Source organism: Streptococcus didelphis DSM 15616 (assembly GCF_000380005.1).
Classification (GTDB): domain Bacteria; phylum Bacillota; class Bacilli; order Lactobacillales; family Streptococcaceae; genus Streptococcus; species Streptococcus didelphis.
In genome coordinates this window covers 76,440-133,956 of record NZ_KB904197.1, presented here as the reverse complement: position 1 = coordinate 133,956, position 57,517 = coordinate 76,440, and the positions used below count along the sequence as shown (strand labels likewise).

General features: G+C 34.9%; 45 protein-coding genes, 1 tRNA gene, 2 pseudogenes and 1 CRISPR repeat array. Of the genes and pseudogenes, 38 read left to right on the top strand and 10 right to left on the bottom strand.

Features of this window, described 5'->3' with window-relative positions; translation table 11 throughout:
• Window positions 1-452 precede the first annotated feature (452 nt).
• Window positions 453-761 (top strand): annotated as a pseudogene (locus tag A3GU_RS10105) (hypothetical protein).
• Between the two features lie 161 nt (window positions 762-922).
• Here A3GU_RS10105 and A3GU_RS0107720 read toward each other — a convergent pair.
• The 3 genes from A3GU_RS0107720 to recX form a co-directional block, all read right to left on the bottom strand.
• Window positions 923-1,237: a DUF960 domain-containing protein gene (locus tag A3GU_RS0107720; protein ID WP_018366971.1), complete on the bottom strand. Its 315-nt coding sequence runs from the start codon at window positions 1,235-1,237 to the stop codon at window positions 923-925.
• Between the two features lie 54 nt (window positions 1,238-1,291).
• On the bottom strand, window positions 1,292-1,825 hold the full coding sequence (gene ntdP, locus A3GU_RS0107715; RefSeq protein ID WP_018366970.1) for a nucleoside tri-diphosphate phosphatase: 534 nt from the start codon (window positions 1,823-1,825) through the stop codon (window positions 1,292-1,294).
• Window positions 1,826-1,906: 81 nt separating this feature from the next.
• Window positions 1,907-2,683 carry a recombination regulator RecX gene (gene recX / locus A3GU_RS0107710; protein ID WP_018366969.1) on the bottom strand — a complete coding sequence of 259 codons (777 nt, stop codon included), beginning with the start codon at window positions 2,681-2,683 and terminating at the stop codon, window positions 1,907-1,909.
• Window positions 2,684-2,775: 92 nt separating this feature from the next.
• Here recX and rlmD point away from each other — a divergent pair, with 92 nt between their 5' ends.
• The gene (gene rlmD, locus A3GU_RS0107705) at window positions 2,776-4,146 is read left to right on the top strand and encodes a 23S rRNA (uracil(1939)-C(5))-methyltransferase RlmD (protein ID WP_040805647.1); all 1,371 of its coding nucleotides are present in this window, start codon (window positions 2,776-2,778) and stop codon (window positions 4,144-4,146) included.
• 203 nt (window positions 4,147-4,349) lie between these two features.
• On the opposite strand, the gene A3GU_RS0107700 is transcribed toward rlmD, so the two are convergent.
• Window positions 4,350-5,870: a helix-turn-helix domain-containing protein gene (locus A3GU_RS0107700; protein ID WP_018366967.1), complete on the bottom strand. Its 1,521-nt coding sequence runs from the start codon at window positions 5,868-5,870 to the stop codon at window positions 4,350-4,352.
• A gap of 317 nt (window positions 5,871-6,187) precedes the next feature.
• Here A3GU_RS0107700 and A3GU_RS09740 point away from each other — a divergent pair, with 317 nt between their 5' ends.
• The 19 genes from A3GU_RS09740 (at window position 6,188) to A3GU_RS0107605 (ending at window position 29,352) form a co-directional block, all read left to right on the top strand.
• A complete protein-coding gene (locus A3GU_RS09740; protein ID WP_018366966.1) occupies window positions 6,188-8,641 on the top strand; it encodes a YSIRK-type signal peptide-containing protein in 2,454 nt (817 codons plus the stop codon).
• A gap of 268 nt (window positions 8,642-8,909) precedes the next feature.
• Window positions 8,910-10,190 carry an MFS transporter gene (locus A3GU_RS0107690; protein WP_018366965.1) on the top strand — a complete coding sequence of 427 codons (1,281 nt, stop codon included), beginning with the start codon at window positions 8,910-8,912 and terminating at the stop codon, window positions 10,188-10,190.
• Between the two features lie 155 nt (window positions 10,191-10,345).
• A complete protein-coding gene (locus A3GU_RS0107685; RefSeq protein ID WP_018366964.1) occupies window positions 10,346-10,957 on the top strand; it encodes a DedA family protein in 612 nt (203 codons plus the stop codon).
• Window positions 10,958-11,252: 295 nt separating this feature from the next.
• Window positions 11,253-11,525, top strand: a complete 273-nt coding sequence (locus A3GU_RS0107680) for a hypothetical protein (protein ID WP_018366963.1) — start codon at window positions 11,253-11,255, stop codon at window positions 11,523-11,525.
• Complete coding sequence (gene lepB, locus A3GU_RS0107675; RefSeq protein ID WP_018366962.1) at window positions 11,518-12,093, top strand: signal peptidase I; 576 nt, start codon at window positions 11,518-11,520, stop codon at window positions 12,091-12,093. Before A3GU_RS0107680 ends, lepB begins: the two co-directional genes overlap by 8 nt.
• A 21-nt stretch (window positions 12,094-12,114) precedes the next feature.
• Window positions 12,115-16,467, top strand: a complete 4,353-nt coding sequence (locus tag A3GU_RS0107670; RefSeq protein WP_018366961.1) for an InlB B-repeat-containing protein — start codon at window positions 12,115-12,117, stop codon at window positions 16,465-16,467.
• 21 nt (window positions 16,468-16,488) lie between these two features.
• The gene (locus tag A3GU_RS10360) at window positions 16,489-17,985 is read left to right on the top strand and encodes a SpaH/EbpB family LPXTG-anchored major pilin (protein ID WP_018366960.1); all 1,497 of its coding nucleotides are present in this window, start codon (window positions 16,489-16,491) and stop codon (window positions 17,983-17,985) included.
• A 41-nt stretch (window positions 17,986-18,026) separates the two neighbouring features.
• The gene (locus A3GU_RS0107660) at window positions 18,027-18,890 is read left to right on the top strand and encodes a class C sortase (protein WP_018366959.1); all 864 of its coding nucleotides are present in this window, start codon (window positions 18,027-18,029) and stop codon (window positions 18,888-18,890) included.
• 141 nt (window positions 18,891-19,031) lie between these two features.
• Window positions 19,032-20,348, top strand: coding sequence for an FAD-containing oxidoreductase (locus A3GU_RS0107655; RefSeq protein ID WP_018366958.1), 1,317 nt, complete (start codon window positions 19,032-19,034; stop codon window positions 20,346-20,348).
• Between the two features lie 490 nt (window positions 20,349-20,838).
• The gene (locus tag A3GU_RS0107650; RefSeq protein WP_018366957.1) at window positions 20,839-21,003 is read left to right on the top strand and encodes a streptolysin S family TOMM toxin; all 165 of its coding nucleotides are present in this window, start codon (window positions 20,839-20,841) and stop codon (window positions 21,001-21,003) included.
• Between the two features lie 70 nt (window positions 21,004-21,073).
• Entirely contained in the window at window positions 21,074-21,310 is a 237-nt protein-coding gene (locus A3GU_RS09735; protein ID WP_425423173.1) for a streptolysin S family TOMM toxin, read from the top strand.
• Between the two features lie 136 nt (window positions 21,311-21,446).
• Window positions 21,447-22,394 (top strand): SagB/ThcOx family dehydrogenase, encoded by a 948-nt coding sequence (locus tag A3GU_RS0107640; protein ID WP_018366955.1) that lies wholly within the window; start codon window positions 21,447-21,449, stop codon window positions 22,392-22,394.
• Complete coding sequence (locus A3GU_RS0107635; RefSeq protein WP_018366954.1) at window positions 22,391-23,452, top strand: streptolysin S biosynthesis protein SagC; 1,062 nt, start codon at window positions 22,391-22,393, stop codon at window positions 23,450-23,452. Before A3GU_RS0107640 ends, A3GU_RS0107635 begins: the two co-directional genes overlap by 4 nt.
• Before the next feature lie 12 nt (window positions 23,453-23,464).
• Window positions 23,465-24,823: a YcaO-like family protein gene (locus tag A3GU_RS0107630; RefSeq protein ID WP_018366953.1), complete on the top strand. Its 1,359-nt coding sequence runs from the start codon at window positions 23,465-23,467 to the stop codon at window positions 24,821-24,823.
• Window positions 24,798-25,466, top strand: coding sequence for a CPBP family intramembrane glutamic endopeptidase (locus A3GU_RS0107625; RefSeq protein WP_018366952.1), 669 nt, complete (start codon window positions 24,798-24,800; stop codon window positions 25,464-25,466). Before A3GU_RS0107630 ends, A3GU_RS0107625 begins: the two co-directional genes overlap by 26 nt.
• Window positions 25,463-26,158 (top strand): SagF family protein, encoded by a 696-nt coding sequence (locus tag A3GU_RS0107620; RefSeq protein ID WP_018366951.1) that lies wholly within the window; start codon window positions 25,463-25,465, stop codon window positions 26,156-26,158. The genes A3GU_RS0107625 and A3GU_RS0107620 overlap by 4 nt, the downstream gene beginning before the upstream one ends.
• A 19-nt stretch (window positions 26,159-26,177) precedes the next feature.
• Entirely contained in the window at window positions 26,178-27,101 is a 924-nt protein-coding gene (locus A3GU_RS0107615) for an ABC transporter ATP-binding protein (protein ID WP_018366950.1), read from the top strand.
• 8 nt (window positions 27,102-27,109) lie between these two features.
• On the top strand, window positions 27,110-28,237 hold the full coding sequence (locus A3GU_RS0107610; protein WP_018366949.1) for a SagH family ABC transporter permease subunit: 1,128 nt from the start codon (window positions 27,110-27,112) through the stop codon (window positions 28,235-28,237).
• Window positions 28,234-29,352 carry an ABC transporter permease gene (locus tag A3GU_RS0107605; protein WP_018366948.1) on the top strand — a complete coding sequence of 373 codons (1,119 nt, stop codon included), beginning with the start codon at window positions 28,234-28,236 and terminating at the stop codon, window positions 29,350-29,352. Before A3GU_RS0107610 ends, A3GU_RS0107605 begins: the two co-directional genes overlap by 4 nt.
• A 180-nt stretch (window positions 29,353-29,532) precedes the next feature.
• On the opposite strand, the gene A3GU_RS0107600 is transcribed toward A3GU_RS0107605, so the two are convergent.
• Window positions 29,533-30,741, bottom strand: coding sequence for a YSIRK-targeted surface antigen transcriptional regulator (locus A3GU_RS0107600; protein ID WP_018366947.1), 1,209 nt, complete (start codon window positions 30,739-30,741; stop codon window positions 29,533-29,535).
• Between the two features lie 345 nt (window positions 30,742-31,086).
• Here A3GU_RS0107600 and A3GU_RS10260 point away from each other — a divergent pair, with 345 nt between their 5' ends.
• Window positions 31,087-33,900 (top strand): Ig-like domain-containing protein, encoded by a 2,814-nt coding sequence (locus A3GU_RS10260; protein WP_018366946.1) that lies wholly within the window; start codon window positions 31,087-31,089, stop codon window positions 33,898-33,900.
• A gap of 241 nt (window positions 33,901-34,141) precedes the next feature.
• Here the strand turns inward: A3GU_RS10260 and A3GU_RS0107590 are convergent, their stop codons facing one another.
• From A3GU_RS0107590 to A3GU_RS0107575, 4 genes are all read right to left on the bottom strand, one after another.
• Window positions 34,142-35,008: a helix-turn-helix domain-containing protein gene (locus A3GU_RS0107590; RefSeq protein ID WP_018366945.1), complete on the bottom strand. Its 867-nt coding sequence runs from the start codon at window positions 35,006-35,008 to the stop codon at window positions 34,142-34,144.
• Between the two features lie 525 nt (window positions 35,009-35,533).
• Window positions 35,534-35,604 (bottom strand) — tRNA-Thr (locus A3GU_RS0107585).
• Between the two features lie 144 nt (window positions 35,605-35,748).
• On the bottom strand, window positions 35,749-37,122 hold the full coding sequence (locus A3GU_RS0107580) for an MATE family efflux transporter (protein WP_018366944.1): 1,374 nt from the start codon (window positions 37,120-37,122) through the stop codon (window positions 35,749-35,751).
• Window positions 37,123-37,133: 11 nt separating this feature from the next.
• Window positions 37,134-37,565 carry a MarR family winged helix-turn-helix transcriptional regulator gene (locus A3GU_RS0107575; RefSeq protein ID WP_018366943.1) on the bottom strand — a complete coding sequence of 144 codons (432 nt, stop codon included), beginning with the start codon at window positions 37,563-37,565 and terminating at the stop codon, window positions 37,134-37,136.
• A 149-nt stretch (window positions 37,566-37,714) separates the two neighbouring features.
• Here A3GU_RS0107575 and A3GU_RS0107570 point away from each other — a divergent pair, with 149 nt between their 5' ends.
• The 7 genes and pseudogenes from A3GU_RS0107570 (at window position 37,715) to A3GU_RS0107540 (ending at window position 45,014) form a co-directional block, all read left to right on the top strand.
• Entirely contained in the window at window positions 37,715-37,969 is a 255-nt protein-coding gene (locus A3GU_RS0107570; RefSeq protein WP_018366942.1) for a DUF1912 family protein, read from the top strand.
• Between the two features lie 22 nt (window positions 37,970-37,991).
• Window positions 37,992-38,378, top strand: a complete 387-nt coding sequence (locus A3GU_RS0107565; RefSeq protein ID WP_018366941.1) for a helix-hairpin-helix domain-containing protein — start codon at window positions 37,992-37,994, stop codon at window positions 38,376-38,378.
• A gap of 259 nt (window positions 38,379-38,637) precedes the next feature.
• Window positions 38,638-39,084: pseudogene (locus A3GU_RS09730) on the top strand (GNAT family N-acetyltransferase).
• Window positions 39,081-39,644: an ATP-binding protein gene (locus A3GU_RS0107555; protein ID WP_018366938.1), complete on the top strand. Its 564-nt coding sequence runs from the start codon at window positions 39,081-39,083 to the stop codon at window positions 39,642-39,644. The pseudogene A3GU_RS09730 and the gene A3GU_RS0107555 overlap by 4 nt, the downstream one beginning before the upstream one ends.
• Before the next feature lie 128 nt (window positions 39,645-39,772).
• Window positions 39,773-42,424: a valine--tRNA ligase gene (locus A3GU_RS0107550; RefSeq protein ID WP_018366937.1), complete on the top strand. Its 2,652-nt coding sequence runs from the start codon at window positions 39,773-39,775 to the stop codon at window positions 42,422-42,424.
• A gap of 537 nt (window positions 42,425-42,961) precedes the next feature.
• Entirely contained in the window at window positions 42,962-44,170 is a 1,209-nt protein-coding gene (locus A3GU_RS0107545) for an ATP-binding protein (protein WP_018366936.1), read from the top strand.
• A 31-nt stretch (window positions 44,171-44,201) separates the two neighbouring features.
• Complete coding sequence (locus A3GU_RS0107540; RefSeq protein ID WP_018366935.1) at window positions 44,202-45,014, top strand: DUF8371 domain-containing protein; 813 nt, start codon at window positions 44,202-44,204, stop codon at window positions 45,012-45,014.
• 407 nt (window positions 45,015-45,421) lie between these two features.
• Here the strand turns inward: A3GU_RS0107540 and A3GU_RS0107535 are convergent, their stop codons facing one another.
• Window positions 45,422-46,162, bottom strand: coding sequence for an IclR family transcriptional regulator (locus A3GU_RS0107535; RefSeq protein ID WP_018366934.1), 741 nt, complete (start codon window positions 46,160-46,162; stop codon window positions 45,422-45,424).
• A gap of 140 nt (window positions 46,163-46,302) precedes the next feature.
• On the opposite strand from A3GU_RS0107535, the gene A3GU_RS10515 reads away from it, so the two are divergent.
• The 9 genes from A3GU_RS10515 to cas2 all read left to right on the top strand — a co-directional run bounded on the left by A3GU_RS10515 (window position 46,303) and on the right by cas2 (window position 56,923).
• Window positions 46,303-47,649, top strand: coding sequence for a YjiH family protein (locus A3GU_RS10515; protein WP_018366933.1), 1,347 nt, complete (start codon window positions 46,303-46,305; stop codon window positions 47,647-47,649).
• 15 nt (window positions 47,650-47,664) lie between these two features.
• Window positions 47,665-48,645: a C-terminal binding protein gene (locus tag A3GU_RS0107525; protein WP_018366932.1), complete on the top strand. Its 981-nt coding sequence runs from the start codon at window positions 47,665-47,667 to the stop codon at window positions 48,643-48,645.
• A gap of 132 nt (window positions 48,646-48,777) precedes the next feature.
• The gene (locus tag A3GU_RS0107520) at window positions 48,778-51,192 is read left to right on the top strand and encodes a CRISPR-associated helicase/endonuclease Cas3 (RefSeq protein WP_018366931.1); all 2,415 of its coding nucleotides are present in this window, start codon (window positions 48,778-48,780) and stop codon (window positions 51,190-51,192) included.
• A 253-nt stretch (window positions 51,193-51,445) separates the two neighbouring features.
• Window positions 51,446-52,174, top strand: coding sequence for a type I-C CRISPR-associated protein Cas5c (gene cas5c, locus A3GU_RS0107515; RefSeq protein WP_040805634.1), 729 nt, complete (start codon window positions 51,446-51,448; stop codon window positions 52,172-52,174).
• Entirely contained in the window at window positions 52,174-54,072 is a 1,899-nt protein-coding gene (gene cas8c, locus A3GU_RS0107510) for a type I-C CRISPR-associated protein Cas8c/Csd1 (RefSeq protein WP_018366929.1), read from the top strand. The genes cas5c and cas8c overlap by 1 nt, the downstream gene beginning before the upstream one ends.
• Window positions 54,073-54,921 carry a type I-C CRISPR-associated protein Cas7/Csd2 gene (gene cas7c / locus A3GU_RS0107505; RefSeq protein WP_018366928.1) on the top strand — a complete coding sequence of 283 codons (849 nt, stop codon included), beginning with the start codon at window positions 54,073-54,075 and terminating at the stop codon, window positions 54,919-54,921.
• A 1-nt stretch (window position 54,922) separates the two neighbouring features.
• The gene (gene cas4 / locus A3GU_RS0107500) at window positions 54,923-55,597 is read left to right on the top strand and encodes a CRISPR-associated protein Cas4 (protein ID WP_018366927.1); all 675 of its coding nucleotides are present in this window, start codon (window positions 54,923-54,925) and stop codon (window positions 55,595-55,597) included.
• Window positions 55,594-56,619: a type I-C CRISPR-associated endonuclease Cas1c gene (cas1c, locus tag A3GU_RS0107495; RefSeq protein ID WP_018366926.1), complete on the top strand. Its 1,026-nt coding sequence runs from the start codon at window positions 55,594-55,596 to the stop codon at window positions 56,617-56,619. Before cas4 ends, cas1c begins: the two co-directional genes overlap by 4 nt.
• A 10-nt stretch (window positions 56,620-56,629) precedes the next feature.
• The gene (gene cas2 / locus A3GU_RS0107490) at window positions 56,630-56,923 is read left to right on the top strand and encodes a CRISPR-associated endonuclease Cas2 (RefSeq protein WP_018366925.1); all 294 of its coding nucleotides are present in this window, start codon (window positions 56,630-56,632) and stop codon (window positions 56,921-56,923) included.
• A gap of 148 nt (window positions 56,924-57,071) precedes the next feature.
• Window positions 57,072-57,503: direct repeats of the CRISPR family, unit length 32 nt; unit sequence GTCTCACCCTTCACGGGTGAGTGGATTGAAAT.
• Window positions 57,504-57,517 lie beyond the last annotated feature (14 nt).

Below are 57,517 nucleotides of genomic sequence, written 5' to 3'. Positions count from 1 at the left end.
AGTAGTCTGAAATAGTGATATTAGGGTCTTTAATACCTAGAATGTTTGTGATAAAATTGAATTGTTCCATATGATACCTTTCTAATGTGAATTTCGTCGCTTTTCATTATAAGTCATATGGGATTTTTTGTGTGAAGGATTTGTGTAGAAAAAGCCCTATAATCTCTTTAGTGGATTTACCCACTACAGAAATTATAGAGCCTTTATTGTGCACTTATAGTAACTAGAAAGATAATGACTATTCAGATAGCCTTAGATGCGTTTCTAAGCTTAATACAATAAAATGAGTAAAATTTTGTTTTCTGATGGCTTTTATTATTAAAAAAGTTTTTAATATATAACTTGTAAAAATTAATCATATATATTATTCTTAATAAAGGATGAGTTTTTTATTGGTAGCTTTACAACTGTACAACTTTGCTCTGGCGAAAGGTTTAGAATAGGAGATTACTATGCACGTTTTTTACAAAGGAAAACCAGCTGAAGTTTGGCAAATTGGGAATTCCAATAATCGCCTGATTGGGTTAATGAAGCATTTGAAAAAATTCTCTTTACTGGTTAGATGATCATTTACGCATCTTGCTACCTGCTTTGAAACCATCACTGAAAAAGGACTAGAACTCGGTGCAGTCGGTAGTATCGGTGGTGGTTTTGCAGGTTATGGTATGTACGTTTTGGGTTATCATGGTGATTATATAGACCGTACTAACCAGAGAGTTATTTCATCTAAAACTTTCCAAAAAGAATACCATTCTAGCTAGTTCTTAGTCTAGAAAATTTTTCTTGCTAATAAGATTTGCGACAAGGCATATTTTCAAACCACTAACTTACTCTATCCTGCTATATTAAAAGAAGATATGAAAAACCTACTAGATTGCAAACGGTCCAGTAGCCTTTTTTGTAGTAAAAATATCTCTTTAATTCAATTCACTTCATGTCCAAGTAAGATCGTCTCAATTCCAGCATTATCGACCACATAAACTGTATGAGGAAGAAAGGGATCATATAAATAAGGAGAGTCAACAGCTAGTCCGATTCCTGTTTTTTTATCAAAGAAATCAATAACTAACTTTCTTTGCTTGTTTTTCTTTAAATGAAAGATGAGAATACTATCTAAGGAAAAGACACCCTTAAGATTTTGATCTATTATTCGCCAAAAACTGTCTATAATTTCTGGAGCTATTGTGGTAGCCACTCCAAAACTAGCATATCTTTCTTTTGTATTTTGAAATGCCATAATGACTCCTTTTCTGTATAAGTAAAACACTCCAATTGGAGTGCCAGATGACTATTAACGATTCTTAAGTTCAAGATAACGTTTGTACCAAATATTAATATATGCTTTTGAAAAAGGACCCTTTTGATTATTAATCCAATCAACTAATATTTTTACATTTTCTTTTAAAATGAAGTCAATTTCTGATGGGTATTGCATTTTAATTTTGTGAATTTCATATTCATCAACATCAAGCAACTTTTTTTCCCCATCCGCAAATACTTTAACATCCAAGTCATAATCAATGTATTTTAGGGCCTCGCCATCCATTGTATAGGGNCTCGCAAGGTTACAATAATAAGAGACACCATTATCTCTAATCATAGCAATAATATTAAACCAATATTTCTTATGAAAATAAACAATGGCAGGTTCTCTTGTTACCCAACGCCTTCCATCGTTTTCAGTTACCAGGGTATGGTCATTGACTCCAATAAGAGCATTTTCAGTTATTTTTAGTACCATAGTATCACGCCAAGTTCGGTGTAAACTACCATCATGCTTATAACTTTGAATTGTAATAAAGTCACCTTCTTTAGGTAATTTCATGCCCTTCCAACTTTCTACAATTAAACTTATCAGATAGATTTTACCATATTTGGTAAATAAAATCACTCAATAAGAGCGACTTTATAGATAGTCTTGAAGAATCTTGTTAATAGCATCGCTTTCAAATCCCTTACGATAAAGAGCTTGAAAAAGTCTTTGCTTAAGGTCATAATTATCATGTTTTTTACTTAATTTTCGAAACTGTTTTTCAGCCTCCTTTTCAAGTAGAGCAGTATTATCATCTTCATCATCTTCAAATTCCAAGTCAGCGACAATACTTTTAGCTAGCTCATAATAAAATCCCTTATTTATAAGACTTTGTATTAACTTATCCTTCAGGGCTCTGTGGGGTAATTTATTTTGATATTTTTTCAGGACCTTATTAGCAACTTTTTCAGCTAATTGGTCGTAATTTTTCTGGGCTAGAGCGCTATCTATCAGACTGGTGGACAAACCTTTTTGGATAAGCTTTTGCTTAATAACAAGAGGACCTTTATCACCATTTAAATCATTTTGATTCAGATAAGCATCAAGGTATTTGTGATCATCAATCCATTTTTCATGCGTTAAATTACTAATAATCTTATCTATAATAGCCCCATCAATGTCATTTTTTAATAAATAATCCCTCACTTCTTTATCAGTTCTAGTTTGAAAGGAGATGAAATAAAGGGCTAAATTTTTACCATGTGAAAACTGAGTAAAGGCTTTGATTTCCTTTAAAGTTTCAGCAGAAATGTCCATCTCTTTACTTAACATAAAGCGAACAATGGTATCTTCCGTAACATAGAGTTTTTCTTCATTATCAAATTCTATAAGATAGAGTCTTTTTTTCTTTTCGATTTTACTTATTTTCATAGTCAATATTATATCAAATTAATGGTAAAATAGAGATTGAGAACCTTTTTAAAAGAGAAATTGACATAAAATATTGGGGAATTGTGAAAGTGATGGTTTATTTAAAAGAAAAACAAAGGATACCTTTAAAAATAAAGAGAATGGGGATTAATGGCGAAGGTATCGGGTTTTATAAGAAAACATTAGTTTTTGTGCGCGGTGCTCTAAAAGGAGAAGAAGTCCTTTGCCAGATTACCTCTGTCAGAAAAAACTTTGTCCAAGCAGAGCTGATTGCAATTAATAAAAAATCAAAACACCGTGTTCAACCCCAGTGTCCTATCTACGAGGAGTGTGGAGGTTGTCAAATTATGCACCTAGCTTACCCTAAGCAACTGGAATTTAAAGATGATTTGATTAAACAAGCCCTCAAAAAATTCAAGCCTCTTGACTATGAGCATTATCAGTTAAGGTCAACATTAGGTATGGAAGAACCATGGCATTATAGGGCAAAACTACAATTTCAAACCCGCTCATTTGGTGGTTCTGTTAAAGCAGGCTTATTTGCGGAAAGGAGTCATCAGTTAGTTAGTGTTAGTAATTGTTTAGTACAGGACAAGGATACCCAAGCGATTATTAATAAGGTGACCTATTTATTAGATAAATATAAATTACCTATTTATAATGAACGTCAGATAGCAGGGATTCGTACAGTAATGGTTCGTAAAGCGCATGCTAGTGGGCAAGTACAGCTTATTTTTGTTAGTAGTAAAGAAGTAACTTTGACTGCTTTGATTGGAGAATTGCGAGTAAGCTTTCCACAAATCAAAACAATTGCCCTCAATATCAATCCTTCAAAGTCTAGTGAGATTTATGGGAAAGATACTGAAATTCTTTGGGGACAAGGTAGTATTCAAGAAGACGTTTTGGATTATAGCTTTACCTTGTCACCGCGGGCTTTTTATCAGTTGAATCCCAAGCAAACAGAAACCTTGTATGCTCAAGTGGTTCAGGCCTTAGAAGTTGGAGCAAATGATCATATTATTGATGCTTATTGTGGAGTTGGCTCCATTGGTTTTGCCTTTGCAGACAAAGTCAAATCGGTACGAGGCATGGATATTATACCAGAAGCAATTGCGGATGCTAAGCAAAATGCGTCTGCTATGGGATTTGATAACTGTTACTATGAAACAGGTAAGGCAGAAGATATTATTCCTAAATGGTATGCGCAAGGCTACCGTGCTGATGCCATCATTGTTGATCCTCCAAGGACTGGTTTAGATGACAAGTTATTAAAAACTATCTTAGACTATCAACCACCAAAGATGGTTTATGTTTCCTGTAATACGTCAAGCCTTGCTAGAGATTTAGTTAGCTTAGCCAAGGTCTATCAGCTTGAATATATCCAATCTGTTGATATGTTTCCCCATACTGCAAGGACCGAAGCTGTGGTGAAACTACAAAAGAAGGAATCTGTGAAAGCTTAGTCCTTATTCACAGTTACCAATAGTTAGCAAGATAAAGCTTAGCTTTTTAGGCCGTCCTCTCAGTTTTCTTATAGCTCAAGAGAAATATATATAATGAAGAGATAGCTTGGGTATAACCTTGGCTATTTTTTTGTTCTAAAAAGGTATCTGACAGTACAATCAGATACCTCTTTTTGACATAAAGAAAGCTTAGCTTTAGAAGGTTAGTCTCCAGGATATAACTCCACTTGCTTAGCTAAAAAATCATGAAATTTTAGCTTATTAAGGTAAGAAATATACTCTAATAAGTGTTTGGTATTATCTTCTATAATATTATAGGAGAGATCAATAATAGGGACTGTAGAGATAACTTCTTTTTTGACAAAAGGAACCAGATGATGGTTGGTGACAATTAAGTCAGGATTGAGTCTCCTTATATCATAAAAATCATCTGTTAGGATGTAAAAAGGATAAAATTCAATATATTTTTTAGAAAAATGATTATCCATAAATTGAGTAAATAATTTAGCAGTAATAAAATCAGTAGATAATAGGACCAGCTTAAGAGGAGGTTGATTGCTTTTTAAGAAAAATTCCAGGTGATTACAAAATAAGTTAAGATGGTGGTAGTTAACAAGAACATCTTGTCCAAGATTTGTTTTCCACTTGATAACTATTTTTTGGATAGACTCCTTTAATAAGGAGTCTCCATTAAATTGATCAGAGAGAAAATAATTCTTTTCCGGAATGAAGGCTTGTAAATCAAAGATAAAATTTTTAGCAAAAGATATGATGATTTTAGCTAGTTCTTTATCTCTACTATCGGGGATTGCAAAGAGGGTCTTTATGGGATTAAAGAGTCCTTGAAAGTGTGTGTTTGTTTCAAAAATAGTTGAGTAGGAATCAATTTCTTCTAGGGACCATTCCTTGCTGGCAAAAGAATTATTGGCAAGAATATAGATTAAAAAAAGATAATCTAATTCAGAGGAGTCGAATTCTGGAAGGGAGAATTGAGGAATAGTATCTTTTATCCTAAGTGATAATTTCCGGTAAATAAAAAGTTCTTGCTTAAGCTTATTAAAAAGATCTGATTGAGGAAGCGTAACACCATAATGATGTCTCTTCCAAGTTAGAGTTAGGAGGGCATCATAAAAGGAAAAAGATTTTTTTAATAAAGAAGTTAATTTAAGATTGGAAGCACTGTTTTCTATAAAATAGTTGACAATAGCAGAGTCCTTTTCGTCAAATTGGTAAACTTCAAGGCCATATTCTGACTGAAGAAGAGCAATTAAAAATCGGATACGATATTCTTCACCAACAATAACGTTTTTATGTAATCCTAGCCTTACTTCTTTTAGGTAAGGAATGATAGCTTCTCTCATTCGATAGGCAGAAGCATTAGAAAGGAATTCTTTTTGGGCAAAGTAAGTTAGTGGCTTTTGACTTTTTTCATTTAAAATTAAAAAGCGTAATAAGCTTAGTACCTTTGATTCTGAATATAATTCCACCAAATAATCTTCTTTAAAGGATTCAACATAACTACAACTTATGGTTTGGTTTTGAATATAAATATTCAATCTATTAGGAAAGGAATCATTTAGTTCCTGACAATATTGCCTAATACGACTATAAGACAATTTACTCTTAAAGATGGTGTCAGAAACAGATACTGTTTTTTTATCTAAAAAAAAGGAAATTAACAATTTTTTATCGCTTATTGACTGTTCTAAGTATTTTTCTAACAATTTTTCCCACTCTCCTTACCATCTTAATCCCTTTAAAATGATAAATACAGATATTATAACTTATTCCACATTATAAATCAAACTTCCTCTGTTATCAGAAAGAAAGCGATTTTTCTCATTTCAACTTTAAATCAACCCTTATTTTGAGAAAATATCTGACTGTATATTATAGATTTATGGTCACTTAATTGTTACTATGTAGTACGTTGATGAAATATAAAATTGTTTAAAAAATTAAAAATCTTCCTAAGTTATAGGTTATAGATAGGAGAATTTAGGAATAAAAACAATTGAAAGTAAAGAAATTGGAGATAGAAATGAAAAAAGATACTGAAACGAAGAAAAGAAAATACGCTTTAAGGAAATCAAAGTTTGGTTTAGTACCAGTGGTGCTAGCTATATACATGATTTTAGGGACCTATTCTACTGTCTCAGCAGACCAAGTGGAAGCTTCTAGTGACTTGATGACTAGCAGTCAGATAGCAGAAGACCCGGCAGCAAACCTCTTAACAGCTATTAATCGAAAAGATGAAGTAACAGAAATGGCTAAAACCTATCAAGAACAAGGCTTTGAAGTTAGTCTTGAAGAAAGTACACTGGATTACTCAGGTGCCCATCAGGCTCCAGAACTTGTTGCTGAAATTAATAAAACTTATGATGAGCAGAAAGCTCAATTAGAAAAAGAAGTAGCTGCCTATCAAGCTCAAGAAAATGAATATAATACAAAATTAGCTAAGTATCAAGAAGAACAAGCACAGTATGAAAAGGACCTAGCAAATAAAGTTAAAATTGAAACTGAAAATGCTACACAAAAAAAGCTTTATGAGGAAGCTTCTAAGAAATATGAAGAAGATATAAAAAGTTTAGGCAATGACTATCAGTTTACAGCTGAAGATAAAAAAAGTCCTGAGAATAAAAATACTGATGACCTCAAGCTTTATGGAGAATTGGACCAAACTAAAACAAATAGTGTTGCCTTTTATCAACAGTTAAAGGTTAAGGCTGATTTAAAAAAGCTAGAAGCTCATTCTTTAAAGGGATCTTTGACTTGGAATAAGGAGACTGTATTTGAAAAAATAGGAGATTCTTATCAAATTTCAAGTGGCGATGCTTTAAAGAGTGAAACAAATAGAATTCATCATGCTACTAAATTAACAGGCTATAAGGAAAATGATGCTTTTATCCTAAGAAATGTTGGTGAAATTGAAACAGGTGACAAACTGGATTTAAAGGTAACCATTACCAAAATTGGTGACGGTTATGGTAGTAAAGATGAAACTGAAAAATTCAAGGTTGAACAAGCTCTCTATGTAGGAAAAGAATATGAGAAAAAGGCTGAGGATGCTGGTGCTATCGAATTTATCTATCGGAACCACCGAGACATGTCCTTTAAGTTTGAATTTTTAGTAGCTAATAAAGAAACAAAAATTTTATTAACTCAAGCTATTGGTGATATTGACCTTGGTCAGAAGATTTCCTTTGACTTTGGTAAGGATGGCAAAAAACTTTTTTCAATTCCAGAAAAATCAAAGATTACAAACGTTGATGATAAGTATAGCTCTGAAGACTCCTTCAATGTAGAAAATTTCAATATGACACCTCTAGGTACCATGTTAGCTATTGGGGTTGGTAAAGAAATGAACTATACCCATATTACAGAGGATAGTTATTATAATATGTCAAATACAGCTACAGGGAAAAAGCTTTCTGAAACTGAATTTGATAAACAAAAGTCTGACCTTATAAATAATGATAAACGCGTAGCTGGCATTCTCTTCTCACTTTTTGGGGACTCAGTAAAATTAAATGAAGTAGTAAAGCCTAAGGAACCTGTTGAGAAAATAGTAACAGAACCAAAAATTCCCATTAAACCTGAAGTCTTTTCAATTGCCAAGCCTAAACTTAAGCTTAAGCAATTTGTGATCAATTTTAAACCCTTAGTTGATATTCCTCTAATAATTCAAGCAATTCCACCTAAGGCAGAAGAATTGCTAGAGCCAATGCTTCCTTTACAACCGGCAATACCAAGTGTTACACCTCCTCCTGTCATGCAAGAAGAAATGGAAATTATTGTAGGAAGTGGTCCTGTTTTTGATATTTTTGAAGATAGTAGTACCGATTTAGTAGCTGGATCCCACAATCAGACTATTTCTACTCAAGAAAATAGGGACCCTATCTTTGAAGAAAGCTATGATACTTCCCAAGTTGAAATAAGTGAACAAAGTTTTCTGATAGAATTAACTGAAAATAGCCAATTAGAATTATCAGGTTTCTCTGGTGATGATATAGAGATTGAGGACAGTCTTGTAGATCCTATTATTCTAAGTGGTTCTAGTGACTTAATAGAAATTACAGAAGATAGTTCCTTGGAAGAGTCAGGTTCCTCTGGTGATGACATAGAAATTGAAGACAGCCTTGTAGCTCCTATTGTTACAATTGGTTCTAGCGATTTAATAGAAATTACAGAAGATAGTTCCTTAGAAATGTCAGGATCATCTGGTGATGATGTAGAAGTTGAAGACACACTTGTTAAGAAATCTTACCATTTTGACAATAAGTGGCCATTTGAAGAAGAAAAAGAAGAAGTTAAAGAAGTTCAGGTAGCTAAAGCAGAGAAAAAACAGACTAATAGCACACCCTTTATTTTCAAATCATCAAAAAATACTCTTCCTAAAACAGGCGATAGCAGACAAAATATCTTCCTTGCGACATTCTTTTTAAGTCTTGCTTTATTTGGATTATTAGGAAAGCTTGTAAACATTAAAAAGTAATTTCTTTATTTAATCTTAAAATTGCTTGCTCATATTTTAGAATCTACCACTTCCCAATTTCTTGATTGAGAAGTGGTATTTTTTCTCATAAAGCTATCAAAAAACTTAGTAAATGAGATATAATATAATAGTTGAAAATTTGGATAGCTTTAAAAGAGTTTGTAAGGAGTTGCTGGTTAAGCTGATTTGGCTTAATCCTATGCCTTTACTAAACAGCCTTAACTTAAATAATTAAGAGTTTAACACCTTACTTTGGAAAAGGAGATATATGTTTAAGAATAATAAATATAATATTACAGCAGTTTTGCTTTGGATGACTTATTTTTGTCATGGTATGCAGGCTATTATTATTTCTCAGAATGCCAGTTTTTTTGCAGGTAAATGGGGAGTTGAAGCTGCTACTGTTTTTGCAGTCATTGCTTGGACGGGATTAGGGAAAATTCTATTTTTAAGCTTTGCAGGCTTGCTTTCAGACAAATTTGGTCGTAAACCTATCGTTTTGCTAGGTTTACTGGGCTATGTGCTTATGTTTGGGACTTTCTTAATAGCTAGAGATATTTGGACAGCTAATATACTAGCTTTCATTGGTGGTGCTATGACTTCTTTGTATGATGGTTCCATTAATCCAGCCTTATTTGAAATATACCCCAAAGATAAGGCAACAGCATCACTTCTTAGTAAGACCTTTATTTCAATTTCCTCAATGCTCTATCCTCTCTTAGTAGCTTTTCTTGTTAGTCACAATATGCCTAGTGAGATTGGAATTATGGTTCCTTTTGTCTTGACTTCTTTAGTACTAATAGGGGTCCTAGTGTCACCTTTTCCTGATAATGATATCCGTAAGAATAAGAAGATTTCTGCAAGAGAAGCTATTCAAGTTTTGGAAGTCAATCAGAGTATTCAGCAGAAGGAAGCTAATAGCGAGAAACTTGGCTACCAGGATAAGGCAAAATTCGCTATTGATGGTCTAGCTTTTTCTGCCTTTGCTTTTACTATTTATTCCACTTTCTACTTGTTCCAACAAGCTTCTAAACTTTATGCGCAACAGGTTATCCATATGTCTGAGACAGCTGCCGCTTCTGTAACAGCATATTATCAACTAGGTGGGCTCTTAGCGACACTTGTTTTTTCAGTTTTAATGGCGCGTGGTATTCGTGATATTGTCCTCTTGGTGTTTAGTCCTATCTTTGCAGCTTTAGCAGCTCTATTGGTTTATTTTATGCCAGGGGCTATTACATTAACCTTTGCAGGTATTATTATTGGTTTCTTTGCAGGAGGGGGATTATTACAGATCGGCAATGCTGTTTTAAATCAATTTTTTGATAAAAACAAGGGGCGCAACACAAGCATTTATTACTTTGTGATGGCAATAGGTTCTTATCTTGTCCCATTACTTGCTTCGAAATTAATAGCTCTTAATAGGGTTGATTTAATTATGCTTTTTGTATCACTCTGTGGCTTTGCTTCTGCTGGCTTGATGATTTTTATGGGCAAACGCTATAGTCATATCTTTGGTGTTTCAATTTTTTCTAGTTCAAAAAGAAGGTAACTTCTTTCAAAATGCAGTAGCATGTTAATCTTATTTAGACTAATTTAAAACTTAAAGAAAACTTAAAAACAAATCTGTTTGCAGCTTTAGAGTGGTAAATAATGCCTTGTTTTGCTATGCTTAGTCACATAGAAAATATAAATGATAGGAAGACAATGTTTACACACTTTATTAATATGATTTTAAACCAGTATGGTTTTTATGCTTTTCTCTTGATATTTACTATTATCTTTATTGAGACGGGTTTGGTATTTTTCCCCTTTCTACCAGGAGATTCACTTTTGTTTATGACCGGTGCTTTTATTGCTAAGGGACATTCCAATCCATTAGGTTTTATTTTGTTTTTAGCACTGGCTGCGATTTTGGGAGACTATATCAACTATTCTTTAGGAAGAAGGTACGGGTTAAGCTTACGACATATTCCTGTTCTCGGAAAGTTTATTAAAGATAGTCATATTGCAGAAACTGAGAATTTTTTTAGGCGCTATGGAAATTTAGCAATCACCTTTGGTCGCTTTGTCCCCATTGTTCGAACCTTTATCCCTTTTATTGCAGGGATTGGGAAAATGGAGCGTAAGCAATTTTTGATCTTTAATTGCTTAGGTGGTTTGTCTTGGGTTCTTATAGGAATTTTAGCTGGTTTCTTTTTTGGAAGTATTGCTTTTGTCCAGACCCATTTTGAAATGATTATGTTGGCAATTATTTTTATCTCAGTCTTGCCTATTTTGGTAATGCTTCTTAGAAAAGCTGAAAAAGAGAATGTTTAGCACTTAGTGTGACATTCTTTTTTTATAGTAATCGGAGTCCTTTTTATAAGGGACTTTTTAAATTTTCTAGACAAGGAGCATTAAATTAAATTATCAGATTTATATAAAAAACAACTCTTTCTTTATTATTAAAAAGGTCAGTAAATTATATAATTCTTAAGTTCAAATAATTTGATTAATTAAAGTTTTTGACATTAAAAATAAAAAAGCGAGTGTTTAAAAGTATATAAAGTGTTTTTTTGTGTTACAATTGTGGTGTAAAATTCTGACAAAAAGAATATTGAGAAAATTAAAAATGGATAAAAAGAAATTTAAAAAGTTGAAAACAGAAGAATTATTAGAAATTATGCTCCAGCAGCAAAAGACCATAGAAGAGCAAGCGAGAAAAATTGAGGAACTGGAGCACTCTTTAGCAGAAAAAAACTTAAAAATAGATAAATCAGGTTCAATTGCAGAAGCAGCCTTGGCCTTGAATGATATTTTTGAAAAAGCTCAAGCTGCGGCCGACCAATATCTTTTGAATATTAAAAGTAATCAAGAAGCACAGGAGGATAAAAAAGATGTCTAAGTTATCTTTTTCAAGTGATGAGCTAGCAGATGAATTGCAACGCATCAAGTACCGACGACGCTTTTGGATTGCACTGCGTAACACCTTGTATGTGCTCTTTGCAGTGGCGGGTTTGGCAATCTTGATTGCCGTTATTTGGTTACCTGTTTTACGCATTTATGGTAGTTCTATGAATAAAACCTTAACTGAGGACGATATTGTCCTTACACAAAAAGGGGCTTCTGTAAAGAAAGGAGATATACTAGCTTTCTATTATAATAATAAGGTTTTGGTCAAGCGTGTTATTGCTAAGTCAGGGGATTGGGTCACTGTTGATTCACAAGGAGATGTCTATGTTAATCAGAAAAAATTAAAGGAACCATATTTGCAGCATAAAGCACTTGGTGAAAGTAACATAAAATATCCTTACCAAGTACCAGACCAACAAATTTTTGTTATGGGAGATAATAGGAAAACCTCAATTGATTCTCGAAATACTGCAGTCGGCACTGTTTCGCAAGAACAAATTATCGGGAGAATATTCTTTAAAGTCTGGCCCTTACAAAAGTTAGGTCCAATTAGTCAATAAAGAAAAAGGGGAGGGAGAGATTTGAAAAAATCAAGCAAAGTTAACCTAAAAAAGGTTCTAGATTTTATATTTACTAAGAAAGCTAGAACGATAAAGTGGGCCTTAGTCCTGTTGACAGCATTTTTAGCTACTTATTTACTCATTTTACCAGCTATTACTATTGAAGACAGTCATGCTTCAGATGCTGGGATAAGTTTAGAAGAAGGTAAGCAGTCAAAAGAAACTAAAGCTCCTATAAAAACCGAGTCGTCTCAAGTAAGTAATCAAGAAGGGTCACTAGCTAATCAAGCTCCAAGCACTCAAGCAAGTGTAGACCAGCAGGCACCTCAAAAGCCGGAATTCTTGGAGGGCCCCTTAACTTATCGTGGCAAGGATTTCACCATGACTGTGACAATTAGTCCTGATGCAAAGATTTCTAAGGATGCAACTTTGGATGTAGCAGAAATCACTCAAGCAGATGTGGCTTATCAATCCTATAAAGATACAGCTATTAATAAGGTTGACAAGCAAGAGTCAGATATAAAAAGGATTCATCTTTATGATATTCGTCTCTTAGATAAGTCTGGTGAGATTGAACCAAGTGCACCTGTAAAGGTTGAAGTTTCTTATGATAAACCTTTAAAAACTGAACAAGAAAAAGTGAAGGTCGTCCATTTTAAAGATGATGGGCAAACAGAGGTTCTAGGTTCTAAAATAACAGATGAAACTAAGACAACTTCAAGTGATGTTGCCTTCAAAACAGACTCATTTTCTGTTTATGCCATTATTCAAGAAGATGGAGCACAAGTTCCCATAGCTACCTATCATTTTGAAAATACAGATGGTAGTGACTATACCTTTTTAACTTCTTCTGGACAAAAAGCTCATGAACAGCTTTTACGCGATCAAGATACGATCAAGGCCGTGGGAATTCCAATTGTTCAGGGAAATCAACATTTTAATGGTTGGTTTACATATGACAAAACAACTAATACTTACGGAGAGCAGGTCTATTTTGAAACACCAATACCTGTTACTAAGACAGAAGATATTTATGTTAGACCAAGTTTTGGTGCGATTGCCCACGTAACTTTATTTGATGATGAAGAAGGGAAAATAATCCTTCAAAAGCAACAAGTTGTCTTAAATCAAAGTGGGGTAGGAACCATTGATTTGACAGAATTTTCAGTTGTGCCTCCAAAAGCTACTGAAAAGTTTGCTGGTTGGTCAACTTCAATTAAAGGAACTCCTATAAGAGGAGATGAGGCTAAAAATTATAAGGTTACCCAAGATGTTAAACTTTATCCGATTTTTAAGGAATCTAAGAAGGTTGAATTTAACACAGGTGATTTGAAGAATGGTTCTACTTACATTGCTCCTAAATTAGTTCTAGTTGGTGATACGGCAGCAAGTATTAAACCACCAGATCCAACACGTCCCAACTATAAGTTTGCTGGTTGGTATACAGCAGCAACTGGTGGAAATGCCTATAATTTTGATAGCCCGGTTAATACAGATTTAACCTTATATGCTCATTGGACACCTGCTTCAACTAAATATACAGTTGTTTTTTGGCAACAATCTGCTACTGATAACAAAGCAGCAACAGATGACCAAAAAACTTACGAATATACTGGTCAGGAAACTAGGTATGGACTAGCTCTTAGCTCTGTAGCTTTAACAACAAGTGATAAGACGCCAAAACAAGGATTTAAATTAAATACGATAAGAACACAGATAAGTGATACCGTTAAAGATGATGGTTCAACAGTGTTAAATGTCTACTTTGATCGAAAGCTGATTACAATGCAATTTTTATCAGATTCGTCTTATATAAATTATTATGGAATACCGGCACTAAATAATTCAATTTGGTCTAACCCTACATATGTTAAAACCATTTCAGGTTTATATGGAACCTCTCTTCAGGCAAATAATTATAATTGGCCAAATGGGAACTATGCTTGGACTTATTATGCTAGTGGAGGTGGTTCAGGAGGGATGAGTTTCTTGGGTGATTTCATTCTTCCATCAACTGTTGCGACAGCTGTAACTGGCTATGAAGATGGCACTATTATAAGACTATACCCAAATGGAACAAAGACTCAAACTTATAGATTTTACAAGCAAAACTTAGATGGTTCTTATAATCTAACTCCAACAGATGTTGGTATTGGCTATAATGCTAGTCTCTTCACCTTTACAGAAAAGTATACAGGGTTTTCAGTAGCTCTTTATCGTAGACTTTATTATGATACTACAGCCTATGAACAATATACGAATGTATCAGATGGTAATAAAGTCGGGTTAAACTACAACTATTATGATAATACGGGATATTACAGAACAGGCTATCTTGGTTTAGACGTTCGCTTTGAACGTAAAAGTTATCAAATCCATTATCTAGATCCATTTGACGAATCAGAACTACCAAACTTCCCAACTGTAAGTGTTAAATATGAGGCGGCCATAGCACTTTATAAACCAAATACTCAAAGTGAGCAACCAATACCAAATAAACCAGGATATGAATGGGATGGTAAATGGTACAAAGATAAGGCTCAGACAGAAGAAGTTAGCTGGACAGGTACTATGCCAGCACATGACCTTAAAGTTTATGCAGGATGGAAAAAAATTCTATACAAGATTACAATTGACCCAGGAATGGGACAATTAAATGATTCAGAAAAAACATATTTTGAACTAGGTTATGGAGAAAAAATTCCAGAGTATTCTGATATTACTCGTAATTATGTAGAAGATCCAAGCGGAACCTATTACTACAGATACGATACAAGAAGCAGTGCTACAGCAGCTACAGATCAAAGAAATGCTCACTATACAACTGATTCAACAGAGCCCAATATTGACAAATCAAAGCGTTACAAACGTGAAGATAATACTTATCAGTTGGTGGGTTGGTACTATGTTAATGATGATGGTTCTATAAGACCCTATACCTTCTCAGGAGCAGTTACAAAAGATATTAATTTAAGAGCTGTTTGGCGTAAGGTTGGGGAATACCATATTACCTACAGTAATGATGCGGTTACGACAGATGGAAAAGAATTAAAAGCAGAGGATGGAAGTAGGGTACAAACAAGCAATGCTCCAACTGATCCAAATAGCTATGATGATCAATCAAGTTCTTCTATCCTACACCGACCAACCATTCCTAATGGTTATCGCTACAGAGGTTGGTATTATAATGGCCAACTTTACAATCCCTATGATGCCATTACTGTACTTGCCAATTTAGCAGATGCTAATAAGTCAATTACCGTTTATCCTGCTTTAATTCCGATTAGCTCCATTGCCTTAGAAGATACTCATCTTACCTTTGATGCTAATGGTGGAAAAACCCTAGATGGTAAAGACACAACTGTCTTAGACCACCTACTCCTCAACAGCACTGTTAATGCTCTATCTGCAGATAAATTTATACGTGTGGGTTATGAGCTTATTGGTTGGAACCATAGTAAGGATCTCGCTAATGAAGGTGAAGTTGAGTTTACACCAGGTCAGACTATTGGGATTGATAATCAACCTGATGTCGCAAACACTTTATATGCAGTTTGGAAACCTAAAGAATATACCGTTACAATAACAAAAAAGGTTGTTGGCCTAGATGAAGATAAAACAAAAGATTTTGTATTTAGTCCAAGTGATACACTTCAACAGGAAAATTTTGGTCTAAAAGACGGAGAAACAAAGACCTTTACGAAGGTTCCTTATGGTGCTAGTGTTAAGGTAGATGAGCAAGAGTATAAAGAATTTGACTCTAAAGAAGAAGTTAAAGAGACAAATTTGGCAGACGGTAGCCCAGACAAAACATTTGCTGCTGATAATAGGACAAATTTCACAGTTGAAGGTAATGTGGCTATCACTTTTACTAATACTCGTAAAGCTCAAAATGTAAGACTGCAAAAAGTGTCTATCGAAGATCTTTCTAAGCCTTTGATGGGAGCTAGCTTTGACATTTCACAAGCAGATGCTAATGGTGCTAAAAAGCCAACTCCACTCTATTCAAATGTAGTTGCAGGTGATAATGGTTATTTGAGACTTGACCAGTTAAATGAATTCCAATTACCCCTTGGTAAATACTTCATTACTGAAACGAAAGCTCCAGATGGCTATCAGTTAGCTCCAAATGACATGATAATGTTAGTTACAAGTTCTGGTGTTACCCTTAGCCAAGATAATAATGCCAGTCCACTTGATAGGCAGCTTACAGCTGATCAAGATGTTGTTTTTAACTTTAAAATCACTAATTCTCGAGGAACAGAACTACCAAGTACAGGTGGAATTGGCAAAGAAGTCTTTATCCTTATTGGACTTGCCTTGATTATTCCGTCAGCAACCATATTGTATAAGAGAAGGAAAAATGTATTGTAAACAATACGAGGGAAAAATATTATGAAAAAACAAATTTTAACAGGGATATTAAGTGCTAGCTTATTGTTTGCTCCACTAACAGCAGCTATATCAGCTGTTCATGCAGCTACTACTGGTTCAATTACTATTTTAGGAACGCAAGCCAATGCAACATATAAGGCTTACAAACTCTTTGATGCTACAGTAGCAGATGCCTCATCAAATAATGGCGGAGTATCTTATACTATTCCAAATGGGATAGATTATACTGATACTGGTATTAGCACTGTGTTTGACTTATCAAAAAATGGAACAGTCACTTATGTGACCCGAAAAGCAGGTGCAACTGATGCTGAAATTGCTGACTGGGCTAAAAAAGCCAGTGCTAAATTAAGTGCATCAGTGACACAGAAAGAAACAGGAACAGATGGTAAGGAAACTTTGCCAGTAGATTATGGCTACTATTATATTGCTAGTGATGTTAATAGTGGTTCCACAGTTATGTTAACCTCTGCTTCACCTGATGCAACTATCCATGAAAAAAATACGAGTTCTGGGTGGGGCAACGGTGGCAAAAAAACAGATAAGACATCCTATAATGTAGGAGATACAATAACATATACTATCACCTATGATAATGCTGTGAACTATAATGGTTCTGAGAAAGTCTATCAATATGTTTTAAGTGATGATATGCCAGACGCTTCAGCTGTGCAACTCAATAAAGACTATAAAGTAACAGTGACTGATTCAAATGGTGTTGAAACGGTATTAACAAAGGCAGATGCTGCAGCCACTAAAACTTATCAAGTCACTGAAAATGGGAATAATTTTAATTTAACAATTCCATGGGCAGCAACAAAAACACAAAATGCTGATAGCAATCTTGGAGGAGCTGATGACTTTTATTATCATGGTATTAATAAAATAACAGTTACTTATACTGGGGTCTTAAAAAGTGGTGCTGAAGAAGGATCTGTAAATGCAACGACCAATAAAAATACTGCTCGTATCATGCCAAATTTAGTACCTTTAAATAGCGATCCAGGAAAAGATGCCTTTGTCCATGATGGTCAAATTACTATCACTAAAATTGATGGAGACACTAAAGAAAAATTAAAAGGAGCAGAATTTGTTCTTATTAACAAGGACAATAAATACCTAAAATTTGAAAAAGATTCAGAAAAAGTAGAATGGGTTTCAGACCTTGCACAAGCAACTAAGTATACAACAGATGCCAATGGGTCAGTAGTTATTTCAGGACTTGCTGAAGGAGACTACCAATTACATGAGACCAAAGCACCAGAAGGTTATAATCTCCTAAAGGATTCAACAACAATTAGTCTTAAAAAAACAAACAATACTGCAGCTAATGACACAAATGATGGACTTTTAGCAACTTCAACTATTGAAAACAAAAAAGGTGAAGAACTTCCTTCAACAGGATCATTTGGAACTAAGGTAATGTATTTAGTCGGTTCAAGCTTAATTATTGGCGCTGGCGTAGTTGTAGTAGCCAGACGTCGTGCAGCTGAATAGAGATAGCTAAAAAAGGTAATACATCAAAAAGGAAAAGCAGGATGCAAGTTATAAAAAAAAATAGAGTATCGATAGTACTGATAAGCTTAATCCTAATTGGGATAGGCCTTGTTAGCTATCCTTCCTTATCCAATTATTGGAATTCTTTTCATCAAACTCAGGCGATTTTAGAGTATCAAAAACAAGTTACAAAACTAGATACTAAGTCATATGAAAAGATTATTTCAAATGCTAAGGATTATAATAAGCAATTCTTGTCTTCCGGTATTAAGTGGCAAATGACTGATAAGGAGCGAGAAGACTATAATTCCCAATTGAAAATTGACCAAAGCGGCATTATGGGGCAATTGAATATACCGAAAATTAATCTTCAATTACCAATCTATCATGGAACCAATAAGTCAGTTCTTAATAATTCTATTGGACACTTAGAAGGAACAAGTTTACCAGTAGGTGGGGAGTCAACCCATTCTGTTTTATCAGGTCACAGAGGATTACCTTCTTCTCGACTCTTTACTGATTTAGATAAGCTAAAAATAGGTGACAGGTGGACCCTTAATATTTTAAATGAAACCTATACCTATGAAGTTGATCAAATTAGAACAGTCCTTCCAAAAGATTTAAGTAACATTCAAATCGAAAAAGGAAAAGACTATCAAACTCTCTTGACGTGCACACCTTACGGTGTTAATACTCATCGCCTGCTTGTCAGAGGTCATAGAGTAGCAAATAAAAACGGAAAAGCATTAGTAGTGGCTGATGCTATCCAAATTGAACCGTCTTATATAGCTCCGATTATTGGCCTGATAATTATTTTAATCTTACTATCAATTTGGGGAATTAATGCTTACTTAACAAGACAAAGAAAAGGTGTATTAAAAGAAGCTAAAAGTTCTGTCAACTAAGAGAATAGCTAACAAGGGAAAGTCATTTGATTTTCTCTTTTTAAATACTCATATAGACATGTTTTATCCTGTAGCAAAATTCTGACAAGAGGTCTGATATGTGCTATTATTTCTTTGAAATAAAATAAAAAGGAGAAGAATATGATTTCATATGATTTATTAGTTATTGGATTTGGTAAAGCTGGAAAGACTTTAGCTGGGAAAATGGCAAGTTTAGGAAAAAAAGTTGCTCTAGTCGAAGAAGATACTTCTATGTATGGGGGAACTTGTATTAATATTGGCTGTATCCCAACTAAAACGTTAATCCATGCTGCCCAAGAAAACTTAAGTTTCTCAGAAGCTATGACCCTAAAAGATACTGTTACGACTCGTCTCAACAAGAAAAATGAAACTGTTTTAAGGAATTCAGGAGCAGATTTGTATAATGCCAGGGCCCGTTTTCTTGATAACAAAAAGGTCGAATTAAGTGGAGGTGCTGAAAAGGAAATAATAAGTGCAGAGACAATTGTTATTAATACTGGGGCAGTGTCAAACAGATTTCCCATCCCAGGTTTACTAGAAACTCAAAATGTTTTTGATAGTACTGGTATTCAACACTTACAGCAAAGACCTCAACGTTTGGGACTTATTGGTGGGGGGAATATTGGCCTTGAATTTGCTAGTCTCTATGCTAAACTAGGGTCAGAAGTGACAGTCTTTGATGCTGCGCCAGCTATTCTGGCAAGAGCGGAAGAAGTTGTTGCTAAAATGGCTAAAGAATATCTTGAAGAAGATGGTGTAAGCTTTGTTCTTTCTTCCAAAGTTGAAGGGTTACGTAATAATGGGGAAAAAGTTATCATCACAGCTGATGGTAAGGATTATGAATTTGATGCGGTTATGTATGCTATGGGGCGTAAACCTGCAACTGAAGATCTAGGACTTGAAAATACAGATATCAAATTAACCGACCGTGGTGCTATTTTAGTCAATGACTATTTAGAAACAAGTGTAGAAAATATCTATGCTGTGGGAGATGTTAATGGTGGCTTGCAATTTACCTATACTTCCCTAGATGACTTCCGTATTGTGTTTGGTCGTTTGACAGGCAGTTCTGACTATAACTTGGCAGAGCGTCGTAATGTTCCTAACACAACCTTTATTCAACCAGCCTTATCACAGGTTGGCATGACAGAAAAAGAGGCTAAGGAAAAAGGTTTGGATTATAAAGCCAATGAACTCCTAGTAGCCAATATGCCACGCGCTCATGTTGACAATAATCTTCGTGGTATCTACAAGGTTATTGTTGATAAAAACTCAAGTGAAATCTTGGGTGCAAGTCTCTTTGCTCAAGATTCACAAGAAGTCATTAATATTATAAAAATGGCAATGGATAATCATATCCCATATACTTATTTGAAAAATCAAGTTTTCACCCATCCGACCATGTCTGAAAACTTAAACGATGTTTTTAATTTTTAAAAATCATTTTCTATAAATAAATTTTAAAAAATAAATATCGCTTTCACGTTTATTAAAAAATAGTAAACTCAAATTAAGAGTTTACTATTTTTTTATGAAAATATAAATTTTCTATCATTTTATAAAATGATAGAAAAAACATTAAAAATAATTGCTTAAAAATGTATATAAAGAATTGTGAACCTCGAAAAACCACTTAAATAAAGGTTTTTATCGGAAGTTTTTTAGAATTTAAATATTTACAATTAGATGACAATTCTCATTGAGGGACAATAAAGTCATTACTAACATTTTACAATATTAAGGTTTTGTTATATAATGCAAGTGATAAGAGTTGAATGATTGTCTTCCTACGATAATACAAAAAAGCTAGCATTTCTCATTATTTTCGAATTAATGAAATAAGTGGTCTTGTCTTAGGAAAATAATCTAGCTTAGCTTTTATCAACTGTTTATGTCTTTACCATTTTAAGTATAGGAGGTAAGAATTATGTTAAAATTTACTTCAAATGTTCTCGCTACTAGCGTAGCAGAAACAACACAAGTTGCTCCTGGTGGCTGCTGTTGCTGTTGCTGTACATGTTGCTTCTCTGTTGCTGTAGGAGGTAATGCAACTGGCGGTGCAACAACTCAACCAGCAGTTCCAGCATCTTAATTACTGGGCTTATTCTAACTAAAGAATAGCAGGGGAAGATTACTAGTTGCTAGCTACTAGTGATTAACTCATGACATATTCTTTAGGTTTTATGAGCTTGATAATGTGGTGGACTGTATTTGTAGAGGTGAAAATAGAAGGAGGAGACGTTATGCTTAAATTAAATGCTAATGTCATGGCTACTAGCGTAGCAGAAACAACACAAGTTGCTCCTGGTGGCTGCTGTTGCTGTTGTAGTTGCACATGCTGCTTCTCTGTAGCAGTAAATGGAAATGCAACTGGCGGCGCAACAACTATCAAGCCATAACATTTTTATAAGTACTAGAATAGTATCAAAAACTTTTTGAACTGTTCTAAAACAGTCTAGTGGGAATGAGCAGGTATCATTTTGAATGATGCCTGCTGATGACCACATTTCAGAAAAATAGAAAGAAAAGATAAGTATGTCATTTTTTTCAAAAATAAATGCAGAATCACATCAAAAAAATAATTTGACAAGAGATGAAGCAAGACAATTATTTGAGTTTAATACCAACCATCTTTCTTTTTCAGATTATCATCATCAAACAGTATTAAAAACATCAAAACAGTTAGTAGCTCAACACCTAATGCCCAATGAAACAGATAATCTTAGTCAGCATTTTTTGATGAATTATAAGGCTAATAATAATTATCTAGGGTTTAAAGCTAGTGTGGCTGATTTCTTTACAGATTCAGCAGTCACAACATTTACTAATAGTAGCTACTTTGAGGATAAAAATAATATAATTGCCTTACCAAAGGCAAAGAAAATTAATGTTGCCCTTTCAACCTGTATTACCAGCAGAAGAAGCCAAAGGGAGTTTATTGATCAAACAATGCCCCTTCAGGATTTAGCTGATTTACTTTATTATGCTTGTGGTGTAAGCTCAGAGGTTGCTGTTAAAGAAGATATTGCTAAAAAAGTCAAGCTTAGAAATAATGCCTCAGGTGGAGGACTATATCCTATTACTCTATTCTTTTATGTTAGAAATATAGAGACACTTGAAGACGGATTTTATGAGTACCTTCCTTACCAACACGCTCTAAGGTGTCATCATCTTAGTGAAGAAGATATTAGAGCTTTTGCTGAATTTGGTATTATAAATGCTGAAGATTGTAATGTAGTTGTAATTTATTCCTATAACTATATAAGAAATACACGTAAGTATGGTAATCAGGCTACAGCTTACGCCTTTATTGAAGCCGGGGAAATTTCCCAAAATATTCAATTAGTAGCGACGGCTTTAGTTTATGGTAGTGTAGATATTGGAGGATATAATAAAGAATACCTTCAAGAAAAATTAAGTTTAGATGGTTTGAATCACCATGTTATTCATATGACTATTATTGGAAATAAGGAGTCTCTATGAAATATCAATTAAATAGTAATGTTCGTATTGTACAATTTAACGATACTTTTTGTTTTAGAAAAGGCTTATGGGACTTCAATGAAGCTGTGCTTGATTTAACAAATGAGCCACAAGCCTTAAAAGAAATTTACTATCGTATCATCTCAGATCTTTTCAAGGGACTAGTCATTGATACAGATATCTATGAAAAAGAGTTGGATTCAGAACTCTATACAAAATTGATAGAAGTTATAACTGCCTTATATTATAGTGATATTCTCATGTATGAAGATGACTATGCTCTGCAAGAAAATGTAATGAAGGTCTTAACAGGAAATTTTCATTTCATCGCAGAAGCAGGTCAAAGTGAAGATAAGGCACCCATTTTATTTATCAGTGATTCACAATATGTTGATGATTCAGCTGCCTTGCTAGCAGAGCAATTAGGACTTACTATGCATATTGCTAGTGATGAGCTAAAAATGACTATTCAACAGACAGATGTGACCTCACGCTTAGATGCCTTGGAACACCATCGCAATATGAATTCCTTATCTGAGAAACTGAAAGATTATCAAAGTATCCTTATCTGTCAAGAGCGGCTTAATATTACAATGCTACGTCACCTTAATGAGATTAGTGTTGCCTTAAAGAAACAGCTGGTTTTAGGTTTTGTGGACGGTCCTTTTATCCATGCATGTACTCTAAATCCCCCTCACACAGCTGACTTTGATAGCTTAGAAAGAAGGGTTCTGGCTCGTTTACAAGATCATACTCTGTATCAACACTATGCCAGTCAAATCTTGCCTCCAAGACAGAATGTGAGCCGTGCCTACCTTCCTCTTCTTAATATCTTAATGAACTTGGTAGTTAGTGAGGCCTTTATTATTTCTCAAACAGGTAGTTCCAAATTTGAAGGCCGCTTATTGAGTATCTATATGCCAAGTCTTGAGATTCAAGTTCAAGATATCCTGAAAATGTCTAATTCACAATCCCAAGGTGCTCTTGCTAAATTAAGATATGAGGATCAGCAGATTTCAACACGGGAGATGGTTAAAGAACTCCTCAAAGAAGAGTAGGGAGGAGTACATATGCTAAGTCATTATCCTTCATTTAATCATATATTTTCAGAATTAAAGTCTTTAAGTGGCAATAGAACAGGGATTCTCAATCAATCCCAAGTACCTGTCTGCAACCATCCTCATGATGTTTATTTAAAAAGTGTTACAGGACAGATGCCTGATTACCACAAACAGTTTATTGGAGAATTAAGTCAGGTCAGTTATCATATTATTGGTTATGGTAGTCATTACGAGGAAGCCCTGATTAAATATTTAGGTGAAAGTATTGAACGCTATGCCACTATTATTGCTGGTGATTTATTATCTGAACGTATCGTATATGCTTCCTATAAAGAATTAAGCCAGACAGATCCTGTTATACCTCTAGAATATTTACAGGTCTTTACCCAAGAACAAATAGATCGTAGCTGTGACCTCCATATGACCATGTGTCAAAAAATGTTGACAGAAGATGATATTTTAGGCTGGGTTAAATGTCCTATGTTTTTTGAAGACAAGGAAATGTATGTACCAGTCCAAATGCTTTGTGTAGGGTATAAGCCAAATCAGGAGATTGGTGAGCAGCATATTATCCCAGGATTTTCAACGGGAACTGCCTCTCATAAGACCCTTGAAGCTGCTCTGTGCAATAGCATAATTGAATATCTTCAAATCGATTCTATGATGCTAAGCTGGCATACCCTCAAGGCTTGTCCAAGAATTGAGATTGATGATCCTGAAATCTTGGCTATTTTAGAAGAGGCTAACTTAGGTAAAAATAGTCTTTATGAAATCATACCTATCGATATGACAGTTGGTGATGATAACCCTCTATATACCTTTGGTATTATTATGAAAAACAAGTATCAAGAAGGTCCGTATTTGTTATTTGGAGTTCAAGCAGGTCTGGATCCAAAACATACCTTATTAAGAGGAATCATGGAAGCATCAGCTATCAGCTACAGTTATTACTATAACTTGTTATACAATCCAGATTCCTTAGCTAATATTGAAAGTGACTCTCCCCAATTTCTTGATCTGGATAGTAATGTTTTCTACTATGCTCATCCTAAAGATACAGAAGAGAAATGGCAGGCTTTTAAGCCCTTAATTTCAGGCAAGGTATTATTAAGTGATTTACCTAATCATAGTGGTAAGTCTAAAAAAGAGGACCTTAAACTATTATTGGATTATACAAAAAAAGTTAGTCCTAATGCTGTATTCTTGGATATTACACCTCCAGAAGCTGCAGATAAGGGTTGGTATGTGACACGGGTTTTAACACCAGAACTTTTAGAGATGTGTATTCCAGCCTTTCCTTTTGCTAATCATCCACGCATGAAACAATTTGGAGGTGTCAAAAATGAATTTGTACACCCAATGCCTTAATTTTTGTTTTTTACTGGTTAGTTTAAATCCTGCTATTACCATGCAGGCTATTTTTGGCCAAAATGACAGTGGTCATGGTTTCAATCTTTTAAAGTTTTTAAAAGCTGTTAATCTTTATTACCTGATTATGCTAGTAGGAATTGTCTTGCTATCCCCTCATTTATTTACATTTAAGGGTCATCTTACTGGAAAACTTTTCCTACTTGGTGTCATGTTAATGGTGGGAGTTTTTACCTTAGAAGTCATTTTTTCACATGTTCTTCGTTGTCTTAAGGCCAAGAAATGGCTAGCCTTACATTTGTCTTTTGTTGGGACAACTAGGACTTCTAAAAGTATTATACTAACCTTGCTATTGGCTTTCTTTGAAGAGCTAACTTACCGTCTATTGTGGTTTGCTATTCTCTTAGAGGGCTGGAATTTGCCAATTGGTTGGGTTTTATTAATTACCAGTATTTCTTATGCCTGGAATCACCTTTTAATAGGAAAACATATTTTTTATGCTAAACTATTAACAGGTTTACTTTATGGTTGCATTTATTATGTTACTGCAAATATATGGCTGGTATTTATTGTGCATATTGGGGGTAATCTTTTAGTAGAGAGTCTCAGTCGTATACAAACACTTAAAAAGAAGGTAGCATGATTATGATAATACTATTTGCTCTGCTATCTTTTTTAGGTCTAGTAACCTTTTTCCTAACAAGAAATAGTATGCGACCCTTAAAAAGATGGCATTTGACACATGTTCAATATCTTACTTATCAACAGCTTATTGATCTAATTTTAGTGCTAGTAGAGTTTATAGTTATCTCTATTTTGGTCTTTTTTGGTCCAAATAGTAGTTACGCTAAGTTTTTGTCAGTTATAAAAGAGATACATTGGGATTGGCACTTTGCTTTATTTGTAGTCTTGTACTTGTTAGCACTAGTAGAAATAACAATGTTAATCTTAATAGGTTTTGTTGAGTTAATACTTAAAAAAAATAGCCGACAATTGTTTAAACAGATGAACTGGCTAGCTTTTAGAAAAGAAAAGGCTGCAGGGAGTTTTCTTATATTAAGTTTAGCAGTATTAGAAGATGCTGTTTTGTATCTGGCAATATTGCCTACTATCTCTAAGCTATCACTTACAACTCTTATCCTCCTTGTAATGACTTATGCTTTGATTAAGGCTTGTCGCTATAAGGACTGGTTAACTAATTTATTAGCTTTAGGTCTTTTTTCCTTCATTGGGATGTGGTGTTTAACAGCTACATTTTTATATGGATGGCTAGCGGGAGCTTTCTTATTAGCTGTAACCTACCTAGTAATTAGTTTTAAAGAGCAAGATTTATAATGGAAAGAAGGAATAAGAGATGAGTTTTGTACAATTAAAAAATGTTACAAAGGTCTATTCAGGAGAAAAGAAGGCTGTTGATGACGTCTCACTTGATATAGAAGAAGGAAAGATTTACGGACTTCTTGGTCCAAATGGAGCTGGGAAATCAACCTTGATTAATCTCATTTTAGGTTTAATTCCCTTAAGTTCTGGAGAAATTGAAATTTTGGATCAGCCAAGTAAGGCTATTCGCAAAGTGAGTTCAAAAATTGGCTATGTGTCACAAGATATTGCTATTTATACAGACTTGACTGCTTATGAAAATGTGGAACTTTTTGCTTCCTTGTACGGACTTAAAGGAAATCATTTGAAAGAAGAGGTCCTAAAAAGTTTAGACTTTGTAGGTTTAAGACCTCAGGCTAAGCAATTTCCTAGTCAATTTTCTGGTGGCATGAAGCGTCGCTTAAATATTGCCTGTGCCTTGGTTCACTCACCTAAGTTAATTATTTTTGATGAACCAACCGTAGGTATTGATCCTCAATCTCGTAATCATATTTTAGAGTCTATTCGTTTATTAAAAAAACAAGGGGCTACTATTATCTATACAACCCATTACATGGAAGAAGTAGAAGCCTTATGTGATTATATCTATATTATGGATCACGGAAAGGTCATTGAAGAAGGTAATAAGGCTGCACTTGAAAAACGTTATGAAGCAGACCTCAGTAAGGAAATTATAGTTACCTTAGCGGATAAACAGCAGATTGATTTATCCCATAAGCCAAATTGGAAGTTGCTAGATAATAACTATGAGAAAGTTTTACTTATTGAAAATGAACCTATAGATCAAGTAGTAGATTATTTAACAAGTAACAAGATTGGTTTTAGTGAAATTAGACATAATCATTTGAACTTAGAAGAAATCTTCTTACACTTGACTGGCAAGAAGTTGAGAGATTAGAGGTTATTATGGTCTTATTACATTTAATCAAAAAAGAGAGCTTACAGATTTTTAGAAATAGGACAGCTTTACTGATGATGGTTGTTTTTCCTATCTTTATGATTTTAATTTTAAGCTTTGCTTTTAAATCTAGTTTTAATACCACAACTAATGTTCCAAAGCTAACTGTTCGTTACCAATTAGAAGGTGAAAAAACAGATTATCAGAAAAATTTTATTGCATTTTTAGAGGTTTTAAATAAAGAACTTGATTTAGAAGCTAAACCAACAAAGAACCTTGGAAAAGATCAAAAAAAGGTCAGCGAGGGAGCCTTGACAGCTACTTTGGAAGTTAAGGCTAACCAAAGTATTAAGGTAACAACTAATAAAATAAATCAACAAAATGCTGATTTAGTGAATATGTTAGTAAATAGTTATGTTGATAATGCTAAAACATATGATTCAATCGCCAAGCTCTATCCGGAAGCCCTGGCTAAAATTAAGAAACGACAAATAGATTTTATCGATTCTAGCTCAGTTCAAACCAGTAAGGGCATGTCCTCAGCAGATTACTATGCTATTTCAATGTTTACCATGATTACCTTTTATAGTATTATGTCTGCGATGAACTTAGTATTGACTGACCGGCAAGAAGGCACAACAAGTCGTATTTACTTAACAGGTGTGTCAAATACAAACTTATTGCTTGGTAAGCTAATTGGTGCTATGACTGCAACTGCAGTACAGTTATCCATTCTCTATGTTTTTACCCGTTTTGTGATGAGGGTTAATTGGGGAACAGATCATTGGCAAATTATAGGAGTAACTGCCTCACTAATCTATCTTTCAGTGGCTATTGGGATTGGATTAGCAAATAGTATTAGAAATGAAGCCTTTCTAATGGTAGCTTCTAATGCCGTAATTCCAATTTTTGCTTTTCTAGGAGGAAGCTATGTTCCCTTATCAACATTAAATAGTAATCTTATCAACCAGCTTTCTAAGATTTCTCCTATAAAGTGGGTAAATGATAGTCTATTTTATATCATTTTTGGGGGACAGCATAATCCTATTCCGATAACCTTGATGGTTAATATTGGATTAGGAACAGCATTTCTTCTCTTTGCCTTACTAAGAATGAGAAAGCAGGTGACAGCATGATTAGCTTTATAAAAGTATTATTTCTAAAAATACGACGAAAAAAAACAAGCTATGTGACCTTTATTCTACTGCCTATATTAACCACGCTTTTAGCCCTATCATTAAGTTTTGCAGACAGCAGTCAGGCTAAGATTGGTATTGTTGATAGAGATAAAACTTATGTATCTAAACAATTTATTTCTGAAATCAAACATAATAAGAAATATCAGATTTATACTAAACTAGAAGAAGATGCTATTGATCAGTATCTTAAAGATAAAAGTTTAGAAGCGGTCTTGACTATTGATTCAGGTTTTGGTGACAAAGTATTAAAAGGACAAGCACAAAAGCTTACCCTTCGTTCCATTGCTAAGAGTCAGGTTACAGAATGGTTTAAAGCCCAAGCTAATTATCTTTTAGAAAATTACAATGTTATTGGGGATGTAGCAGCAGGAAAGCAAGATATTTTTAAACAGTTATTAAAACAAAATAAAAGCCTAGCCTATAAGGTTAAAGAGGTTAGCTTAGCAGATAGGTCACAAAGTAAGTCCATTTCATCGACCACAACAGGTTTTTTACTCATCCTTATGCTAGGTAGTACCAGCATTTTATATGGGGGGATTTTGACAGACAAAACAAGTCAGATATATAATCGCTTAGTTTTATCAAAGTTGTCTCGTATTCAGTATATGCTTAGTTATGTCTGTGTAGGGATTGTAGCCTTTGCGCTTCAAATTCTGATAATGTTGGGCTTGTTGAGGCTTGTGAATGTCAGCTTTTATATACCAACAGCAATTGTTTTACTAACATTCTTCTTGTTTAGCCTTTTGGCTATAGGTTTTGGCCTGATGATCGGAGCTCTTTCTAAAAATTCCCAACAAAGTAGTCAACTAGCTAACTTAATTGTAATGCCAACTTCTATGTTGGCTGGCTGTTTATGGCCTCTTAGTATTACACCTCCTTATATGCAAGCTATTGGAAAACTTTTGCCACAAAACTGGGTGCTCTCAATTATTAGTATCTTTCAAAATGGTGGTAATATAGCTATGGCTTGGCCTTATCTGACTGGCTTATTATTACTAGCCTTACTTTTAATGGTTTTATCAAGCCTTTTGTTAAAACCTATCCGTTCTTAAAAAGGATGATAAGGATTCTTATAGCTTTGCTTAAGGACCTAACAAGATCAAAAAAGAACTTGCTTTGTGAACTAGACCTTAAAAGCTAGACTTTTAGTCTAACTTGGGAGTCAGCCCATGAAGCAGGTTCTTTTTGGCTGCAAATAAATAATAGAAGGCTAAAAACTGGGCTATGGGGAACTATTCATCTAAATCATTAAAAAGGCACTTGATATAATCATGAGGGGACATACCAGTGTATTTTTTGAATGTCTTCAAAAAATGGGTAGTGTCATAAAAGTGTAGTGTTTGAGCAACCTCACTGATGGGAAGGCCTCTTTTTAGAAGTAACTTAGCTTCCTTGATTTTTTCTTTTAAAATGTGGCTTTGAATAGATATATTAGAATAACGTCTAAAGACGGATCGTAAGTGGGATTCAGAGATGTAAAGATGATTAGCAATATCTGAAACTTTAATCTTTTTATAGAGGTGGTTATCGACATAATGAAGAATACTATTATAAATTTGCTTTTTATCTGAGATACTTTTGTTGGCCAGTGATTCAGAAAAAGTAATCAAGGCTGCGCATCTAATGTGCAATACTTCAAGAATATTGCTAGCTTCTTCGGTCGATATAACAAAATGTTTCACTAATTCATAATTCTGAGGGATTTCTCGGTTCTCAGAAAAAGATAATTCAAGTAATTTTGAAAAATAGATGATGGATAGATTTTTTTCGGTTCTTAGAGCAGAAATAGGAGAAGAACTTATCTCAGAAGCTGGTAGACTATTAATTTCCTTTTTAAGAATTTCTGTATTTCCCATCTGGACCAGCTTAAGAATATGATTCAAGTGGATAAAAATGTCAGGCAAAGGGTTAGAAGAGGTATTTAATAATTCGATATCAGTAATAAATTGAGGTTTTTCTACAATTTTTTGTGCCTTATGGAAAATATCATAAATGATAGCTTGGCACTTCTGCTCAAAAGAAGTATCAAAAAAGGCATCCAATGTAATAAAGAGGCTCCGAATATTGGTAGAAGGTAGGATAGGAACAAGAGCCATGTAAGCTAGTAACAGGTCTTTTTCGTGATCCTTGAACTTACTATAAAAATCATCTGCTATTTTATTCTTATAAGTGCTATCCAGATTATAAGAGTAAAAAGGCCCAATAGAAATAATAGCTTGTTTGATAGAAAAGATTAAAAAGGTTTCTTCAAAAACTCCCTGGTAAATATCCATGTCACCATCCAACTTTAAATCAAGCTTTTTAAGCAGTTGATAGTAAGGGTAGAGATATTCTTTGTTGCCATATATCTGTATAAGATTAAGCTTTGGGGACATGATAATAATAGGTAATTGAGATAATGTGTGTAAGGCTTGAATTCGCTTTAGATCAAGTGTAGTCACAGGGGACACCACCTTTGTTAATAATAATTTTTTCCAAGTATTTATTCTAGTTGAAAGCTTCTACCTTTTCAAACAAAATGCTTTATAAATATGATAAGAAAAAGTTAGAACTTAAGCAAGATTATTTGCTAATTTATTAAGACTCTAAATTAACATAGTATAAAATTAAGCAAATACATGTAAAAAATGATTTAACTGTGCTAAAAAGAACTATTAGATATTTTTTTCTTATAGAATAGTAATGTTTATTATTCATAAAAATGAAAACAGTCACGTTTATGTGGAACTGTTTTTTTCATGTTAAAAATAATAGTCGAAAAATTAAAGAAGTAAATTGGAGAAAAAATGACAAAAGAGAAAAACATAAAGTCATTCGCTAAAGTAGAACGTTTTGGAATTAGAAAGTATCGCTGTGGCGTTGCCTCAGTTCTTTTAGGAACATCAGTAATCTTAGCATTACACTCACATGCGGTATTAGCACAAGAAGCAAGTGCTGTTAGAGTAGAAGAAAACCCATCCTCACTAGTTGCAGATAAGGACTTGGTGTCAACAGTAGGTAACCAAGCATCTGCCAGTAATTCAGTTGTTCCTACAGCTAGCCCAAACCCTGTCGCTAACTCTGCTGAAACGACACCTTCTCCAGCTTCTGAAACAGCAACTCTTCCTGTAACTACAATAGCTACAATAAATCCAACAGCAGCAACAGGTCAAGATATTTCGGACCAGATAAAATCTAATATTCAGATTAATGGGGGAAATAAACCTAATGAAACTATCTCTACCGTCAGACCCTTTGCAGGAGTAGAACAACTACAAACAAATCAAGACAATTCCTTAGCAGCAAAAATAACTTTTGAATTACCAAAGGCTAATCCAGGAGATTACTTTGACCTAACAATCTCTGATAATGTGGACCTCAAAGGAATCTCTGCAACTGCTGTTGCGGACGATATAAAAAATGAACAAATTGTGCTTGCTTCCGCAGAAATTATAAATGCAACAAAAATCCGTTATACTTTTACAAATTCTGTTAGTAGTTTAACAAATATAAAGGGATCAATGAAATTACCTCTGTTTATTGATAAAGATAAGGTTCCAAATACTTCTAGTCAGAATACAGTGGTGACGGTTGGTAAGGATTCCACAACACTTCCTGTAATGGTTGATTACACATTGTATGTTGGTCCAAATGATGATTCAAATGGAAATGCCGACTTAAACAATATTGATTTTGTGAATAAAACTGTTACACACACTGCTTATTATAATCCTAATAAAGCTACTATTATCAATAGAGAAATTGATTTTTATAATTTATCAGGAAGTGGAGTAATTTATGATCAGGATGCACTTGATTCTGTTAAAGTTTACCGATTGAAAGAAGGGCAAGAACTGAGTCAGAGTTTTGCCATTGATAAAAGTAAATTTGATGAAATTACCTCACAAGTTACTAAGCAGATTAATTATAGTGAGCTTTTAGAAACAACAGCATATCTTTCTGTCTATTTTAATAATACTACTAAGAATAATGAGCAATATGTTGTCCAATATACTGCTAAGTTTGATCCAGGAACTGAAGAAAGCCCTAAAGATATTAAGACAAATACTAGATTTACAGGAAAAAATAGTTTGTCTGCAAAAAGTTATGACTGGACATGGGGGAATGCCATTAACCTCTATGGTGGGGTTGCCAATGGTAGTGGCTTATTACAAGAACCAGGTCAATTCCAAGAACACCATATCTATATTACCAAAGATCAAGATGGTGTAGAGACAGCAAGTGAAAAAGTTGACGGGCAAGACCTTGAAGGACGTAGGAACGAACTCTATTCAACTGGTAAACAAGATAAAGATGGTTATGCCTTTATTAAAACTGAAAATCCTATTAACAATCCTGCTTATAATGAGAAAGGAGATAGGGTAAGCGGTAATTTCGTACCAAAGACTAAGCAAGAAATCACCTATGTTTATGAGCGTGTGGTAGAAGACCCACAAAAGGTTCCAGGAAGTTTCCAAGAACATCATATCTATATTACCAAAGATCAAGATGGTGTAGAGACAGCACGAGAAACAGTGGATGGTCAGCTTGAAACTGGCCGTAAAGAAGCTACTTATGCTACAGGTAAGAAGGATAAAGCAGATTTTAGATTTGTTAGAACAGAAAAACCAATAAATGGGCCAAAATATACAGCAACTGGTGATACTGTTAATGGTAACTTTGTTCCAAACATTAAGCAAGAAATCACCTATGTTTATGAGCGTGTAGTTGAAGACCCACAAAAGGTTCCAGGAAGTTTCCAAGAACATCATATTTACCAAACGATTGATGAATCAGGAAATCTTGTTTCTGTAGATGATACTGTAGATGGAAAAGTACTTGAAGGTACCATGAAGGACAACTACACTACAGGGCGTCTAGACCGTGAAGGTTATACATTTGTCCGTACTCAAGATGTTAAAGAAGGTGCAGCTCATCATGAAGATGGTTCAAGAGCTACAGGAACTTTCAAAGGGAGAGCTTTCCAAGAAGTAACCTATGTTTATCAACGTCTATTAATTAGGTCAACAGATAGTCACGTGATTGATTTTGATGGTAACACAGCTCCGGGAGAATCAGGCTCAAATAATGGCACGGAAGAAATTACAGAACATGGTCCAATTATAGAAAATGAAACAGACAGTTCAGAAATTATTTCAGGTTCAAATAATGGCACGGAAGAAATTACAGAACATGGTCCAATTATAGAANATGAAACAGACAGTTCAGAAATTATTTCAGGNTCAAATAATGGCACGGAAGAAATTACAGAACATGGTCCAATTATAGAANATGAAACAGATAGTTCAGAAATTATTTCAGGATCAAATGATGGCACAGAAGAAATTACAGAAACAGGTCCTCTTGTTGACTTTGATTTTAACAGTCCGGAGATTATTTCAGGGGCAAATGATGGTCAAACCGTTATTGAAGAAGATAAGCCAGTCCTTTCACAAAAAGCACTTGCTGACAAAGAGCCAGAAAATCCTAAAGTGGTAGCAAAAGTAAGCAAGCCAGAACTACCAAGTACAGGAGATAAGTCATCTGTTCTTTCTATATTAGGTTTAGTTTTATCAGTTTTAGCTTTAGCTTTTACAAAAAGAAGAACATCAGAGAAATAAATTATCATCATACATTTCGAAAAATAGTAAGCCAATTATTTAGATGTGATTGTAGATAACTTTAAAATAATGATAAAAGGTACTATCTTTAATGATAATACCTTTTAGTGTGTCATAGATTTAAGATAATACAAAACCCTAAAGTAGTTACAGTATTTGTGGAATGGGTTTAAGTGGCTGAGCATTTTTACCTATTACATTTTAAGAGGAAGTAGACACTTTCTTCAGTGATAATTTTAGGTTAGAATTCTAAGTTATTTTTGACCTTTTCTAAATGATCATGTATACATCTTGCCAGATGCTCTGACTCACTGTATTTCGCAATTAACCAGGCTTTTTCCATATTATCAAATCCCTTATTATCATGTTTCAACACATTGTAATAACCTTTGATATAAAGAAAGACGGTACGCTCATATAATTGAGTATCATTTGTTAACATTCCCTCAATATATTTCATGAAATAAGCCGCATCATTTAATCTTCGACAATCTAGACAGGCTAAGCAGGTATTAAGGCTTATACGTAAAATATGCTCAATATTCTTTTTGATTTCATGATAAAAATTTGTACGATCTAACATGGTTCTTGTTAGACTTATCATTAAATCTGGACTAAGAATTCTACTGGTGTTCATTAATAATAAGATTTCATAAAAACTCCAAAATTCCACATTAAATAGGTAGTCAGATAAGTCTATCAAATCTTTATCTGAAATACTTTCATTAGGATCAAGGTGGCTAATCAAAGCAGTGACCATCAGACGATTTAAAGAATAGGTATTTCCTGTTTCCCAGTCAAAGGGTTTACGGTTCAGTTCTTGCCGAAGCTTGTCAATCTTTCCCTTCATCACATTTTGTTGTAAAATTTCAAACCAAACATCCATGGGATTATCAGCATAACCATTGACTGCGTAAAGATATTCTTCCAGTCGAATATTTACTTTTCTAAGAATAAAAAATAATTTATCAATTGTGATTTGTGTTAAACCTCTCTCGAATCGTGACAATTGTGGTAAAGAAATAACCCGGTCATCAGCTACATCTTTTAATTTTAATCCACGGTTCAAGCGTAAGGCTTTAAATACTGCTCCAAATTGTCTATCCATAGGTAACTCCTTTATTATTTTTTTAAGTTTTAATGAATTGACAGGTAACCCTTCTAGTAGTGGTTTCAATCAACACTTTAAAACTATTTTTGTTAGTATAACATGTTTTAAGAAGCTGAACTCAAAATTTTCAAATATGTAAATTTAAAAAATAGGGAACTAAATATAGCTATGTTTTAAGGCCATTAGTTTTTTTAAACATTTTAAGTTGAAACAGTTATTATTCCAAAAAACTTTACAGATTACTATGTTATATCATCCTATGGTAAAACTAAAGAGTCAGTATGATAATACAACATTTTTCAGGAAAGAGATGTATTAAATGTGTAGTATACTATAAGTAAATGCGTAATAAATTTATTTTTTAGAATTAGAAAAGTAATGGGGGCTTTTTATAAGGATAAGAAAACGTTCATAAAAGGACAATTTAGAAGTAAAGTTGAAACTATTCTTGATAATAATAGTAGGAAATATGATGACATTTAGATACAAAAAAAGGAAGCCAATTAAGGCTTCCTTTACGACTGCCACCACCGAGAATCGAACTCGGAACGAAGCATTACCATTGCTTTATTATACCATTTAACTACAGCGGCTACCTTTCTATGATACTATAAGTTGTTTTTCTTAGCAAGCCTTTTTTGAGAAATTATTTATAGAAATAGCAGGGCTTAGTGTAGGAGCTATGGTTATGAGAGGGTTTACTTACAGCTTAAATTATTTGAAGATAGGCTGTGCTTTTAGGAAACATGCGGCATTTGAAAGTCAGTTGGCATACTTTTGAATTCTCGTCTCAGGAAGTATAAGGCTAAGATAAAGGCGATTAAATCTGAGCTTGGTCCGGCATACATAACCCCTTCAACCCCCATATAATGAGGTAGTATAAATAAAAGAGGAAGTAAGAATATAACCTGCTTGGTAAGAGATAAAAAGGCTCCGACACTAGCTTTTCCGATAGCTTGAAAGAAGGTTGTAGAAGCAATTTGAACCCCATTTAAAAAGACAAAGAATAAAAAGACTCGAACATACTTCATCCCAAATTGGAAGTAAAGTTTAGAACCACTACCAAATAATTCTAAGAAGGGATGTGTGAAAATTTCAAAACTAAAGAAAGCGACTAAGGAAATAATGGTAGCTGTTTTTAATAGAAGTTTAGTTGTTTCTCTAACCCGTTCAAAATTCATAGCACCATAGTTGTAGCCTATAATCGGTTGTGCGCCTTGGACTAAGCCAATAATGATGGCTATAAATAGGGAATTAATCTTCATTACAATTCCAGCAACTGCTATGGCAATATCACTACCATAAATAGATTCTGCTCCAAACTTACGAAGCATATTATTAGTAACTACTTGAATAATAAGCATGGAGGACTGGAAGATAAAGGACGAAGAGCCAACAGATAAAATAGAAAGGACTATCCCTTTATCAAGTTTAAAATCATTGGCCCTGAGTTGAACGGACTTAAACCTTCTAAAGTACATTCCCATGTAAAGTGCTGAAATAATCTGGCTAATAAGGGTTGCAAGCCCAGCTCCCTTAATTCCCCAATTAAAATAGAAAAGAAAAATAGGAACTAAGATAACATTTAAGATAGCTCCGTAGATGATAGCCATCATAGAATAGGTAGGACTACCGTCAGCACGAACAAGAGGGTTAATACTCATGGTAAACATTAAAAAAGGAATTCCAAAAGCAGAAATAGCAGTGAAGTCTTGTGCTAGGTTCATGGTTGATTCTGTTGCACCAAAGAGCAATAAAAGAGGTTTAATAAAAAGAATGATTAAAGTTCCAATGATTAACCCCGTAGAAAGAGATAAAGTAATAGCATTACCGACAGTCTTACTTGCACGATCAACTTGTCCTCGTCCTAGGGAGAGATTAAAATTTGAAGCGCCTCCTAAGCCAAAGGTTAGACCAAAGGCTAGACAGATAATAGTTAGGGGAAAGGCTACGCTAGTCGCTGCATTCCCTAAATAGCCAATACTATGTCCAATAAAGATTTGGTCGACAATATTGTAGAGTGAATTGACTAAATTAGCAGTTATAGCAGGTATGGACATGGTAAATAATAATTTTGGAATTTTCTCAGTTTGTAGGCTGTTAACTTGCATATAATCTCCTTTTATAGTTTTTTCTTTGATTCTGTAATTAGCTTTGTCAGAAGTTCTTTGAGTAGTTGAGTTTCTTCTTTAGTCATACTTTGTGTAAAATTATCTTCAATCGACTCACTAATTTGTAAAATCTGATCTTTTAATTTTTTAGCTTTATCAGTTAAAAGAATGACTTTACAACGTTTATCATCTAGATGATTTTTCCGATAAATGAGTCCTTTTTTTTCTAAATTTTGTAATATACCAGTGACACTGGGATTAGTCATACCAAAAAAATTCTCAATATCAATTTGTTTAAGACTACCTTCAGGTTGTAAGATAAGATGTTTTATAATTCTAAATTGACTGGTTGTGATATGTTTAGAACTTAAAAAGTGGTTGGCTTGGCGGTCAAACTCAAGATTTGCTTTTTTTATTAAGACGCCTAAGTGTTCATTTCTCATATACTCTCCTTTTTACATAGCTTCCTATGCAACTTTTTTATTATACCATAGCTTCTTATCTATTTCTAGAAATTATTCTTAAAATCTGGTTCACACAACAAAGACTGCTATGTTATAATGTTAGGTAGAAATCATAGAAGGAGATATCCATGGCGAATGAAAAAGAATTTTTGAGAGATTTTGAGGAATGGGTTAGGGACCAGATAAGTCTTAATCAATTGGCTATGACCACCAGTCAAAAGATAGCTCAAGAAGATAATGCTCAGAATGCCAAGGATGCTTTTATACGCTATGAAGCTAAGTTAGATGCTTACCAGTTTTTATTGGGAAAGTTTGATAATTATCATAATGGCAAATCCTTTCATGAAGTACCAGAAGATCTATTTGGTACAAAACATTTTTAAGATAAGAAAGTAGGTAAATCACGTGGGAAAGCAAAAAAATCATAAAAAAAGACTCAAATTAAAAATGAAACATCAAGGACTTCTTAAAAATTCTCTTAATAAGGTTGAAGAAGGTCTTAAACAGCTTAATCAACAGGCTAAAAAGGTAAAAGAAGAAGTTATAGAACGTGGTCAAGAAGTCTTTGAGGATCTCAAACCTAAAAAAGGCTCTCATAGTCTAGATGATTTTACAAATCTTCCCGAAGTGGCAGGCATACGTTCTAATTTAGTAGAAACGCTTTATCATGAAGGAATTACTTCAGCTGAAGACTTCAAGTCGTGGACAAAAGAGTCCTTATTAGAAATTAATGGTATTGGTCCTGCTACAGTTGAAAAATTGGCTGAAAATGGGGCTAAATTTAAAAAATAATTAGTAAGGAAGATTGCTTAAGAGTAGTGATTCTGTTAAAATATAGCTATCAGAGGTCTTTTGAGTCGGTTTGTCACAGGAAGCGGTGGTACTGAGAAATCCGCACAAATGTCAAGAGTTGTTGCTGATCTAAGCTAAAAATAAATAAGAAGTCGCAAGTATTTTTCATACTTGAATTTGGGTGGTACCGCGGATTTATACTATTCGTCCCTGTCTAGCTAAGGCTAGATAGGTTTTTTTACTAGGAGGACGGACCATAATGGAAAAACAAGATAGTCTTAAACATAATCAGCTGCCAAGGATTGAGACCAAAAGACTAATTCTTCGTGAGCGTCGCTTGTCAGATGCTGGTGACATCTTTGCTTTTGCAAAGCTTGCGGAGGTCTCTTATCCTGCTGGTTTTCCACCTCTTGCAAGCCTTGAAGACGAAATCCACTATCTGGACACTATTTACCCAGAAAACCTCAAAAAAGAAGGACTTCCTTAACCTGGTCGAGCTTTTTTGGAAATTGCTTTTGCACTACTAGATTTGCATAAGGTGGAACTGGGTTGTTACAGCTACAACAAGCAAAACCAGGCTGTCGCTGAAAAACTTGGCTTCATCCTAGAAGGACGCATCAGAGATAGAAAAGATACCCAAAATCAGCGCTGCAATGCCCTGCGCTATGGTCGTCTTAAAAGTGAGTGGGAGGAAATACGAAAATGAATCTACTTCTAATAGGAGCTCAAGCTTCTGGAAAAATGACCATTGGTCAAGAGCTAGTTAAGAAAACAGAAATGACTCTTTTTCACAATCATGAAACTATTGATTTTGTTTTAAAATTTATGCCCTGGTCTAAGGATGCTACAGATTTGATTACCAAAATTCGCTTTGATTTTTTTGAGACCTTCGCCAAAATCAAGCGCTCCATGATTTTCACCGTGGTTATTGATTTCGGAGACCCAAAGGAAGTGGCTTTTCTAGAAGACATCCAAAGTATTTTTGAAGAAAAAGGACAGAAAATCCTTTTTGTCGAATTAGAAACGTCATTAGAGGAAAGACTTGCCCGTAACAAAACCGAAAATCGTCTACATCACAAACCCTTTAAAAGAGACATTCAGTGGTCTGAAAATGACATTCTAAAAACCATGGATTATGTCACTTTTAATAGCAAACAAGTGCCAGAATCATTGCACTATTACCATAAAATTAATAATACTCACAAAAGTGCCCAAGAAGTAGCAGAGGAAATAGTGGCTGTTATGAAAGCTATTGAGAAAAAATAAGCTTAGAATTCCTAGGTTTTATACTCAAATGTGATTTTATTTTTATGATTCAAAAACCAAAAATGTACTAAAGCGCTAGTACCTCTAAGGAAAGTATAAAAAACGATTAGAACAAAGAAAGGACAATTATGTCAAAAGAACTATCACCAAAATATAATCCAGCTGAGGTTGAAGCTGGTCGTTACCAAAAATGGCTAGATGAGGATGTCTTTAAGCCATCAGGGGATAAGGCAGCTAAACCTTACTCCATCGTTATCCCACCGCCAAATGTTACTGGTAAACTCCACCTTGGCCATGCTTGGGACACAACGCTTCAGGATATTATCATTCGTCAAAAACGCATGCAGGGCTTTGATACTCTGTGGTTACCAGGGATGGACCATGCAGGGATTGCGACTCAGACAAAAGTAGAAGAGCGCCTACGTGAACAGGGAATCACTCGCTACGACCTTGGTCGCGAAAAATTCCTAGACAAGGTTTGGGAGTGGAAAGACGAATATGCCTCAACTATTAAAGAACAGTGGGGCAAGATGGGGATTTCTGTGGATTATTCACGGGAACGTTTCACCCTAGATGAAGGTCTTTCTAAAGCAGTACGCAAGGTTTTCGTTGACCTTTACAAAAAAGGCTGGATTTACCGTGGTGAATTCATCATCAACTGGGATCCGGCAGCTCGCACAGCTTTGTCCGACATCGAAGTGATCCATAAAGACGTGGAAGGTGCCTTCTATCACATGACTTATATGTTGGAAGATGGCTCTCGCGGTTTGCAAGTTGCGACTACTCGACCAGAAACCATGTTTGGAGACGTTGCTGTTGCCGTTAACCCAGAAGATCCTCGTTATAAAGACTTAATCGGCAAAAATGTTGTTTTACCCATCGTGAATAAGCTGATTCCAATTGTGGCCGATGAGCATGCTGATCCTGAATTTGGAACAGGGGTTGTTAAAATCACGCCTGCTCATGATCCAAATGACTTCTTAGTTGGTCAGCGCCATAACTTACCACAAGTCAATGTTATGAATGATGACGGCACAATGAACGAGCTAGCTGGTGAATTTGCTGGTATGGATCGTTTTGAAGCTCGTAAAGCAACTGTTGCGAAGTTAGAAGAACTTGGTGCCCTAGTTAATATTGAAAAACGGGTGCACTCTGTTGGTCACTCAGAACGTTCTGGTGCAGTTGTTGAGCCTCGTTTATCTACCCAATGGTTTGTTAAAATGGATGAGCTGGCTAAACAAGCTATGGCTAACCAAGATACTGAAAACCGTGTTGATTTCTACCCACCACGCTTCAATGATACCTTTATGAGCTGGATGGAAAATATCCATGACTGGGTTATTTCCCGCCAATTGTGGTGGGGACATCAAATTCCAGCTTGGTACAATACTGAAGGGGAGATTTATGTAGGTGAAGAAGCACCAGAAGGCGACGGCTGGCAACAGGACGAAGATGTCCTTGACACCTGGTTCTCATCTGCCTTATGGCCATTTTCAACCATGGGTTGGCCTGATACAGATGCCGAAGATTTCAAACGTTACTTCCCAACCTCAACACTAGTTACAGGTTACGATATCATCTTCTTCTGGGTATCACGGATGATCTTCCAATCCCTTGAATTCACTAATGAACGTCCGTTCCAGAATGTCCTTATCCATGGATTAATCCGTGATGAAGAAGGCCGGAAGATGTCTAAATCATTGGGTAATGGAATTGATCCAATGGATGTGGTTGAAAAATATGGAGCTGATGCCCTCCGTTGGTTCCTCTCAAATGGCTCTGCTCCAGGCCAAGATGTTCGCTTCTCTTACGAAAAAATGGATGCTTCTTGGAACTTCATTAACAAGATTTGGAACATTTCCCGTTACATTCTTATGAACAATGAAGGCTTGAGACTGGCTGAAGCTGAAAAAAATGTAGCAGAAGTGGTCAAAGGTCAAGCTGGAAATGTGACCGACAGGTGGATTCTTCACAACCTCAATGAGACTATCGTCAAAGTTACCGAAAACTTTGACAAGTTCGAATTTGGTGTTGCAGGCCACATCTTGTATAACTTCATTTGGGAAGAGTTCGCTAACTGGTATGTGGAACTCACTAAGGAAGTGCTTTATTCCGACAATGAAGACGAAAAAGTGATCACACGCTCTGTCTTACTTTATACACTTGATAAGATTTTGCGACTTCTTCATCCAATCATGCCTTTTGTAACGGAAGAAATTTTTGCTCAGTATGCCCAAGGTTCAATCGTGACGGCGGCTTACCCAGTGGCTAATGAGGCTTTTCTTAATGAAGCTGCACACCGAGGTGTGGAAAGCTTAAAAGACTTGATTCGTGCAGTCCGAAACGCGCGTGCAGAGGTCAACGTTGCACCAAGCAAGGCCATTACCATCTTGATTAAAACGTCTGACAAAGACTTAGAGGACTTTTTCAAAGCCAATGAGAACTATATCCGACGTTTCACCAACCCTGAGAAATTGGAAATCTCAGCTGATTTGCAGGCTCCTGAAATGGCTATGACCGCAATCATCACAGGTGCAGAAATCTATCTTCCACTGGCAGACCTGCTTAATGTGGACGAAGAACTAGCCCGCCTGGACAAAGAACTGGCCAAATGGCAAAAAGAACTAGACATGGTCGGAAAAAAACTCAGCAACGAACGCTTCGTCGCCAACGCCAAAGCAGACGTGGTCCAAAAAGAACGCGACAAACAAGCCGATTACCAAGCTAAATTTGATGCGACGCAGGAGCGCATTACTGAAATGAAGAAACTTGTTAAATAGTTAAAATCATTCACTACTTCCGCAGAGTCCTGCCACTAAACTATTTTATAGGTGGAATTTTAAGTGAAGCAATTGCTAGAGGTTCAATTATTGGTGGGGTATCGGTATTTATATGCGTAGCCGTCGCTGGAATTGATACATATCGGTGATATTATTATGATTTATGTTTTTCTGACTAGTTTAGTCTGTCTGTTCGCTTCACACATTTTTTGAAAGATGAGCAGATCAAAAATAATACAAAGAAGACTATAGTGATTATTTTTATTGTCTATCTAATCATGACATTTTTTAATTAATCTATTTATAATGACAAAGCAGTTACTGCTTTGTCATTTTCTGAATTTTAAAAGCGTTTTTTAGGATAGGGTAGGGCTTTTAGTAAATGCAAATATCTAAAATAAGGGAGATTACAATGTAAGATTAGACTTTTAAACTATTATTTGCACGGATATGCAAATATGGGTAAACAACAACGATTATTTGCACAATCATGCAAATAATATCGAGATATGATATAATAATTATGAGGTGATTCGAATGAAATATATTCAAAGACCAAGCTACCAAGCCTTTTTAAATAGGCATCGTGAAAAGCAAGTTATAAAAGTGGTTAGTGGCGTTAGGCGGGCAGGTAAGTCGGTACTTTTTCAACTTTACAAAGATGAACTCTTGGCCTCAGGGGTTAAACCAGAGCAAATAATTGCTATCAACTTTGAAGACTTGACTTATTTTGATTTACGTGGTTTTAAAGCACTAAATGATTATATTGTGGAACGATTATCTGAAAGTGATATGAATTATATTTTTCTTGATGAAGTCCAACATGTCGACCGGTTTGAACTAGTAGCCGATAGTCTCTTTATTAAAGATAATGTCGACCTTTATTTAACAGGCTCAAATGCCTATTTTATGTCCAGTCAACTAGCAACAAACTTGACAGGTCGCTATGTGCAATTAGAAATATTACCATTATCATTTAGTGAGTTTGTTCATGGTATGAAAATTCAAGGAAGTAATTTAAGTCATACAGAACTCTTTAATGCTTACTTATTTAGTGCCTTTCCCTACCTTTTACAGACAGAAACTTATCTAGAAAGAATAGATTATCTACAAGGGATTTATAATTCAATTCTCTTACATGATATTATTCCAAGAATAGGTAGCCCAAGTCCTATTTTGATTGAAAGAATCGTTAGGACCCTTTTAAGCAGTATGGGGAGTCAGGTTTCAACCAATAAAATCAGAAACACCCTTATCAGCCAGCAAACTCACATTTCCCATCATGCATTAGATAACTATTTAGATACTTTAACAGACAGTCTCCTTTTTTATGCTGTTCCACGTTTTGATGTCAAAGGTCGTGCATTATTACAGAGACTGGAAAAATATTACCCTGTTGATCTAGGTTTTAGACAATTATTGTTGCCAGACCATAAAGAAGATTTAGGACATATGATTGAAACCCTTGTCTTCTTAGAATTGAAGAGACGCTATCATAAAGTCTACGTGGGAAATATTAATAACTATGAAGTTGATTTTGTTGCTATTACTGACCTTGGTAAATATGCCTATTATCAAGTTAGTCTAACGACATTGGACCCAACAACTTTGGAAAGAGAATTGAGACCACTACAAGCTATTGAGGATCAGTATCCAAAGTATTTACTGACATTAGACCAAGTCCAAAGTCAAGCAAATTATGAAGGAATTGAGAAACAAAACCTAATTGATTGGCTTTTAGTATAATAGATTTAAAATGAATCACTAGGAGGATGATATGATAGCTTTTCCAACAGTACAATGGAAATATTTTAATCATGTTTTACATAATTTGATTGAATCCTTTATCATTGAAACATATGAAGAACTGGATGATTTTATTGAGACTACAGATCCGAAATATTTATGGAGGGAACAAAGAGACAGGTATCTTCAAGTAATTAATGAATTATACTATTGGTCTGATTTGGAGGATGGATTTATTCATGAAATGACAGCTTTTCATGAATTGGTATTATATAGAATCCTGCAAGCATTATGTGATATTCAAAATGATTATCCAGAGTTTTTGAAACATTTTTTTGATGCTGAAGCTCTATCATTACTTCTTCCTGAAAATTTCGAAGAAGAAATAGAAGGTAGCTATGAGCAATATTATTCTGACCTGAGTAATTTTGAATTTGAGCTTTTTGAAGATACAGATTTTTTGTTTGTAGAAGATTTAATAAATTATCGAAGAATAGGAATAAATAGTTTTGAAGAGGTGTTAGAGATTAATATCGATTATTTTTTTGAGATATTACCTAATGATATTCGTAAACGTTATCAAACTGGTCATATAACACTTTCCTCAGAAATTTCAAGTTTTATTGATTATCTTAAAGATAGAATTGAGTGTGCTAGTTTATATCACTTATTTTGGAAGAGTGGACATCCAATATTAGAAAATCAGATTCAAATAATTATTGAGAATATACTAGATGCCTATTTTCATAATAAGAAAGTTGATTTGTCTAGAGAAGTATTTTTAGGTAATGGAAAAGTTGATTTCAAATTATTTAGATCGCATGAACCAGAAGAAAAATATTAATTGAAATTAAAAGAGCAAGTAGCTCAGTTTTTAAACGAGGATATGAAAAACAATTACAAAAATATATTAGTGCTGCTAATTATAAGAATGGCTTCTATCTTATTTTTTGTTTTACTGATGAGGAAGTTATAAAAGTTGAGAAATTTATCAAAGAGAATATTTATACTGATACTTACCGTCTTTACCTTAATATTTATCTAATTGATGTTCGTCAACGAGTAGCACCTTCAAAACTGTAAACAAAAAATCTTTTGAAATAGAACTATCAATATTATTTGCCCAATCATGCAAATAATATTGCTTTATTAATTAAGAATTCTGTTAATTGCGGATTTTGTTAGAAAACCACCTAAATGGTCAAAGATAGGCAAAAAAGGCAGGTTTTTTAGACCTACCTTTGCTTTTCTTTAGTTCAAGAGTTGATTAATAGCAGTAGCTGTTTTCTTTAATTCTTCTTCTAAGAAGCTTAAGCCCTTGTATGCTAGTCGGCTGCTTGGTCCTGAACATCCTAATGCAGCGATAATACTATTGTTTTGAAATAAACCTGTTGCCATGCAGGTTAAACCGTATTCGTATTCTTCCAGATCATATGCGACGCCATTCTTTAGAATGGCTTTTTTTTCTTCTTTAAAGGCTTGATAGCTGGTAATGGTGTGGTGTGTTCTTGCCACTAAGTCCTCTTGGAAATAGCTTTTCAGGTCACTATCAGCCATTTGGCTTAAGAAGATTTTTCCCATGGAAGAGCAATACAGTTTAGCAGTTGGTGCTAGTGAAAATTGGAGGAGATAGCTTTCGCCTACTTCTGTGTGGATAAAGTAGACGTAATTGTCGTAATGAATGGCAAGATTGATTGTTTCCCCTGTGACTTCTGTAAAGTTCTTCATGTAGGGTTTTGCTAGGCTGATTATCTGTTGGCTATTTGCTTCTAAGGGTTGATATTTGAGCATGCCATAACCTAAAGCGTAGTTTTCTTGATCTATTTGTAAAACGAGATGATGGACCTCTAGAGCTTTTAGGAGTCTAAAAACAGTTGTTTTTGATAAGTGGGCTTGTCTAGCAATTTCTGAGACACCAAGAGATTGATGCTCTACCAGAATATCTAATAGCTTAATAGCATTATCCAGTGTTTTAATACGTTGGTCAGTCATAAGGTCTCCTTTTTTATATTATAGCATGAAATGAAATGGGAGATTTTGAATAATCCTTAGAAAATAGATTGACAAAAACATCACAAAGTATTATGATGAATTGGAACAGTGTTCCGAAAAATAATTTTAGGAGATTTCTTATGGCAAATACTGCAGAAAACAATAGATTATTTGGTCTATTAAAATTTATCATATTCACCCTCTTTGGGACTTTTTTTGTCCTGGTTCCCTTTGACTTTGGTGGTAAAATTGATACTATTTTGTTTTACTATTTAAAGCTTTTTGTCACGACTTTTAATGCTCCTTTAACAGCAATACTTGTCTTTTTAATTGTTTTAAGTGCTGCTTTAGCAGTTTTTGATCAGATCAAACCAGATACCATCATCAGACACGATCGTCTTTTAAAGAAATTCTTCTCGACCACAGCCTTTTATACAGCAAACCGTGTTTTAGGTGCAGTTATTACTTTGATGGTTTATTTTAAGGTAGGCCCAGAATTTGTCATCTCTGCTGATACGGGTGGTTCAATGCTTTCACTTGCGACACAGTTATCTGTATTAGTTCCTATGATGTTGCTTTTCCAAACCTTTATTTTAGAGTTCGGGGCAATGGAATTTCTCGGAGAATTAATTGGTGGCATCATGAAACCTCTTTTTAAGGTTTCAGAAATCTGCGCTGTTAATATTATTTCTGCTTGGGTAGGGCCGGGTAATGCAGCTATTATGGCGACAGAAGAATTCTTTGAAAAAGGATACTTTACTGTCAAAGAAATGGCTATTATCGGTTCACAATTTGCAACAGGCAGTGTTGGCTGGGTTGTTTTAGTTAGTTCTGTTCTAGGAGTAATTGATTACTTTGGCTTAATTTTTATTGGTTTAACGCTTATTGGTGCCTTGATTGCGGCTATTGGGGTCAGAATTCCACCGATTTCAAAATACCCAGATACCTATGTTGATGGGACACGTATTAATCGGCACCTTACAAGCAAAGAAGGCAATGTCTTTGTGAGAGGTCTAAATAGTGCTATTACTCGTGCTAATGCTGTCTCATTAAAAAACTTTACAGCTAAATCAGATAACATGGGCTTTTACATTTTCTGGTTGACACCAATTATTGTTTGTTGGGGAACTTTAGCATTAATTGTTTCCCTCTATACTCCATTCTTAGCCTGGGTTTCTCTACCAGTTCAAGGGATTTTAAGTCTTTTTGGTGTAGAAGAAGCAAAACAAACTGCTAGTGCTATTATGTCAGGTTTTGCTGATAATTATTTGCCTGTTATTTTGGGTCAATCTATAAAATCAGAAGTTAGCCGTGTTATTATTGCGACAATGAGCATTATGCAAATTATCTACCTGTCAGAAACAGCAACCCTCTTAACATCAACCAATAAAGAAATGTCTTTCTTAGATGTTCTGATTATCTTTTTAGAAAGAACCTTCTTGTCATTAATCTTTATTATTTTAATGGCTCAATGGTTTGTAGGATAAGGAAAGGAAATAGATATGAAAATTGTAAGATTATTTGAAGATAAGATGTTGAATTATGAAGAAAAAATAATTCAGGAATTAGGCTTAGATGTAACCATAGAAGTTAAAGTAAGCCAGACAGAAGAAGAAATCATTGCAAATGCTAAAGACGCTGATATTCTTATTACAGTATATGAGCCCTTAACAAAGCATGTTTTAGAAAAGTTACCTAATTTGAAATTGGTCCTTTACCGTTCTATCGGCTTTAATGCCATTGATATGGACTATGCTAATAGTATTAATCTGCCAGTATCACATTTAGTTAGTTATTGTACAGATGAAGTGGCTAACTACGTGGTGGCTGCAATCCTTACCCATAATCGTCGCCTTCATGATTTTAATCAGGCTGTTAAAGTCAATCATAAATGGGATTATGAACTTTTCCCTGATATGAGACGTCTATCTTCGCAGACAGTCGGTCTGATTGGATTTGGGAATATTCCAAAACTTGTCGCAAAAAGATTACAGGCTTTTGGTTGTCGGGTCCTTGCCTATGATCCATTTGTTGCAGAGGAAGTTTTTGAACAAGAAGCTGTTAAAGCAGTAAGCCTAGAAGACCTTTTTAAAGAGAGTGATTATATTTCAAGTCACCTACCTTTAAACCCTCAAACACAAGGCAGTCTTAATAAAAGTTTATTTGATTTAACAGAGAAATCCCCAGTCTTTATTAATTCTTCCCGTGGAGGTGTCGTTAATGAAAATGATTTGTTAGAAGCCCTGCAAAATGGCCAACTTTCTTATGCTATCCTTGATGTGCTTTCTAGTGAAGACCCTGATTTGGAGCGACTGCCATTCATGAAAATGGAGAATGTGCTCCTAACTCCTCATATCGCCTTTTACTCTCAAGAAGCTTTCTTACATGGCGTTCGGGAAAATATGGAAAATATCAAGGCCTACCTTGCAAGCGATTATAATAAAGCAGGAATTGTGAATTTGAGAAAAATTAAATTACTATAAGGGTATAAAGAGCAGCTAAAAGGGCTGCTTTTTTTAAAAAATATTTTTGGTCGCGCTTACATTAAGTGACGTAGATATGATATAATAACAGTATTAAAATAATTAGAAAATACTTGTGATAAGGAAATAAGAATGATTTTAGCGCATTATCAAAAAGCTAGTAGTGTAGAAGCTGAGAAACGGCAATCATTAGAGGAGCATTTATGGCATGTGGCCTGTTCCAGTCGACAGGAAGCGTCCATAATTGGTCAAGGAGATGTGCTTTTTTTAATTGGACTTTACCATGATCTGGGCAAAGCTGATCGAGTCTTTCAAGATAAATTATTAAATAAACCAAATCGACATGTAGATCATTCCTATGCAGGGGCAAAATATCTATGTTCTATTATTGGACCTCATCTAAAAAGCCGAGGGGTTGATAAAAATGAAAGGATGATATTTAACGAAATGGTGGGGTATGTCATTTCTGCTCATCATGGGATGTATGATTTCTGCTATTACTCTGACGATGCTGAATATTATGGCTTTAATAAATTAAAAAATCGTATCAATAGAGACTTGGGTGATTATCACTATCACGAAGATATTAAAGGGTACGCTATAAAATTAGAAGAAAATTTGTGTGATTATGGTTATAAAGATTTAAGGGAGCTTATTGATAAAGCTTTTGATAATTACCAACAGGCCATGTCTTCCCTAGACTGTCAAGATAAGAGCGAGTGGGATTATTATCAGTCTTGTATGGTGAGACTCTACTTGTCACTCTTAAAAAATGCTGATATTTTGGACACAGTAAATGCCTATGGTCTTAAAATAAGCCCTATGGATAAAACAGAGCGATCCTTTCTAAAACACTCCTATTTAGCTGCTATTGAACAAAAATATGCTAGCTTTGGACGGCCAAACAATCAGTTGAACACTATTCGGACAGAAATCGCTGAGCGTGTTAAAGAAAGAGGTAAAACGGATTCTAAGGGGATTTATCGCTTAGATTTACCGACAGGAGCTGGTAAGACTAATCTTGGTATGCGCTATGCCTTTCACCAATTAGTTCATCAAGATAAATCACGATTTTTTTACATTACACCCTTTCTTTCAGTTCTTGAGCAAAATGCTTCCGAAATCAGAAAAGTCACTGGTGATCTTGGTGTTCTAGAACACCATTCCAATGTGGTGAAACCGGCTGATGAAGATGATGATGACAAGGACAGTTTATTGTCAGCCTATCTTAGTGAAAGCTGGGATAGTCAAGTGGTCTTGACTTCTATGGTTCAATTTTTCCAAACACTTTTTAAAACCAAATCGGCTAATCTGAGACGTTTTTCAAGTTTGATTAATAGTGTTGTGGTTCTAGATGAAGTTCAGTCACTGCCTATTGAAGTAACAACTTTGTTTAATTTAACGATGAATTTTTTAAATAAAGTCATGGATACAACCATTGTTCTTTGTACAGCAACCCAACCTGCTTATGATTCTTCAGAGATTGACCATCGTATCTGTTATGGAGGGAACATGGGAGAATTAGCTGAAATAGTTAAGTTAACGATTGAAGAAAAACAAGTTTTTTCAAGAACAGAGCTTAGAAAATGTGATGATAGTGATCAAAAAGTCCATTTGACTGATGTTATTAATCTTATTCTAGGTGAGGAAAGCTCGGTTCTTGCTATTTTTAACACGAAAAAAACGGTTAATAATTGCTACACTATGATCAAAGACATGACTGATAGACCGGTCTATCAGCTTTCGACAAATATGTGTGCACAGCATAGGCTTGACTTGATTGCTAAAATCAAAACGGAGTTACAAAATAATATCCCTATTATTTGTATTAGCACGCAATTAATTGAAGCAGGTGTAGATGTTGATTTTCATCGCGTCATTCGTTCCTATTCAGGAATTGATTCTATTGTTCAGGCTGCTGGACGATGTAATCGAGAAGGCAAACGAGATAAAGGTCAGGTCACTCTTGTCAATCTGACCAATGAAGAGGAAAATATTTCTAGGCTGACAGAAATAAAAGCTAAAAAAGAAGCTACAGAATCTATCCTTCATAAGATTGGGTCTCCAATCGATATCTCGACCTTAAACTGTGACTTTTTTGAGTATTATTATGCCAATAATCAAGGACTGATGGATTATCCTTTGGAAGACAACAAATCCGTCTATGATTATTTAAGCCTTAATACTTATCAGACGGCAAATAAAAAGTTCAAAGGTAAGTTAAAGCAAGCTTTTAAAACGGCAGGATCCAAAATGAACCTCATCAATAATGACATGATAGGAATTCTCGTACCTTATGGTGATACTAAGAAAAAGTTGACTTATTTAGAAGAATTATGCGCGTCCCATTTTTTATCAGCAGAAGATTATCAAAGAATAAAATCATTACTAAAAGAGTTACAACCTTTCACGGTTAATGTCCGTGAGAGCGATCCTCTTCTTGAGGCAACAAAATCTTATCTAAATGGTCAGATTCTGATTTTGATGTCGGAGTATTATGACACAGAAAGAGGAGTTAAGTACGATTCAGCTAGTTTTTACTTGTAACTCAAAATGAAAGCAGGTCAACAAGAGTCAGTAGAGGACCTTGTTAACCTGCCAAACATCGTTAATAATAACTAAATATAATTTCAATCCACATAGGAATACTATGATAAGTACATTGTATCAAAACTATTCTATCATTTCAATCTGCTAAATCTATTTAAATAATAATAACTAAACATAGAAATAAAAACATTAACGTATTAAGCACTTATTGATAAAATAAGATTATCAAAAACAGAAGGAGGAAAATATCTTGTATAGATCTAGAGACTTCTACGTGAGAGTAAGTGGTCAGCGAGCCCTTTTTACCAATCCAGCCACAAAGGGAGGATCGGAAAGGTCATCCTATTCGGTTCCAACTAGGCAGGCATTGAATGGCATCGTTGATGCCATCTATTATAAGCCGACCTTTACTAATATCGTCACAGAGGTTAAGATTATTAACCAAATTCAAACCGAATTACAGGGTGTTAGGGCTTTGTTGCATGATTATAGTGCAGATTTAAGTTATGTATCGTATTTGAGTGATGTTGTTTATCTGATCAAGTTTCATTTTGTTTGGAATGAGGATAGAAAAGATTTAAACTCAGATAGACTTCCAGCTAAACATGAAGCCATTATGGAACGTTCTATTCGTAAAGGTGGACGTCGAGATGTGTTTTTAGGTACAAGAGAGTGTGTAGGTCTTGTAGATGATATCAGCCAAGAAGAGTATGAGGCTGCTGTCTCGTATTATGATGGTGTCACTATCGACTTGGGAATCATGTTTCATTCTTTTGCCTATCCGAAGGACAAAAAGACACCATTGAAATCATACTTTGCAAAGACTGTTATGGAAAATGGAGTCATTACGTTTAAAGCACAGTCTGAATGCGATATTGTTAATACCCTTTCTAGTTATGCTTTTAAAGCACCAGAGGGAATAAAATCGGTTAACGATGAATATATGGAGTATGATGCGATGGAGAAAGGAGAAAGCTGATGGATTTTTTTACTTCTCTCTTGAAGACTTATGAAAAAGCAGAGCTATCAGACTTGGTTGATCACCAAAAAAGGGATAATGAGTCAGTTTTACTGCCGATTTATCATACGAGTTTAAAGTCAAATGGTAAAAATATCATTTCAGTAAAATTTGATAAAGCTGGCCAGTTTCATAAGGCGGAATTTATGGCAGATAAGCAAGTGATTATCTTTCCTGTAACGGCTGATTCTGTTGCTAGATCAGGTAGTAACCCTGCGCCACATCCTCTAGTCGATAAATTTTCTTATTATAGTGCTGAAATGGGCCAGTCCCAGTATGATAATTTTCATAAGCAACTGAATAACTGGATTGATTATTGTGAGGAGGGTGATGTTAAGAGGTTTTTAACCCTTGTTCAGCAATTTATTGTGAAACCAGAATTTCTAACACTGATTCTTGATTCTTTAATTGGTTCTGATTATCACAATAATCAATTAAAAATCACCTTTTGTGATGCTACTGGAAAAGAAAAACTAATTGATTTATCAGCTTGTTTTTTAGAGTTTTCAATTGATCAATTTCAGGGCTTTAAAAATGAATCGGTTTCAACTTTTAAAGCCTTACACCAATCCTATATTTCTTTCGTTGAAGCAAATCGTGAAAATCTTGGTATTTGTAATATTAGTGGACGAGAGGAACAACTTACCGATAAGCATAGAGGTCTGATGGGGAATGCTAAAATCATCTCTGTTAGTAATAAAAGAGAAGCTTATAAAGGACGTTTTAGAGAACGCGAAGACGTTTTTAGTGTTGGCTATGAAACTTCCGAAAAAATTCATTTAATGATCAAGTATCTTTTAGAAAATAAAAATACCAGTACTTGGCTAGGGTCTTCTCAATATTTAATCAACTGGTTTAGCGATGATTTAACAAATGATAGTCGTTTGGATATTGTATCACCAGTCTTTGATGATGGACTTGAAGAAGATGATGACGATATACCACCTATTATAGCCTTAGCAACTGAAGAAAATAAAAGGATTGGTAAATCATTCATCAAGGGGCGAAAATTATTTGCTAATGATGCTACTTATTATGTCGCCATTTTGAATAAAACCAGCAATGGGCGGATCGCTTTAAAATATTTTCGTCAGCTACAAGCGTCTCAATTGCTAATCAATCTTGATAAGTGGCAGGAAAACTACAGTTGGGAGTCGCGATTTAAGTCTGAGAAAAGTCGCTTAAGGACCCCTACTTTTCATGACATTCTTAACGTATCCTATGGGGTTGATAGGAATCGCTTCCTTGAACTAGACAATGATAACTTCAAAAGTGATCAAGTTCAAAAGTTAGTGACAAGTTTGATTGATGGTAAACCGATGCCACAGTCCATTGTCAAAAAGTTGAGTAACAATGTTAAAGAACGACACCGTTACCGTAAGCACTGGTATCAAGTTGAGCAGGTTTGCTTAGCAATTTTACATAAACAAAATGGGGAGGAATTTTCACCGATGCTGGATCATAATAATCAAAATCGTTCCTATCTTTTCGGGCGATTATTAGCAATTTTTGAATTAATCGAGACGTTACGTTATGGCTTGGAAGGAAAAGACAGCGATCGTATTACCAATGCGGAACGTTATTGGACAGCCTATACTGGACAGCCAACAAAATTGATGATGTTGTTGGAAAATAAAATTAAGCCTTACGAAGAAACATTGAAATTAAACCGTCGTGGCAGTTGGAAGAAATTAGAAAAAGAAAAAGAAGAAATTTTAGAACTTTTAAATCCTCTGTTAGAAACAGAAACAATGGAGAAACCATTAGATTACCGTTTTATTTTTGGGTATTATGCTGAGAAAAAATATTATTATTATACAAAACAAAACACTGAAGTAACAGAAAGTGAGGAAGAATAGATGTTGGAACACAAAATTGATTTTATGGTAACCCTTGAAGTGAAAGAAGCAAACGCAAATGGTGATCCATTAAATGGGAACATGCCTCGTACAGATGCCAAAGGATACGGTGTGATGAGTGATGTCTCCATTAAACGTAAGATTCGGAATCGTCTGCAAGATATGGGAAAACCTATTTTTGTGCAAGCTAATGAACGTATTGAAGATAATTTTCGTTCACTAGAAAAACGCTTTTCACAGCACTTTACAGCTAAGACACCTGACAAGGAAATTGAAGAAAAAGCTAATGCATTATGGTTTGATGTTCGTGCTTTTGGACAAGTTTTTACTTATCTAAAAAAATCAATTGGGGTGCGCGGACCAGTTTCTATCAGTATGGCTAAGTCCTTGGAGCCAATTGTCATTTCTAGTCTACAAATTACGCGTAGTACCAATGGTATGGAAGCTAAGAATGATAGTGGTCGTTCTTCTGATACGATGGGGACAAAACATTTTGTAGATTATGGGGTGTATGTACTTAAAGGTTCAATCAATGCATATTTTGCTGAAAAGACTGGATTTTCTCAGGAAGATGCCGAGGCCATTAAAGAGGTTTTGCTTAGCTTGTTTGAAAATGATGCGTCATCTGCACGTCCGGAAGGTTCTATGCGAGTTCGTGAAGTCTTTTGGTTTACACATTCAAGCAAATTGGGCAATGTTTCAAGTGCGCGTGTCTTTGACTTGTTAGAGTATAATCAATCAATAGAAGAAAGAAGCACTTATGACGCTTATCAAATTCACCTAAATCAAGAAAAATTAGCTAAATATGAAGCGAAAGGTTTAACGGTTGAAATCCTAGAAGGACTTTAATATGGTCTATGCCGAAGATGATTATTTAATGCTATCAGGTATTCAGCATTTCCAATTTTGTAAACGTCAATGGGCCTTGATTCACATTGAGCAACAATGGCTTGATAATGAAGCGACAGCGCATGGGCAGATTCTACATACTAAAGCAGATAATCCTTATATTAAAGAAAAACGAAAAGATTTTTTGATCTCACGTGCTATGCCCATTTCTTCTGCAGAGCTTGGACTTTCAGGAATTATGGATGTTGTGGAATTTTATAAGGATGATCAAGGTGTGTCTTTGAGGGGAAAACGTGGGAAATGGTTGCCAAAAGTTGTGGAATACAAGCGCGGAAAACCTAAAAAAGATATAAGAGATATTGTCCAGTTGGTAGCTCAGACCATGTGTTTAGAAGAAACACTAGGCTGTCATATTAACGAAGGTTGTCTTTATTACCATAGTGTCAATCAAAGAGTGACTGTCGCCATGACCTCAGCTTTGCGTCAAGAAGTGAGAGAATTAGCCGCAGAAATGCATGAGGTTTATCAGAGTCGAATGCTACCTAAGGCAGCTTATTTTAAAAACTGTCAGCTTTGTTCTTTAGTCGATATTTGTAAGCCCAGATTGAGTAAGAAAACAAGGAGCGTGTCACGTTACATCAATGAGGCTATGACTAGCGAGGAGATGAACCTATGAAAAAACTGCTGAATACCTTGTATTTGACGCAAGAAGATTTTTATGTCACCAAAGAAGGTGATAATATTGTCATCAAGCAAGAAGGTAAAGTTCTCAAGCGGTTTCCGTTTCGGATTATTGATGGTATTGTCTGTTTTTCTTATTTAGGTGTGTCACCTGCTTTGGTTAAATTATGTACGGAAAATCAGATTAATTTATCATTTCATACACCACAAGGTCGTTTTTGTGGTCGCTATATTGGTTCAACCAATGGGAATGTCTTATTGCGTAGAGAACATTATCGTTTATCTGATCGTGAGGAATCTTTGGAATACGCGAAGCGGTTTATTTTGGCTAAAATTTCCAACTCAAGGAAATACTTGCTACGCTTTAAACGAGATCATCGTCAACAGATTGATACCACACTTTTTGAGACTGTTAATGACGAATTGATCTGGGCTTTAGAGATGGTTCAGGCTGCAGATAATAAAGACTCTTTGAGAGGAATTGAAGGCCAAGCTGCTAATCAGTATTTTCGCATTTTTAATGATCTGGTGCTGACGGATAAAAAAACATTTTACTTTCAGGGTCGGAGTAAGCGACCGCCCTTAGACTGTGTTAATGCCCTCTTATCTTTTGGTTACAGTTTACTGACCTTTGAATGCCAATCTGCCTTGGAAGCTGTCGGTTTAGACAGTTACGTTGGTTTCTTTCACACAGATCGACCTGGACGTGCCAGTTTAGCACTTGATTTAGTTGAAGAGTTCCGCTCATATATTGTTGATCGTTTTGTCTTTTCATTAATTAATAAAGGACAACTTCAGAAAAAACACTTTGAGTTTAAAGAAAATGGTAGTATTTTATTGACGGAAAATGGCAGAGCAATTTTTATTGATTTGTGGCAGAAGCGTAAGCATACTGAGGTAGAACATCCTTTTACAAAAGAAAAAGTAAAACTTATGCTATTACCCTATGTGCAGGCGCAGCTTTTAGCTAAGGCCATACGAGGAGACTTAGAAAGTTATCCACCTTTTATGATTTAGGAGATGTTATATGATGGTTTTAGTCACTTATGATGTAAATACTGAAACATCTGCTGGCAGAAAAAGATTACGCCATGTTGCCAAACTCTGTGTGAATTATGGGCAACGTGTTCAAAATTCTGTTTTTGAATGTTCTGTGACGCCTGCAGAATTTGTGGATATAAAGCACCGCTTAACACAAATCATTGATGGGGAAACAGATAGTATTCGCTTTTATTTATTGGGTAAGAATTGGCAGAGGCGTGTGGAAACACTTGGTCGCTCAGATAGCTATGACCCAGATAAGGGTGTCTTATTATTGTAAAAAAGTTTAGTACGATCCGAGGTTTCACAGGAAAACCTGGCTTGCTCGCGCAAAAATAACTTAAAAAAGAAGCGAAATGGAGATGAAAAGACTTAAAACGCCTCTATATTTTCCAACCGTTTCTATATAAACTGTGTCATTTGGCGCAGTCTCACCCTTCACGGGTGAGTGGATTGAAATCTTTGGCATCTCCTGTGTCTCCCTTAGGACCTTGTCTCACCCTTCACGGGTGAGTGGATTGAAATCTTTTCGGTTTGCACAGCTCCAACAACATCTCCAGTCTCACCCTTCACGGGTGAGTGGATTGAAATTGGTTGTAAGTCTAGCAACTCTTCTTTTGATTTAGTCTCACCCTTCACGGGTGAGTGGATTGAAATCAATTGAGCATATGGCAGCAGCGTTAGGTCACTCAAGTCTCACCCTTCACGGGTGAGTGGATTGAAATCCTGATTTGAGAATGATATATGTCAATGCTGATTTGTCTCACCCTTCACGGGTGAGTGGATTGAAATGGCGATTGTCCCGCTCGAGCCCTTAAACTCATACTTGTCTCACCCTTCACGGGTGAGTGGATTGAAATTGAGAGCTGTTTTA

Coding starts and splice junctions, on each gene's coding strand:
- A3GU_RS0107690 (WP_018366965.1), top strand. CDS start 8,910: ATGTTTAAGAATAATAAATATAATATTACAGCAGTTTTGCTTTGGATG.
- A3GU_RS0107545 (WP_018366936.1), top strand. CDS start 42,962: ATGAAATATATTCAAAGACCAAGCTACCAAGCCTTTTTAAATAGGCAT.
- A3GU_RS0107650 (WP_018366957.1), top strand. CDS start 20,839: ATGTTAAAATTTACTTCAAATGTTCTCGCTACTAGCGTAGCAGAAACA.
- A3GU_RS0107685 (WP_018366964.1), top strand. CDS start 10,346: ATGTTTACACACTTTATTAATATGATTTTAAACCAGTATGGTTTTTAT.
- A3GU_RS0107635 (WP_018366954.1), top strand. CDS start 22,391: ATGAAATATCAATTAAATAGTAATGTTCGTATTGTACAATTTAACGAT.
- A3GU_RS0107570 (WP_018366942.1), top strand. CDS start 37,715: ATGGCGAATGAAAAAGAATTTTTGAGAGATTTTGAGGAATGGGTTAGG.
- rlmD (WP_040805647.1), top strand. CDS start 2,776: ATGGTTTATTTAAAAGAAAAACAAAGGATACCTTTAAAAATAAAGAGA.
- cas1c (WP_018366926.1), top strand. CDS start 55,594: ATGAAAAAACTGCTGAATACCTTGTATTTGACGCAAGAAGATTTTTAT.
- A3GU_RS0107540 (WP_018366935.1), top strand. CDS start 44,202: ATGATAGCTTTTCCAACAGTACAATGGAAATATTTTAATCATGTTTTA.
- A3GU_RS0107680 (WP_018366963.1), top strand. CDS start 11,253: ATGGATAAAAAGAAATTTAAAAAGTTGAAAACAGAAGAATTATTAGAA.
- A3GU_RS0107660 (WP_018366959.1), top strand. CDS start 18,027: ATGCAAGTTATAAAAAAAAATAGAGTATCGATAGTACTGATAAGCTTA.
- cas2 (WP_018366925.1), top strand. CDS start 56,630: ATGATGGTTTTAGTCACTTATGATGTAAATACTGAAACATCTGCTGGC.
- cas7c (WP_018366928.1), top strand. CDS start 54,073: ATGTTGGAACACAAAATTGATTTTATGGTAACCCTTGAAGTGAAAGAA.
- A3GU_RS0107535 (WP_018366934.1), bottom strand. CDS start 46,162: ATGACTGACCAACGTATTAAAACACTGGATAATGCTATTAAGCTATTA.
- A3GU_RS10515 (WP_018366933.1), top strand. CDS start 46,303: ATGGCAAATACTGCAGAAAACAATAGATTATTTGGTCTATTAAAATTT.
- A3GU_RS0107625 (WP_018366952.1), top strand. CDS start 24,798: ATGAATTTGTACACCCAATGCCTTAATTTTTGTTTTTTACTGGTTAGT.
- A3GU_RS09740 (WP_018366966.1), top strand. CDS start 6,188: ATGAAAAAAGATACTGAAACGAAGAAAAGAAAATACGCTTTAAGGAAA.
- A3GU_RS0107620 (WP_018366951.1), top strand. CDS start 25,463: ATGATTATGATAATACTATTTGCTCTGCTATCTTTTTTAGGTCTAGTA.
- A3GU_RS0107630 (WP_018366953.1), top strand. CDS start 23,465: ATGCTAAGTCATTATCCTTCATTTAATCATATATTTTCAGAATTAAAG.
- A3GU_RS0107615 (WP_018366950.1), top strand. CDS start 26,178: ATGAGTTTTGTACAATTAAAAAATGTTACAAAGGTCTATTCAGGAGAA.
- lepB (WP_018366962.1), top strand. CDS start 11,518: ATGTCTAAGTTATCTTTTTCAAGTGATGAGCTAGCAGATGAATTGCAA.
- A3GU_RS0107590 (WP_018366945.1), bottom strand. CDS start 35,008: ATGGATAGACAATTTGGAGCAGTATTTAAAGCCTTACGCTTGAACCGT.
- A3GU_RS0107655 (WP_018366958.1), top strand. CDS start 19,032: ATGATTTCATATGATTTATTAGTTATTGGATTTGGTAAAGCTGGAAAG.
- recX (WP_018366969.1), bottom strand. CDS start 2,683: ATGAAAATAAGTAAAATCGAAAAGAAAAAAAGACTCTATCTTATAGAA.
- A3GU_RS0107555 (WP_018366938.1), top strand. CDS start 39,081: ATGAATCTACTTCTAATAGGAGCTCAAGCTTCTGGAAAAATGACCATT.
- A3GU_RS0107605 (WP_018366948.1), top strand. CDS start 28,234: ATGATTAGCTTTATAAAAGTATTATTTCTAAAAATACGACGAAAAAAA.
- A3GU_RS0107525 (WP_018366932.1), top strand. CDS start 47,665: ATGAAAATTGTAAGATTATTTGAAGATAAGATGTTGAATTATGAAGAA.
- A3GU_RS0107640 (WP_018366955.1), top strand. CDS start 21,447: ATGTCATTTTTTTCAAAAATAAATGCAGAATCACATCAAAAAAATAAT.
- A3GU_RS0107575 (WP_018366943.1), bottom strand. CDS start 37,565: ATGAGAAATGAACACTTAGGCGTCTTAATAAAAAAAGCAAATCTTGAG.
- A3GU_RS0107520 (WP_018366931.1), top strand. CDS start 48,778: ATGATTTTAGCGCATTATCAAAAAGCTAGTAGTGTAGAAGCTGAGAAA.
- A3GU_RS0107550 (WP_018366937.1), top strand. CDS start 39,773: ATGTCAAAAGAACTATCACCAAAATATAATCCAGCTGAGGTTGAAGCT.
- A3GU_RS0107610 (WP_018366949.1), top strand. CDS start 27,110: ATGGTCTTATTACATTTAATCAAAAAAGAGAGCTTACAGATTTTTAGA.
- A3GU_RS10360 (WP_018366960.1), top strand. CDS start 16,489: ATGAAAAAACAAATTTTAACAGGGATATTAAGTGCTAGCTTATTGTTT.
- cas4 (WP_018366927.1), top strand. CDS start 54,923: ATGGTCTATGCCGAAGATGATTATTTAATGCTATCAGGTATTCAGCAT.
- A3GU_RS0107720 (WP_018366971.1), bottom strand. CDS start 1,237: ATGGCATTTCAAAATACAAAAGAAAGATATGCTAGTTTTGGAGTGGCT.
- cas8c (WP_018366929.1), top strand. CDS start 52,174: ATGGATTTTTTTACTTCTCTCTTGAAGACTTATGAAAAAGCAGAGCTA.
- A3GU_RS09735 (WP_425423173.1), top strand. CDS start 21,074: ATGACATATTCTTTAGGTTTTATGAGCTTGATAATGTGGTGGACTGTA.
- A3GU_RS0107580 (WP_018366944.1), bottom strand. CDS start 37,122: ATGCAAGTTAACAGCCTACAAACTGAGAAAATTCCAAAATTATTATTT.